Raw genomic sequence first — 57,009 nt, forward strand, 5'->3', positions numbered from 1 at the left:
CCAGCTGGTCACCGCGGAGCTGGAGGCCTCCGGCGTCGAGGTCGACAAGGGGGCGGCGGCCTTTCCGGCGCCGAAGCCGGAGTTCGCGGGCGCGCCGACCGGGCCCTGCGTGCCGAAGGCGGCCGGGCCGCTGTCGGTGCCGGACGGGACCGGGCGGAAGGTCATCGTGCCGTCGTCGGGGCGGTCGGCCGCCGCCGGGCCGGGGATCGGGCGGCGGAAGATGAAGGTGCCGGGGTCGTGGGGGTCGTCCTCCGTCGGCGGGATCGCCGCGGTGCCGTCGGTCCGGGCGGTGGCACGGCCGTCGGGGGCGAGGGGGGCTTCGGCGGGCACCCGGGGGTCGGCGCCCCAGGATTCACCCGGCCGGCCCGGCGCACCCGGCCCGCCCCAGTGCGCGCCCTGCGCCGGCTGCGCGCCCTGCCCGCCCTGCCGCCCCGGCTGACCCGCACCGCCCGGCCGCTCCCCGTCCGGCGGGTCCTCGTCGAAGAAGTGCGGACCCGTCTCCTCCACGGACGGGGACGCCGGGCGGGCACCGGGGGGCGGGGTGAGCGGTTCGCCGTTCTTCGGCGCCGGGCGGCTCGTGCCGGGCACCCAGGAGGCGCCGTTCCAGTAACGGACGTAGCCGGGGATGGACGGGTCCGGGTAGTAGCCCTCGCGGGGCCGGTCGTCGCCTGGGGCCGGGGTTGGGGCGCTCATGTCCGTCGTCCCGTATCTGCTCGGGGGTGGGATGGGGGCCTCCACATCTATCAGACCCGGGCACCCCCCACCGCCAGTCCCGCGGGACCCACCCCTTTCCGGGCAACGCCGTACCGGAACGCCACGGGCTCACGAAAGAAATTCCTACGAAGGCGCGTAATGGCCCGGCCCCTTCGGCCTCTCCCCCCATGCGGGCCCGTCCGTGGGCCCCGACGCGAGAGGAGACGCAGGTCATGCAGCACACCGTGGTGGAGCGCGAGCTGGAGATGAGGCTCATCCTGTCACCGGAGCGCGGTGTCCCGGTGCCGGCGCGGCTCGGCTACCGCTCCGACGACCCCTTCGCCGTCCACATCACCTTCCACATCAACTCGGCGCACCCCGTCGACTGGACGTTCGCCCGCGACCTGCTGGTGGAGGGGGTGTTCCGGCCGTGCGGGCACGGGGACGTGCGGGTGTGGCCGACGAAGGCGGACGGGCGCAGTGTCGTGCTGATGGCGCTGAGTTCGCCGGACGGCGACGCGCTGCTGGAGGCGCCCGCCCCGCAGGTGTCGGCCTGGCTGGAGCGGACGCTGCGGGCGGTGCCGCCGGGCTCGGAGGGCCGGCGGCTGGGCATCGACGACGCGCTCGACCAGCTGCTCGCCCGGTGAACGGCCCCCGGGAAGGGTCAGAACAGCTTGCCCGGGTTCAGGATGCCCAGCGGGTCGAAGACCTGCTTCACCGCCCGCTGCATCTCCACCCCGACCGGGCCGATCTCCCGGGCCAGCCACTCCTTCTTCAGCACGCCGACGCCGTGTTCGCCGGTGATGGTGCCGCCCAGCTCCAGGCCGAGGGCCATGATCTCGTCGAAGGACTCGCGGGCCCGGCGGGCCTCCTCGGCGTCGCGGGCGTCGAAGCAGACGGTGGGGTGCGTGTTGCCGTCGCCGGCGTGCGCGCAGACCCCGATCGTCAGGTCGTACCGGGCGGCGATCCGCTGCACGCCCTCCAGCATGGCGCCGAGCCGCGAGCGGGGCACGCACACGTCGTCGATCATCGTCGTGCCCTTCACCGCCTCCAGCGCGGTCAGCGAGAGCCGCCGGCCCTGCAGCAGCAGCTCGGACTCGGCCGCGTCCTCGGCCGGGACGACCTGTGTCGCGCCGGCGGCCTCGCACAGGGCGCCCACGGCGGCGAGGTCGACGGCCGGGTCCGGGGTGTCGAACGCGGCGAGGAGCAGCGCCTCGGTGGTCTCGGGCAGTCCCATGTGGGCGAGGTCGTTGACCGCCTTGACCGTCGTACGGTCCATGAGTTCGAGGAGGGACGGCACATGACCGCCCTCCATGATCCGGCAGACGGCGTCGCAGGCCGCCGCCGCGGAGGCGAACTCGGCGGCCAGCACCAGCTGTCGGGGCGGCTTGGGCCTCAGCGCGAGCACCGCCCGGACGACGATGCCGAGCGAGCCCTCGGAGCCGACGAAGAGCCGGGTGAGGTCGTAGCCCGCGACCCCCTTCGCCGTGCGCCGGCCGGTGGACATCAGGCGGCCGTCGGCGAGGACGACGTCCAGGCCGAGGACGTATTCGGCGGTCACGCCGTACTTGACGCAGCACAGGCCGCCGGAGGCCGTGCCGATGTTGCCGCCGATGGTGCACATCTCCCAGCTGGAGGGGTCCGGCGGGTAGTACAGGCCGTGCTCCTCGACGGCGCGGGACAGGGCCGCGTTGACCACTCCCGGTTCGACGACGGCGATCCGGTCGACGGGGCTGATCTCCAGGATGCGGTCCATCTTGGTGAGGGACAGCGCGATGCAGCCCTCGGTGGCGTTGGCTCCGCCGGACAGCCCGGTGCGGGCGCCCTGCGGGACGACCGGGACCCGCAGCTCGGTGGCCGTGCGCATCACGTGCTGGACCTGCTCGACGGTGCGCGGGAGGACGACGACGGCGGGGCTGCCCGCCGGGCAGAAGCTCGCCATGTCGTGGGCGTAGGAGGCCGTGACGTCGGGGTCGGTCAGGACGGCCTCGGGCGGCAGGCCGGCCAGGAGCCGGTCGGTGAGGTTACCGGTGCGCTCGTCGCGCGGTGCTTCGATACGGCTCATGATCACAGCCTGTCACTCGCGGCCATCGGTGTGAACCCCGCCCGCGCCGCCCTTGGGCCACGCGGATGTGCTCGTCGTATTGACGCACAGTGAGCGCCATGGACAACCGACAGAGCGTGGGTACGTCCCTGGTCCCGGAGCCGCCGGCGCCGCGCCGGCCCCGGCGGGCGCTGCGGCGGGTGCTGGTCGCCTCGCTGGCGGGCGGTGTCGTGGCGGGCACGGTGCTGATGCTGCTGCCGCACGAGCGGCGGCAGGGGCCGGCCGCGCCGCCCGCAGCCGGTCCGCAGGCGCGGCCCCCGGAGCAGGTGCCGGCGCTGACGACGGTGACCTACGGGGTGCCGGCCGCGCTGCCCGGGCTGACCGCGCTCATCGGGCGGCAGGAGCAGCGGGTGCGGGCGCAGCCGGGGGACGCGCGGGCGTGGGCGGTGCTGGGGTCGGCGTACGTGGAGCGGGGGCGCCGGGCGGGTGACGCGGCCGACTTCCCGAAGGCCGAGCGGGCGCTGCGGACCTCGCTGGAGGTGCGCGGCGGCCGGAACACCGAGGCGCTGGGCGGCCTGGCCGCGCTGGCGCTGGCGCGCCGCGACTTCCCGGCGGCGAAGGACTACGGCGAGCAGGCGCTGAAGGCCGCGCCGAAGCGGTGGCAGGCGTATCCGCCGCTGATCGACGCGTACACCGGGCTCGGCGACTACGAGAAGGCCCGCTCCGCCCTGGACAAGCTGCTGGCGCTGCGCACCGACCCGGAGGCGCGGCCGGCCGTGATGGCGCGGGCCTCGGCGGTGTACCGGGACCGGGGCTGGCGCGAGGACGCGGTGGCCCAGCTGACCGACGCGGCGGCCGCCGCCCGCACCCCGGCGGAGCAGGCCGCGTGGCTGACCGGGCTGGGGCAGCTGGCGTGGGAGCGCGGGGACCTCGCGGACGCGCTGCGGCACTTCGAGGCCGCGCTGCGGCTGGATCCCGACCAGCGGGCGGCACCGGCCGGTCGGGCGCGGACGCTGGCCGCGCTGGGGCGCACCGCGCAGGCGCTGGCCGCGTACCGGGCCGCCGTCGCCAAGCGGCCGGACCCCGCGGACCTGCTGGAACTGGGCGAGCTGTACGAGTCGCTGGGGCAGCCCGGCCCCGCCGAGGACCAGTACGCGCGGATGAAGGCGGCGGTACGGCGGGCGGTGTCCGGCGGGGTGGACGAGGAGCTGCTGATCGGGCGGTTCGAGGCGGACCACGCCGACCCGTGGGACGCGGTGGAGCGGTTGCGGGAGGAGTGGCGGCGGCAGCCGGGGATCGAGGTGGCCGACGCGCTGGGCTGGGCGCTGCACCGGGCCGGCGAGGACCAGGAGGCGCTGACCTACGCGACCACCGCGACGGACAAGGCGAAGGGGGGCGGGGTGCGCAGCGCCCTGTACGCGTTCCACCGGGGCGTGATCGAGGCCGAACTGGAGCGGTACGGCCCCGCGCGGCGGCATCTGGAGGAGGCTCTGCGCATCAACCCGTACTTCTCGCCGCTGAAGGCGCCGGTGGCGCGGGAGACGCTGCGGGAGCTGGGCGACGTACCCGACGAGCCGCCGCCCAGCGAGTAGGGCACCGTGTTACAGGTTGCCCCGCTTGGCCTGCTCGCGTTCGATCGCCTCGAACAGCGCCTTGAAGTTGCCCTTGCCGAAGCCCATGGAGCCGTGCCGCTCGATGAGTTCGAAGAACACGGTCGGGCGGTCCTGGACCGGCTTGGTGAAGATCTGCAGCAGGTAGCCGTCCTCGTCGCGGTCGGCCAGGATCTTCAGCTCGCGCAGGGTCTCGATGGGCACGCGGGTGTCGCCGACCCACTCGCCGAGGGTGTCGTAGTAGGAGTCGGGGGTGTCGAGGAACTCGACGCCGGCCGCGCGCATGGTGCGGACCGTCTGCACGATGTCGTTGGTGTTGAGCGCGATGTGCTGGACGCCCGCGCCGCCGTAGAACTCCAGGTACTCGTCGATCTGGGACTTCTTCTTGGCGATGGCGGGCTCGTTGATCGGGAACTTCACCTTGAGGGTGCCGTCCGCGACCACCTTCGACATCAGCGCGCTGTACTCGGTGGCGATGTCGTCGCCCACGAACTCCTTCATGTTCGTGAAGCCCATGACCTTGTTGTAGAAGCCCACCCATTCGTTCATCCGGCCGAGTTCGACGTTGCCGACGCAGTGGTCGACGGCCTGGAAGACGCGGTGGGCGGGCGGCTCGACGATCGGCTGGGCGGCGGTGTAGCCGGGGAGGTAGGGGCCGTCGTAGCCGGTGCGCTCGACCAGGGTGTGCCGGGTCTCGCCGTAGGTGGCGATGGCGGCGAGGACGACCGTGCCGTGCTCGTCCTTCAGCTCGTACGGCTCGGCGACGCTCCTCGCGCCCTGCTCGACGGCGTACGCGTAGGCGGCGCGCGCGTCCGGGACCTCGATGGCCAGGTCGATGACGCCGTCGCCGTGCGCGGCCACGTGCTGGGCGAGGAAGTGGCCCCAGGCGCTGCTCGGCTTGATCACGGAGGTGAGGACGAAGCGGGCGGAGCCGCTCTCCAGCACGTAACTGGCGGTCTCGCGGCTGCCATTCTCCGGTCCGGAGTAGGCGACCAGCCGCATGCCGAAGGCGGTGGAGTAGTAGTGCGCCGCCTGCTTGGCGTTGCCCACGGCGAAGACGACCGCGTCCATTCCCTTGACCGGGAAGGGGTCGTCCTGCCGGGCGGTCGTGTCGGGAGTGAGGTCTGTGGTCTGCGTCATAGCGGAAGGGTGGCTCTGCTCTGCAAGGTGCGCAATAGTTCGCGTATTCGCTGGGCAATATGACCAGCGGTACGGCCGTCTCGGCGGTCTTTCTGTACAGGATGACCATCTCAGGGGGTCCCGTGGCGATCGATCACCTCGACGGGCGCATCATCGTGCTGCTGGCCCGGGAACCGCGCATCGGGGTGCTGGAGATGTCCCGGCGGCTGGGCGTGGCGCGCGGGACCGTGCAGGCGCGCCTGGACCGGCTCCAGTCGAACGGAGTCATCCGCGGCTTCGGTCCGCAGGTGGACCCGGCGGCCCTCGGCTACCCGGTCACCGCGTTCGCCACCCTCCAGATCCGGCAGGGCCAGGGCGCCGACGTACGGGCCCACCTCGCGACCGTGCCGGAGGTGCTGGAGCTGCTGACCACCACCGGCAGCGGGGACATGCTGTGCCGGCTGGTGGCCCGCTCGAACGCCGACCTCCAACGGGTGATCGACCGGGTCGTCGGCTTCGACGGCATCGTCCGGGCCTCCACGGCGATCGTCATGGAGAACCCCGTGCCGCTGCGGATCATCCCACTGGTGGAGCAGGCCGCCGCGGACGCCGACCGGACGTAGGGGACGCCGGCCTGATCCGAACGAGAGGCCCTGGGACGCCGTCGCCGCGTCGGCGCGCCGGGGCGGTGCTCGGCACCGCCGGCGCACCGTCCCCCGCGCCCCGCCCGTTCCCGGGGACGTCCCCGGTGTCCCACGGGACGCGGGAACGGCATTCTGACGGCTCGTCACGGAAACGCTGGCTGTCGTGATCACGGTGCGTGGTCACGAGAACGACAGCCCGGAGGTTTCCATGATCCGACGGACCCTGCAGAGCGGCCTGCTGGCCGCGGTCGCGGTGCTCGCCATCCTGCCCACGGCGGCCGGTGCCGCCCCGGCGGGCGGCACCACCCCGTACCCCACCGCCACCGCCGGCGTGCGGCACACCCTCCCCTCGCTGCTGCCCGCTCCGACCCGGCACCAGTCGGCGAAGCGCCACACCGTCCGCCACCACCGCAGCGTCCACCGCGTGCACCACGCCGGGCGCCGCCTCCACTCGGCGCACCGCACCCACCGGCTCCGCCGCGTCATCGTGCAGACCTCGTCGTACCGGCGCGGCATCCCCGCCGTGGGCCGCGTGGTCACGCACCGCCTCACGCTGAACGTCCGCTCCGGCCCGGGCACCGGTTACCGGGTGGTCGGCCACCGGCACCACCACCGGCTCGTGGCCCTCACCTGCAAGCGCTACGGCACCGGGGTGTTCGGCAACCACACGTGGTACCGGCTGTCCCACCACCGGGGCTACGTCTCCGCCCGTTACGTCAGGGTCGGCGCCACGCTCCCGTGGTGCTGACGGTCCCCCACCGCCGTACCCCCTGAACCACCGCCCACCCCGACCGTCGCGGCCTGTTCGAGGACCACGCGTCCCCGAACAGGCCTTCGACGCGCTCATGTGCCTCACCCTCCTCACACCTCACCGAGTGTTGCAACCGCCTTCCCCTCGGGAAGCCATTCCGGCATCAAGGGCGAAGCGCCCATAGCGGAAAAGGAGTCGAGGGACGCACCATGCCCCACCCCGAAAAACCGACCGCGCCCGACGAACCGTTGCTGGTCAGACTGCGGGAACTGAAGGACGGTACGGGGCTGAGCCTGGCGGCGCTGGCAGCGCGCACCCCGTACAGCAAGTCCGCCTGGCACCGCTATCTGACCGGTGCCCAGCGGCCACCGCGACCGGCCGTGGAGGCGCTCACCCGGCTGGCCCGCGTCGATCCCGACGCGGTACTGGCCCTGTGGGAGGCCACCGAGCACACCGCCGACGGGCCGTCGCCCGCGAGCACCCAGGACGGGACCGGGCCCCGGCTCTCGGGCGGGCGGCGATGGCTGCCCCTGTGTGTGCTCGCGCTGGCCGGGGTGACGGCCGTGGCGGGCGCCGCCGTCGCCGCGCACGACCAGAGCGGTTCGACCGGTACGCCGGTCGTGATGGCGGTCCCGCACTGCCACAGGCCTTCCTGCCGGGGCGAGTTGCCCGACGCGACCACCTGCGCACGCGACGCGCGGACCACCAGCACCGTCACCGACCCCGCCTACACCGTCCGGCTGCGCTACTCCCCGGCCTGCGGTACCGCCTGGTCGGAGGTGCGGGTGCGCTCCCCGCACGCCCGCGAGGTCTCGGTACGCGCGGGCCGGGACGTCCTCTCCACGACCTACCCGGCCGACGACACCACCGGCTACACGAGCCCGATGCTCTCCGTACGCTCCCCCCGGGGCGTCGAGGCCTGCGCGGAGGTGGCCGAACAACTGGCCTGCACCGGCATGGACGTACCGGATCCGGACGAGGGCTGATCCCCTGCCCGGGGGCGGGCGGCGGTCCGCCCGCCGAGCCGTCGGCCGGCACCGCCCGAGTACGGCAGGCGGCGGGCGGCCGGAGTCCCCCCTAGCAGCTCGGGACCGGGCCCTTGCCGCTCTCCAGCGCCACCAGGGAGTCGACCGCGCCCTTGAGCGTGGTCACCGGGACCAGGCGCAGTCCCTTCGGCAGCTCCGCCTTCGCGTCGGCGCACTCCGCCTTCGGCACCAGGAAGACGGTGGCCCCGTCCCGGCGCGCGGCCTGGGTCTTCAGAGCCACCCCGCCGACCGCGCCGACCTGGCCGGCCGCGTCGATCGTGCCCGTACCGGCGATGACGCGGCCTCCCGTGAGGTCGCCGCCGCGGCCGTCGCCGTTCAGCTTGTCGATGATGCCCAGGGAGAACAGCAGCCCGGCGCTGGGGCCGCCCACGTCGGCGAGCCGCAGCGTGACCTTGACCTTGCCGGCGCCGAGCCCCAGGTACTTCAGCGCCGCCTGCGTCGCCGCGTCCTGGGACTGCCGCATCTGTGCCTCGTTGTGCTGCTCGATCTCCTTGACGGTGTCGCCGCTCGGGTAGACCGAGTCGCGCGGCAGCACCGCGCGGTCGGTGCGGAACCAGCTGTCGACCACGTCACCGAGCGCGACATGGGCGTCCGGGCCGGTCGCCTCGATCGTGGTCATCCGCAGCTGCCCGCTGGTCCGGCGGGTCTCCGCCCCCGACACCGTGATCACCGGGGTGCCCTGGTTCCGCCCGAGCACGTTCGCCGTCATGCCGGGCTGCGCCACCGAGAACGGCAGCGGCGCGAAGGCGGCCGTGGCGAGCAGGGCCACGACGGGCAGCGCGCAGACGGCGAGGGCCTGGGGGCGTGTGAGACGTGAGAGCACGAGCTCAATCTAACGTGACCGGCACGAGCCCCTTCTGCCGCGTACGGGTCAGGTCATGCCGCGGGCGAGCCCCGCCGTGCCATGCACGGACCGCCCCGTGCCAGGCCCCGCCACCCCGTGTACGGGCCCCGGCCAAGCCACGTACACGCCCCGCCACCCCGCGGACAGGCCACGTCAAGCCGTGTACAGGTCCCGTCGTGCCCGCGTGAACCGGCGCAGCGCGTCCGGCAGGGGGGTGACGCCGATGCCGGGGCCGTCGGGGACGGGCAGATGGCCGTCCGCGTCGAGGACGAACGGCTCCGTGATGTCCTCCGCGAAGTAGCGGCTGGACGCCGAGGTGTCCCCGGGCAGGGTGAAGCCGGGCAGCGCGGCCAGGGCGAGGTTGGGCGCGCGTCCGATGCCGGTCTCCAGCATGCCGCCGCACCACACCGGCACCCCGTGCGCGTGGGCCACGTCGTGGACCCGGCGGGCCTCCAGGTAGCCGCCGACCCGGGCGGGCTTGACGTTGACCACCCGGCAGGCGTCCAGCGCGATGGCGGACGCGGTGTCCCGGGCGTGGTGCAGGGACTCGTCCAGGCAGACCGGGGTCCGCAGCCGCTTCTGGAGCTGCGCGTGGGCGTACAGGTTGTTCTCCTCCAGCGGCTCCTCGATGAGCAGCAGCCCGAACGCGTCCAGCCGGCGCAGGTGCTCGGCGTCGGCGAGGGTGTAGGCGGTGTTGGCGTCCACCTGGAGGGGGAGGTCGTCACCGAAGCGCTCGCGGACCGCCCGCACCGGCTCGACGTCCCAGCCCGGCTCGATCTTCAGCTTGATGCGGACGTACCCCTCGGCGAGGTAGCGCTCGACGTCGTCCAGCAGCTCGGGCACCGCGTTCTTGATGCCGACGGAGACCCCGGCGGGCACCCGGTCCCGCACCGCGCCGAGGTAGGTCGCGAGCGACATGCCGTGACCGCGCAGCTCGGCGTCGAGCACGGCCGTCTCCAGGGCCGCCTTCGCCAGCTCGTGGCCCTTGATCTTCGCCAGGGCGGGGGCCAGCGCGGCCGTGGTGAGGTGCGGGAGCGCGGCCACGCGGGGCAGCAGGAAGTCGCGCAGCACGATCTCGGCGCCGGCGACGAACTCCGAGCAGTACAGCGGCTCGGGGTCGGCGGCGAACTCCGACCAGCCCTCGGCCGAGTCGGTGACGACGCGCAGCAGGAAGGTGTCCTTCGCCGTCATGGTCCCGAAGGACGTGCGGAACGGGGTGACCAGCGGGATCGCCACATGGACGATCTCCACGCGCTCCAGCTTCACGCGGCGCCCTCCGTCCCGGTCAGCGTGTACCAGCCGTCGCGGGACATCCCGGTGGCCCGGAACCCCTCCACGAAGGCCTCCAGGAACACCTCGCGCACGGCGTGCCGCCAGCGCAGCGCCAGGGCCGGATCGGCGGCGCGCAGCTTGACGACGTCGTCCGGGACCCGGCACCACACGTGCCGTCCGGCGCGCCGGACCAGCGGGCCGCCGTCGGGGGCGCTCCGCAGGACGGGCCCGTGCGGCTCGGTGTCGTACGGCGTTCCCTCCGCCGTCAGGTCCCAGGTGACCGTCAGCCGGTCGCTCTCGTCGCCGTCGTTCACCCCGTCGGTCATGGGGCCGTAGAAGTCGACCAGGTACTCGGTGCCGACGGCACCCAGCTTGACCAGGTTGAAGCGGGCGTTGCGGCCGACCAGCGGGTCGAAGGTCCAGCGCATGGTGCGGGCGCCGAGGGCGACGGCCCAGTCCCGCTGGGCCAGCTTCAGGCGGTGTCCGAGGCCGCGCTCGGCGGCGGCCACCAGCGAGTACGTGCTCCGGTCCGGGCCGGGCACGGCGACGGCCGCCCCGGCGAGCCGCCGCCCGTCGTGGACGGCGTGCACCGCGCCGCCGGCGTGGACCAGGCTGTGCAGCACCTCCGCCGGGTAGGGCGGGGCGGTGCGGGGCGTCCGCCAGACGTCGCTGAAATGGTCGGCGACGGCCGCGAGCCCGGCGACGTCGTGGACGGTGCGGATGGTGGCTCCTCCTGTCATGGGACGAGTCTCGGAGGCGACGGCGGCGCAGGTGTTGTGCGAGCGGCCAAGGCACGCGTACGTTCGTTGCACCATCCGCCAACCAGCAAGCTGAGGACCATGGACGCCTGCACCCTCGGCGACCTCCTGGACGTCGTCGGCGGCCCCGCGCTGCGCCTGCACACCGCCCCCGCCGGGCTCACCGCCCCGGTCACGGAGGCGGTCCTGTACGACGGCCGCACCCCGCTGGCCCGGCTGCCCGGCGCGCTGCTGCTGGCGGTCGGGGTGCCCGCGGCGGACGCGGGACCGCTGCTGGGGGCGGCGGCGGAGGCCGGGCTGACCGGGGTGGTGGTGCGCGGCGCGGACGGGCCGGTCCCGGCGGCGCGGGAGCACGGCGTCGCCCTGCTGTCGGTCGACGAGGACGCGGCCTGGCACCGGGTCCATCTGCTGCTGGCGTCGGCCATCGCCGCCCGGCCCGCCGCCCTCGCCGCCGACACCGGGGCGGGCGACAGCGGGCTCGGCGACCTGTTCGCGCTCGCCGACGCCGTCGCGACGGCGACCGGCGGGGCCACCGCCATCGAGGACCCGCGCCAGCGGATCCTCGCCTACTCCACGGTCCCCGGCCAGCCCGTGGACGAGGACCGCCGGCAGGGCATCCTCGGCCGGCAGGTGCCGGCCAGCGCCGAGAACACCGAGCAGTACCGGCGGCTGTTCGCCGCCGACCGGCCGCTGCGGCTGCCCGCGCTGACCGGCAGCGGCCTGCCCCGGCTGGCGATGCCGGTACGGGCCGGCGGGGAGACCCTCGGCTCGGTGTGGGTGATCGACGGCGGCTCGCTCGCCCCGGACGCCGAGGACACCCTCGCCCAGGGCGCCTCCACCGCCGCGCTGCTCCTGCTGCGCGCCCGGGCGGCCCGGGAACTGGCCCGGCACCGGGGCGGCGACCTGCTGCGCCGGCTCCTGGACGGCACGGCGGACGACCCGGCGACGGCCGCCGCCCGCCTGGGCGTCGACGGCCCGGCCCGGGTGGCGGCCTTCGTCCTGGACTCCGCCGCGAGCGTCCCGGACGCCGAACGCACCGCGCTGCGCCTGCTGGACGTCGTACGCCTGCAGTGCGAGGCCCGCTACGGCCGGCACGCGTGCGTGCTGCTGGACGGGGTGGTGTACGCGGTCCTGCCCGGGCCGGGAGCGCGGCACCGCGCGCTCGCCGAGGACATCGTGGCGCGGGCCGGGCAGGCGCTGCGGGTGCCGGTCCGGGCGGCGCTCGGCGAGGTGGTGCCGGGCGCGGACGGGCTCACCGACTCGCGGGCGGACGCCGACCTGGTGCTGCGGGTGCTCGACGCGGACCTGCCGGTGGCCGTGGTGGACGAGGTGCGGGCCCGGGTGACGCTGCTGCGGCTGGCCGAAGTGATGCAGGGGCGCCGCGAGTTGAGCGCCGGCGCGTGGCGGCGGGTGCTGGCGTACGACGCCGGGCACGGCACCGAGTACGCGCGCACGCTGGTGTGCTGGTTCGACGCGGGCTGCGACATGGCCGGCGCGGCCAGGCTGCTGGCCGTGCACCCCAACACCTGCCGCTACCGCCTCAAGCAGCTCCAGCAGCACGCCGGGGTCGACCTGGACGACCCCGACGAACGGCTGGTGCTGTGGCTGCAGTTGCGGACGCTGGCCGGGCTCAGCCCAGCCACGTCCTGAGCCGGTCCTCGCACCGCTCCAGGTGCGCCACGGGGACGTACTCCCCCGCCGTGTGCGCCAGCGAGGGGTCCCCGGGGCCGTAGTTGAGCGCGGGTACCCCGAGCGCGGCGAACCGGGCCACGTCGGTCCACCCCAGCTTGGCCCGGGGCTCGGCCCCGAGGGCGGCGACCAGCGGGCCCACTCGGTCCAGGTGCGGCAGCGCCCCGCCGACGGCCTCGGTGACCCGCACCTCGTACTCCGGGAAGAGGCCCCGCACGTACGCCTCCGCCTCCTGAGGCGAACGGCTGGGTGCGAAACGGCAGTTGACGGTCACGACGCACTCGTCGGGTACGACGTTCCCGGCGACCCCGGCACGTACCGCGACCGCGCCGAGGCCCTCCCGGAACTCCAGCCCGTCGATCACGACCCGCTCCGGGACGTGCGCGTCGAGCCGCTGGAGCACCTGCCCCGCCTTGTGCGCGGCGTTCGTGCCCCGCCAGGCGCGGGCGGTGTGCGCCCGGACGCCCCTGACCACGATGTCGGCGGTCAGGATGCCCTGGCAGCCGGCCTCGACACCGGCGTCGGAGGGCTCCATCAGGATCGCCAGGCCGGCCTCCTCCAGCAGCCCCGGCCGGGCGGCGGCGATCCGGCCGAGCCCGTTGCGCTCCCCCTCGACCTCCTCGCACTCGTAGAAGACGTAGGTGACGTCGCGGGCGGGCTCCGGCACGGTGGCCGCGAGCCGCAGCGCGACCGCCACTCCGCCCTTCATGTCGCAGGCGCCGAGCCCGTACACCCGCCCGTCGGCCGGCCGGGAGGGCAGGTTCCCGGCGGCCGGCACGGTGTCCAGGTGCCCCGCGATCACGGCACGTTCGCCGCGTCCGAGGTCGGTGCGGGCCACGACGGAGTTGCCGACCCGGTCCACGGCGAGGTGCGGCAGGCCGCGCAGGGCCTGTTCGACGGTGTCGGCGATCCGCTCCTCCTCCCCGCTCTCGGAGGGCAGGTCCACGAGGGCACGGGTGAGGGTGACGACGTCGGCGGTGAGGTCGAGGGCGGTCATGCGGGGTCTTCCTTGGTGGTGGCGAGCTTGGAGTGCCGGATGCCGTAGAGGCCGTAGACGACGAGTCCGGCCGCCAGCCACGCGCCGAACGCGATCCAGGTGTCGGCGCCGAGACTGCACAGCATGTAGCCGCAGAAGGCGACACCCAGCAGGGGCGTGACCGGGGAGAACGGCACCCGGAAGGAGCGGGGCGCGTCGGGGTCGCGCCGGCGCAGCAGCACGACCGCCACGTTGACCAGCATGAACGCGAAGAGGGTGCCGATGCTGGTGGCGTCGGCGAGGCTGCCGAGCGGGACGAGGGCCGCGAGGACGGCGATGAAGCCGGAGACGATCACGGTGCCCGCGCGGGGCACTCCGGTGCGCGGGTGCACCTTGGCGAACAGCGGCGGCACGAGTCCGTCCCGGGCCATGGCGAACAGGATGCGGATCTGCCCGTACTGCACGGTGAGCACCACGCTGGTGGTGGCGACGACCGCCCCGACGGACAGCAGGACCGGCCACAGGCTGCCGCCGCCGACGGCCCGCACGAGCACCTCGCTCAGGGTCGCCTCGGTCCCCGCGAACCGCGGCCAGGGCATCGCGCCGAGCGCGGCGACGGCGACGAGGACGTACAGGGCGGTGACGAGGACAAGGGACAGGATGATCGCGCGCGGCAGGTCCCGCTGCGGATCGCGCGCCTCCTCGCCCGCGGTGGAGGCGGCGTCGAACCCGATGTACGAGAAGAACAGGGAGGCCGCTCCGGCGCTCATGCCGGCCGCGCCGAGCGGGAACAGGGGCCGGAAGTTGCCGGCCCGGAAGGCGGTGAACGCCACGGCGCAGAACAGCACCAGCGCGGCGATCTTGACGGCGACCATGACGGTGTTGGCCACGGCGCTCTCCTTGGCGCCGCGCAGCAGGACGACCATGGCGAGGACGACGATGAGGGCGGCGGGGACGTTGAGCACACCACCGGCGCCGGGCGGCGCGCTGAGCGACTCGGGCAGGGAGAGGCCGAGGGTGAGCTCCAGCAGCTCGTTGACGTACTGCCCCCAGCCCACGGCGACGGCGGCGACCGACACCCCGTACTCCAGGATCAGACACCAGCCGCAGACCCAGGCGACCAGCTCGCCGAGGGTGGCGTAGGCGTAGCTGTACGACGACCCGGAGCCGGGGATCATGCCGGCCAGTTCCGCGTACGACAGCGCGGAGAACAGGGCGGTGACGCCGGCCAGCACGAAGGACAGGACGACGGCGGGACCGGCCTGCGGCACCGCCTGCCCCAGCACCACGAAGATGCCGGTGCCGAGAGTGGCGCCCACGCTCAGCAGCGTCAGCTGGGCCACGCCCATCGTCCGCTTGAGCGGACTGCCGGCGGCCTCGCCGACGAGTGTCCGGACGGCTTGCCGCCGGGTGAGCCGTCCGCCTGTTCTCCGCCGGTCGGTTGCCGGAACCGTCCCCACTGTGTCCACCGCGCCGTTCCCTCCGCCTCGGGGTTGTCTGGCCCTTGATGATGCGGAGGGGGAAAGACCTTGGCGTGTGCCGATCGGCCAAAGGTGAGGGAACGCGTTTGGCGAGGCGACCAAGAGGGGTGGCGACTCAGCGGAGTGCTTCCGCGACCTCCCTGGCCGCCTCCACCACCCGGGCACCGACCCGCTCGGGTACGGCGTCCGCCAGCATCACCACGCCCACGCTGCCCTCGACGCCCGTGACCCCGACCAGGGGCGCGGCGGCCCCGCTCGCCCCGGCCTCCAGCTCGCCGTGCGTGAGGGTGTACCCGGGGTCGGCCGATGGCGACTGCCGCGCGGCGAGGATCGCCTTGCCGGCCGCACCCCGGTCCAGCGGGTGCCGGAACCCGGCCCGGTAGGCCACGTGGTAGTCCGTCCACGTCGGCTCGACGACCGCGACGGCCAGCGCCTCGGACCCGTCCACCAGCGTCAGGTGCGCCGTCGCCCCGATGTCCTCGGCCAGCGACCGCAACGCGGGGAGCGCCGCCTCGCGCACCAGCGGATGCACCTGCCGCCCGAGCCGCAGCACGCCGAGTCCCACCCTGGCCCGCCCGCCCAGATCACGCCGTACGAGCGCGTGCTGCTCCAGCGTCGCGAGCAACCGGTACACCACGGTCCGGTTCACGCCCAGTTTGGTGGACAACTCGGTGACGGTCAGCCCGTGGTCCGTGTCGGCCAGCAGCTTGAGGACGCGCAGTCCCCGGTCGAGCGTCTGAGAGGTCTCCGCGGTCACGACGCCCACTCCTTCGGCGGTGAGGTCGGCAGCCCCTGTTCGGCGGATGCGTCACCGAGTCCCGTCGGCGACGCGCTTCAGAGGCCGCCGATCGGCAGGACGGTCCGGCGGCTCCCGGGCCGAGTCGCTTCACGGCTGCGCTCCGCGGCGGCGCTGCCACGGGGCGTGTGCGTAGCGGGACAGTAGCGAAGCCGGTTCGCTGAGCGGAAGTCTTCGTCCAGAATCCGGGCAAGCCCGGATCCGGCCTGCCTCCATTCGTCCGGATACGCACACACACCCCGGACAGAGGCGCTCCCCGGGAAAGGGTGAAACCCCTGGGCGGGGCGCTCTCGGCGCACCCGAACCCCTACCCCTCCCGGGGGTCCGGGGCGGAGCCCCTGGGCGGTGCGCTTTCGGCCGACCTAGTCGGGTGGGCGGGTGGGTGAATCAACCCCAAGCAAGCGCAGCGTCACCGCATGCGCGTAGCCCACTCCCGCACCTTCTCGATCCGCTGCCGCAACTGCCCCGCCGTGGCCTCCGCGCTCGGCGGCCCCCCGCACACCCGCCGCAGCTCGGTGTGGATCACCCCGTGCGGCTTACCGCTCTGGTGGACGTACGCACCGACCAGCGTGTTCAGCTGCTTCCGCAGCTCCATCAGCTCCTTGTGCGTGACCACCGGCCGCCGTTCGGCCGGCAGCTCCAGCAGGTCGGCCTCGGCATCCGGCTTCTTCCGGCTGTGCGCGATCTGCCGGGCCTGCCGCTTCTGCAACAGCAACTGCACCTGCTCGGGCTCCAGCAGCCCCGGAATCCCGAGGTAGTCCTGCTCCTCCTCGCTCCCGGGGTGCGCCTGCATGCCGAACTCGGCGCCGTCGTACAGCACGCGGTCGAACACGGCGTCGGACTCCAGCGCCTCGAACGGCAGCATGTCCTGTTCGCCGGTGTCCTCGTCCTGCTCCTTGTTCGCCTCCTCCATCTCCTTCTCGGATTCGGCGTACGGGTCCTCCTCGCCCTCCTTCTTCGGCTTGTCGAGGGCGTGGTCCCGTTCCTTCTCCATCTCGTTGGCGAAGGTCAGCAGGTCCGGCACGGTGGGCAGGAACACGGACGCGGTCTCGCCGCGCCGCCGGGACCGTACGAAGCGCCCGACGGCCTGCGCGAAGAACAGCGGCGTGGAGATGGTCGTCGCGTACACGCCCACCGCGAGCCGCGGCACGTCGACCCCCTCGGACACCATCCGCACGGCGACCATCCACCGGTCGTCGCTCGCGCTGAACTCGTCGATCTTCTTCGAGGCGCCGGCGTCGTCCGACAGCACGAGCGTCGCCTTCGTCCCGGTGATCTCCCGGATGAGCTTGGCGTAGGCGCGCGCGGAGTCCTGGTCGGAGGCGATGACCAGCGCGCCCGCGTCCGGGATGGCCTTGCGGACCTCGGTCAGCCGCTGGTCGGCGGCGCGCAGCACGCTCGGCATCCAGTCGCCGCGCGGGTCGAGGGCCGTACGCCAGGCCTGGCTGATCGCGTCCTTGGTCATCGGCTCGCCGAGCCGGGCCGCGACCTCGTCGCCGGCCTTGGTCCGCCAGCGCATGTTGCCGCTGTAGGAGAGGAAGATCACCGGCCGGACGACCCCGTCCGACAGCGCCGACCCGTAGCCGTACGTGTAGTCGGCGGCGGACCGCCGGATCCCGTCCGGCCCCTCCTCGTACGTCACGAAGGGGATCGGGTTGGTGTCGGAACGGAACGGCGTACCGGTCAGCGCGAGGCGCCGCGTCGCCGGCTCGAACGCCTCCAGGCAGGCCTCGCCCCAGGACTTGGAGTCACCGGCGTGGTGGATCTCGTCCAGGATCACCAGTGTCTTGCGCTGCTCGACCCGGTTCCGGTGCAGCATCGGGCGCACCCCGACACCGGCGTACGTCACGGCCACGCCGTCGTACTCCCGGCCGAGCGGGCCCGCGCTGTACTCGGGGTCGAGTTTGATCCCTATCCGGCCCGCGGCCTCCGCCCACTGCTTCTTCAGGTGCTCGGTGGGCGCGACCACGGTCACCTGCTGGACGACGTGGTGGTGCAGCAGCCAGGACGCCAGCGTCAGCGCGAAGGTCGTCTTGCCGGCGCCGGGCGTGGCGACGGCGAGGAAGTCACGCGGCTGCTCCTGGATGTACTTCTCCATCGCCCCCTGCTGCCAGGCACGCAGCTTGCTGGCGGTACCCCAGGGGGCCCGGCCCGGGAAGGCGGGCGAGAGGTGGTGGGAGGAAACGGACGAGGCGGCGGTGGTAGTCACGGTCTCCGAGCGGGGTAGGGCGGCTACGTATGACGACCGGGCCACCCTACCGGCGCCGCCCTCTCCTCAACGCGCGGACGACCCCGGGCCGGCCGTGGGTGGGAGCGACGTCACAACCGCCCCCTCGGCCCCACCGCTCTCACTCCGCCGGCCGTGTCCGCTCACGCAGCCGCGTGGTCACCCAGGCCCCCACCACCGCCACCGCCGCCATCGGCAGGAAGACGGCGGCGAAGGCGGCGGGATGCCCGCCCTCCGCCCCCGTGGTGGCCGCGGTGCTCCCGCCGCCCAGGGCCGCGAAGGCCGCGCCGGTGGCCGCCAGGAGGACGACGTTGGAGAGGGCGTCGGAGATCTGGAGCGCGGCGGAGTTGGCGCCGGCCTCCTCCGGGGCCGACAGCTGGAGCAGCAGCACGCTGGTGGAGGCGATCACCAAGCCCATCCCGAAGCAGCCGACGCCCCAGGCGACGGCCACGGTCCACACGGGCACGGAGTGCAGGAGCACGCTCGGCGCGGTGACGATCGCGGCGGCGACGAGCACCATCCCCACGGTCATCAGCCGCTGCCGGTACGGCGCCAGCCGCGGCCGGGACTGCACGAACGACCCCAGCGCCCATGTCCCGCCGCCGGCCGCCAGCGAGAAACCGGCGAGCGTCGGGGACAGCCCGCGCTGGGTGACCAGCATCAGCGGTACGAAGGACTCGGCGGCGATGAAGGAACCCGCGGCGAGCCCGCGCAGCAGCACGACGGAGGGCAGGCCGCGGGCGGCCCGGTAGGTGCCGCGGGGCAGCAGCCCGAGAACGGCGGGCACCAGCAGGGCCGCCCCGGCCAGCCCCGGGAGCAGGGCCAGGGGCCGCAGGTCCTGGGCGGCGTACTGGAGGAGCCCGGCGCCGAGGGAGATCCCGAACGCGAGCCGGATCCGCCGCCGGTCGAAGGAGCCCGCGCCGGCCTCCGCGTCCACCGGGCCGGCCGCGCGCCGCCGTATCTGGGGCAGGGCGAGGGCGAGCGGGAAGACGACGAGGACCGGGATGCCGAGGAACACCCAGCGCCAGCCGAGGTGCTCGGTGACGGCTCCGGAGGCGAGGGGGCCGACGATCGAGGGGACGACCCAGCCGGCGGCGAAGGAGGCCATGATCGCGGGTCGCAGCCGGTCCGGATAGGCGCGCCCCACGACGACGTACAGCGCCACGATGACCAGCCCGCCGCCGAGCCCCTGCACGGCCCGCCCCAGGATGAACGTCCACATGACCTGCGCGGTCCCCGCGACGACGAGCCCCAGCGCGAAGGCCGCGATGCCGGTCGTCAGCGCCCCGAGCGGGCCCCGCCGGTCCGACCACTGCCCGGCGAGCACCATTCCGAACAGACTGGTGGTGAAGTACCCGGAGAAGGCGAACGCGTACAGCGCCAGTCCGTCCAGCTCCCGCGCGGCGACCGGCATGGCGGTCCCGACGGCGGTCGCCTCGAACGCGATGAGGACCACGACGGACACGATCCCGACACTGAGCGCCCGGTACGCCCTGCTCAGCACACCGCCGTCCTGGTCGGCGGGCGGATCGAGAACATCGGGCTCACGGGATCCAAGGGCACTCATGTGCGACAGAGTAAGGCCCACAACGGACTTTGGCCCCTGTCAGTAGACCGACCGGCGCTAGGCCCTTGGTCGTACGTCCCGCCCCGCTTCGTGAACGGCACATGGCAGTCCCGTTGCAGCACCCCCACTGCCCTTGAGCCCCTCACGGCCCGCCCCGTACGTTCTTCTCACGAACACGGCCGTGTGCCCGAGTGGTTTAGGGACTCGCCTGCAAAGCGAGTTACGTGGGTTCGATTCCCGCCACGGCCTCTGATCTCTTGACCAGGCAAAACGTAAGGGCGGCACTCCAAGCGGGGTGCCGCCCTTACCGGTAGCCCGTCTCACTTGCAGCAAGGCGCCGCCCAATGGCGAGGACTCGGAGTGCCTCTTTGGCGCCCCACAGGCGAGACAGCGGACCGCCGAACCAATGCTCAGATATAGCACTGAAGTAGCCAAGGTCAGCGCAGAGCCCTAGAGCGACGGACAAGATACCGCCATGAAGCGCGCGTCAAAGTCTATCGGCCATCCGACACGATCCACGGCGACGTCCCCCTCACCGAGCCGAACACCCACCCCCCACGGACACGGTAACCAGCGCCGGTCCACCTATTATGTTAGCCGTTTGAGCGGCCTTGTCAATCAGCTTTGCTGCGATACTCGGATAGCGCGTTGGGCCAGTTAGTGTTCACGAATGTCCCGGTAGCAGCGGTCCACGATTCATCATTGATCGGGTGACCGCTTTGCTCAAGCAGCTTCCGTAGCTGAGCCGCGAACAGGTTCACATTCTTCTTTTCGTCGTTCAGTGCAATCGCCGAACCCAACCTCATGTTGTTTATCGGCGTAAAGTCCACAGGCGGCACCACTATGGGCAGCATTTGAAGGCGACTGGAGCGCCGATCCGCCTGATCACGCCGTCGACGACTGATCGCGTATCCAACCTCCAGCAGGCAATTCGGCCGCTCCAAAAACAGCTTAGTCGTGACCTGCATAAAGACCACAGCCTGGTCCAGGAACCCATATATCTGCGAGGCGTCATTCTTGCCTTGAGTGAACCAGTACGGTGTCTGTGAGCTGCAAAAGAAGTCGCCGGAGCCCAACCCTGCGTCTTTCATGAAGCTGCATATAGCTCGGACAAGTGGCGTATCCGAGTCGCCCGTTGCATGGCTGACAAAGATGAGCGGCCCCCTCCGCTCCTTCCGTCTCCGTCGCTCCCCTCTACCCATGCTCCATTCCTAACTAACGATCTTCATGATCGCATCCGCAGCGGTGCGAGGCTGAGCCGCATAGAACGCGGGGGGGGGGCGATGTGCCCGGCCCCGTACCCAACCGGGAAGCTGACCTGGCCCGCCCGCGCGAGCGCAAGGGCGGAGACATGCAATCGGTGACACGAGGCGTCGCCCGGCCCGCCAATATGCCGAGCGCCGACCGCAACTGCCACCCCATCGCGATGCGCCTGTGAGACTCCCTGAAGGAGTCCGGCCAGGTCTACTTCTACCAGCAGTCCAATTAGGCACTCGCGTACTCACTGCGCGAAGACCTCTCTTACTACGAGAGACCCAGCAAGCGTTCGGCACAGATGCTCCAGCCCATCTACAGCGCCTTCAGGCGGCTCCTCGTCGCCGAGGGCGACCGGCGGCCGCATACGTATCGAGCTGCACGAGCCCGAGCCCGAGGAGCAGTCCGCGGCCGTGCTCGCCATCGCCGACTACAAATCGTCTCTCGGTCTCAACCCTTGAGCAGGCTAATTACCGACAGGACAATTGACGGGACGGCCAGTACACCTGCAATCACGGTCCAACGCGAAACGCTTTCTGGAGACGGGGTCCACGATCGGAAACGGCGTCTACGAGGCCAGGGCCTGATTGTGATACGGGTACTCAGTATCGGCGTCAGAACGAACCATGCGAGCACGTACGTCACCAAAATGGCGCAGAAGGTGTTCAATTTCGGTTGCAGGATCATAGATCGCGCAAGCAGCAAGAGGATGCCGAAAAAAATCACTTGCGTATAAGTGAGGTAGAGAGGGACGTCTCCCTTTCCTTTTGATCGTCGGTTCAACAGTTCCGACGCTTTGGTGAACATCTCGTCTGCGACGTCGCCCTCGCGGTGCCGGATCGCTAGGTGGCTAGTCCACCATTGACGGTGGGGCAGTACGCCGTACGTGAATCCGTAGCCCTCCCCTAGACCGATCGCAAGGTCAAGCGAGCCGTCACTCGAACTGACAGTCAGCCGACCACGCCCAAAAAAGACATCAGCACCTAAGGCCGCCCGGATGTCGGCTACTGAATTGGCAACTACCTCGCAGCTCTCCTTGCGGATCAACAACTCCGCGGTGGCGGGCTGGCCGAGCAACTGGCCAACCTCATACGCGAGTTGAAACAACTCCTCAATCGTCACTCGGACGCCGAAGTACCTGCGCTGTCGTGTCTCCACCCTCACGCGGCGCATCCTAGCCGCGCCATGCCGGGGGATGTGATGACGATTACAGCCTCCACACACGAAGAGATCGACGCGCTTGAACCAACGTTCCTCGGCCCGACGTGGCGGACGGAGGCGGACGGTACCTGGAAGCTCCCCGAGCGCACGCTCGGCTGGCAGATTGCCGGTTCGTGCGCCGAGTTCCTCAAGGCCGAGGGCCGCGGGCCCTGGCGCTTCAGCGGTCGACGAGAACGGCCGCTTCATCTACCGCAAGGGAGTCCTTCAGCGCCTCAAGGGCTGGGGCTTACAACGGCTAACACAATAGGTGGACCGGCGCTGGTTGCCGTGTCCATGGCGGGGGTTGAGTGTTCGGCTCGGTGAGGGGGACGTCGCCGTGGATCGCCGTGCTCGTCCGGGAAGAGCGGCCGGTTCCCCTCCCGGCTCTTCCCGGCCGCCGCCCGCCGTCCGTCTGCCGGCCTGGAACCGGAACGAGATCGATCATTTCGAACATCTCCGGCCACGTGCGCCGCCGGTTCCCTACGCTGTGGCCCACTCAGTCGTCTGCGTGCCCCGGCACGAGCTTCGAGGGGGGTCCATGGAACTCGACACGTTCATGCAGCTGGCCGGCCCGACCATCGGCGCCGCGATGTCCGCCTACGGCGTCGCCGTACTGACTCAGGCCGAGGACGCGGCGGCGGGGGCGACCGTGGACCTGGGGAGGCGCATCCTCCAGCGTGTGTGGCAGCGGCGCGACGAGCGGCAGCGTGAGGTGCTGGAGGCGGACGTCCGCGAGGCGGCGGAGGAGAACGAGGACGCCGACGCCCAGGCGACTGTGCGGCAAGCCGTCAAGCGCACCCTGCGGGAGCACCCGGAGCTGTTGGCGGAGCTGGCCGAGCTGCTGCCGCGGCCGGAGCCGCAGCCGGCCCACGTCACGGTGTCGGGCCCGGGCGCCGTGGTCAACCCAGGCATCAACCACGGGTCGATGACCTCCACCACGACGATCCACGGCGGCAACTCCCAGTGACATCGGCGCCGCTCGATCTCAGCGGTACCGGGCAGGTCATCAACTTCGGCATCAACACCGGCGTGATGAGCAGCACGGTCACGACGGTCGTGCTGTCGGCCGAGGCGCTGCGATCGGCTGCCGACGCCCGGGCCGAAGGAGTCGTCCACCTGGACCAGCCGCCGAGCCACCGCTTCACCGGACGACAGCACGAACTCGCCTCGATCCGCGACATGCTGACCGCCGAGCGCGCCGGTCCGAGTGTGTCTGCCGTGGTCGTCCACGGGCTGGGCGGGGTCGGTAAGAGCACACTGGCGCGGCAGTACGTCCACACCTTCCGGGAGACGTACGACCTGGTCTGGTGGATCGACACCTCCTCCCCGGGGAAGATCGAGGAGGCCCTGGCCGGCATCGCCCGGCTCCTGAGCCCCGTCTGGGCCGGAACGGCGCAACAGCCCGAGCTCACCTCGTGGGCCCTCGCCTGGCTTCAGCGCCACACCAGATGGCTGCTGGTGTACGACAACGCCGAGGATCCCGCGCTCCTCAGACCCTTCCTGGGCAGTCTCGCCAGCGGACACCACCTGATCACCAGCAGGCTGGCCGACGACTGGGACGACCTCGGCGCCGTCGGCAGCGCACTGCTCCCGCTCGGTGTTCTCCCACAGGGCGAGGCGGCGGACCTCCTGTGGTCCTGGGTGTCCGAAGGGGACCCGTCCGACGCATCGCGGTGGCAGACCGGGCAGTTGGCCCGGGAGCTCGACGGCCTCCCGCTCGCCCTGGACCAGGCCGGCGCCTACGTGAAACGGACCCGCACCACGGTCGCGGCCTACCGGCTCCGCCTCGGACTCCACCTCTCCAGAACCCCTGCGCGCCGGGACCCGCGACAGACCGTCGCCCGGATCTGGCAGGTGACCCTGGCGGCGATCGCCGACGACGACCCGTCGGCGGTCGAACTCCTCTACGCCCTGGCCTGGCTGGACCCCGACGGGTGCCCACGCGACCTGGTCACCCGACTGGCGCCGGACGAGATCGCGGCCGACGACGCCCTGGGTGTCCTGCACGCCTACAGCATGATCACCTTCACCGGGCGGGACGTAGCCGTCCACCGCCTGGTGCAGAGCGTGCTGCGCACCGACGCCGTCACCGCGGCGCAGCGCGCGCACCCGGGCGAGTCCGCGCCCGGCCGGCCGCGCGGGCGGCACGAGGCCGAGCAGGCACTGCTCCGGGCGGTCCACCCGAGGGGAGCGGACGAAGCGCACGACGCCCACGAACTCGCGCGCCTCGCCGGACAGGTGTGCGCACTGGCGGCGACCGACCCGAAGGACTGCTACAGCACGCCGGTGTCCGCGCTCTACGTGAGCACCGCCGTGCACCTGGAAGGCCAGGGCCTGAGCACCCGGACGCTGCCGTTGTACGAGGCGTACAGCGCTCAGATCGAGCGCGGATTCGGCCACGACCACCCGTACGCGCTGGTGGCCCGCTGCGCTGTGGGGGGCGTGTACGAGACGGTGGGTCGCCTGGACGACGCCGTCAAGGTCCTGGAACCGGCCCTTGAGCAGAGCCTGCGGCTCCACGGCCCCGGGCATCTCACCACCCTGAATCTCCGCAGCGGCCTCGCCTCCGCCCACAGGTCCGCCGGGAGACTGGAACGGGCGATCGACGAGTACGAGACGGCCGCGGCTGCGAGCAGGGACGCCCTCGGCCCCGATCACCTCAGAACCCTGACCCTGCAAGGTGCCCTGGCGGGCGCCTACGAGTCGGCCGGCCGCATCGACCGGGCGATCGGGATCTACGAGGACATCGTCCAGCGGGCTGCCGACGCGTCCGGCTACGAGAACCTGGTGCCCTCGCTGAAACTCAACGGGTTGCGGCTGCGCAACAACCTCGCCGGCGCATACGAGAGCGCCGACCGCCTCCAGGAGGCCATCGCCCTGTACGAGGAGGTCCTGGCCGGCTTCGAAGACGTCTGCGGCTCCGACCACCCGGACACCCTCAGCTGCCTGGGCAATCTCGGATACGCCTACGAGTCGGCCGGAGATCTGGGCCGGGCGCAGGAGGTGTACCAGGAGGTCCTGAGACGACGGGAGCAAGCTCTCGGCGAGGAACACCCCGACACCCTGCTGAGCCGCAGCAACCTCGCCCACCTCTGCCTGGTCACGGGCGACGTCCCGACCGGGCTCGACCTGTGCCGGACGACACTGGTGCAGCGCACGGGCGTCCTCGGCCCTGAACACCCCGACACCCTGGTCAGCCTCAGCATGCTCGCCTCGGCCCATGACGCGGCCGGGGAGCCGGAGCGCGCGGTCCCCCTCTTCGAGGAGACCCTCCGCCTGCGCCGGAAGGTGCTCGGCGATGCCCACCCCGACACGTTGCGCAGCCTGATGAACCTCGCCGCCTGCTTCTACAAGCTGGGGGACGCCGCCCGTGCCGTCCCCCTCCTCGAAACCGCGCTGGCCGAACAGGAACGGCTGCTCGGAGCCGAGAGCCGGGACGCCCTGCTCAGCCGCAACAACCTGGCGGCAGCCTGCCGGGCGGCAGGTGACCTGGGTCGGGCACAAGCGCTGTTCACCACCGTCCTGGAGCAGCGCACACGGATTCTGGGCCCGGACCACCTGGACACCCTCAGCAGCCGCGCCGGCCTGGCCCGGGTGTACGAGGCGTCGGGTGAACTCGACCGAGCGGTCCCGCTGTACGAATCCACACTCGCCCGTCTCACCGAGCTGGTCGGCGCAGACCATCCCGTCACCAGCCTGGTGGCAGGCCTCCTGACGGAGGCGTTGCGCAAGAGGGAGCGGGACTGCCCGCAGCCGTGACGCGGGGCGACCCCCGGAGCTGATCCAGGACGTCGGCCTCGATACGAGAGGGCGGCACCCCGTGCGGGATGCCGCCCTCTCCTTGTGTCCCCTCAGCCGCGGGACGCGTACGAGACGAAGTCCGTCCAGGCGTCCGACGCGACCGCGAGCTGCGGGCCGTCGAGGGACTTCGAGTCACGGACGTGCACCTTGCGGGGAGTGACGGCCACCTCGACGCAGGACTCGCCGTTGGTGCCGCTGCTGTAAGTGCTCTTGAACCACGCCAGTTCGGAGGGGTGGCCGGCGGAGGCCTCGCGCATCATGTCTCTCCCAGCAGTTTCTGGATGAAGGCAAGCGACTCCCGAGGTGGGAGGGCCTGCGCCCGAATGGTGCCGTACTGCAGCTCCAGGATGCGGAGCTGCTTCGGGTCGGAGACGGGCCGGCCGTTGAACAGGCCGTCGGAGCGGCCCACCGCCTTGCCGTCGGCGAACTTCAGCAGCTCGATCTTTCCGTCGAGACCGGGATGGGCATCCGTGTCCGTCGGCATGACCTGGAACGAGACGTTGTTCAACTGCCCGACCTCCAACAGACGTTCGAGCTGCTGTTGCCACACCATTGTGCCTCCGACCCGGCGGCGCACCGCTGCTTCTTCCAGCACGAAGTGGATGGATGGGGCGGGTGTGCGTTCGAAGACCGACCGTCGGGCCAGTCGAGCAGCCACCATGCGGTCCACATCATCCGGCGGGTACGGCGGCTGTGCTGCCTCGATCAAGGCTCGGGCATGCTGCGGCGTCTGCAGGAGCCCGTGGACGCTGTTGCACTCGTACACGCCGATCTCGACCGCCTTCGCCTCCATCTCCGCCAGGGCCCGCACTTTCTTCGGGTAGCGGACCTTCTGTACGTCCTCCTTCATCGCCGAGAGCAGGCCGCCGGCCCCCAGGACGTCATCGGCCTTGTCCAAGTACTCGGGCCGGGGGATCCGCTTACCGCTCTCGATCTTGTAGACCATGTCCTCGCCGTAGCCGACGGCTGCGGCGAAGTCACCGGCCCTCATGCCCACCGCTTCCCGGCGCAGCTTCAACTGCCGTCCGACGGTGGTGATGACGGCGATGCCCCACTCGTCGTCCGGGTCGACCTGCCAGCCCTGCTCACTCGTCTCGCCCTTGAGTGTCTCCGCAGCCGCGTCGACCGCCATGCGCACCCCTCCATCACCGTGCGTGTCCGCATCGTCACGGCCCACGGTAGGGATGTGCAGCCACGCCAAGTGGTCGGAATCGGGAAAATCACTGCGGTCGGATGTCAGAACACCCCGCCCGCCTCGTCCTGGAACACGTTCGTCCAGTAGTGCCAGGTCGTGTCCGGGGCGGTGCCCGTCGGGTCGACCGAGTGCAGGGTGCGGATCATGAGGGCGACCAGGTGGTCGTAGGCCTGCGTGGACAGTTCGTGGCCCAGGTGGGCGTCGATCGTGCGCTCGTGGTGGATGAGCCACAGGGTGAAGGCCAGGGTGGAGACGTCGGTGTTGAGGGGGTAGAGCGCCGCCTCCGGCTCGTTGAAGGTGAGGACCGCGCCCGTTCTGCCGTCGATCACCAGGCTGTTGTCCTCCAGGAGGTGGCCGAGGCGGATCAGGTGGTCGCAGTGGGCCGGCAGCTCGGCGAGGGGGTAGTCGGGGCGTTCCTGGGTGAAGTACTCCCGGAGGGTGGGGAGCGGGACGTCCGTGTCGGCGTGGAAGAGGACCGCCTCCTCCGGCAGGCCCGTCTCGCGCAGGAAGCGGCGGGTCGGCTCGTGGGTGAGCGTCTTGGGGAAGTCGACCTCCTCGAAGCGGGCCACCCTGCCGTGTCCGAACTGCTGGTCCAGGACGCGTGCCGGGACGTCCAGGGTGAGGCCCGATGCCGTGCCGGGGCCGGCGATGAGGGAGAGCGGGCGGATCAGCGCCGCCGCCTTCCAGTACGGCGGGACCTCGCCGTCGGTGCCCTCCTCGAAGAGGGTGAGGAGGCGACGGGAGGCCTCGGTCACGGTCCTGGGGCCGTACTGGCCCGCCAGCGAGGCGAACCGGCCGCGCAGGCCCGCCAGTTCCTCGGTGACCGCGGCGAAGCGCAGCAGCGTGTTCAGGGAGGGCGCGAAGGGGGCCGGGTGGGACGGGTCGAAGAGGTAGGCCGTCGTCAGCTCGCCGGTGGCGCCGTCGAGCAGGATCGACTGGCGTTCCCTGCCGGCCGGGGTGAGCAGTTCGCCTATGACCAGCCGGCCGCGCAGTTCCTCCGCCAGGTGGAAGGGGCTGTCGGCGGCGTCGGCGAGCGTGCGCAGGCCGTGCGTGCGCAGCGGGGAGAACGTCAGCAGGGCGGTCTCCGCGGGCAGTCCGGCGCCCGCGAGCAGGCCGCGCGTCGGCGCGTGCGTGACGTAGCGGTCCAGCTCCGCCTCGGTCAGCGTGATCGCCGGAACATCGGCGTCCGTCGTGCTCATCGCTCCCCCGCGATCTCCCTGTGCGTGGCAGGCGCGCGTACCCCGTCGTACGCGGCCTCCGGGCAGGTGCCCCCATCGCTCAGCACACTACGCCGCCCCACTGACAACGACCCTCGTGAGGAAGGACGTCAGGCGACCCGCGCCCGTTGCGCGTCCGCGAGAATCGCCTCCACCGTCTCCTGCGGCGTCCAGCCGGACGTGTCCAGCCAGAGGCCGATGCGCGGGGTCCGCAGGCGCAGTTCCTCGTCCAGGGCGGTCACGGTCCACCCGCCGCCGTATCCGGTCTTCGCCCGGCCCGCCTCGCGGGCCGCGACCTGCGCCGCACCGGGCGCGAGGACCACCACGTGCAGGGGTCGGGTGCGGACCAGGCCGACGTACGCCCGCAGGTGCTCGCCCAGGACGACGTCCTGCACCACCGCGGTGAAGCCCGCCGCCGCGTACCCGTCCGCCGTCGCCGCCGACAGCCGGTACCGCAGCCGCAGTTGGGCCACGGCCTCCGCGCCCGCCCCGGACGCGTGCTCCCCGTCGTTCCCCGGACCGTACTCCGCCCGCCCCGACACGATCATCCGGCGGAACGCGTCGCCCCGGACGTGCGCGGCGCGCGGCAGCGCCTCCGCCAGGCGCTGGGCCACCGTCGACTTGCCCGCCGCCATCACCCCGGTGACCAGGACCACACCGTCCATCAGGCCGCGTCCATCGAGCCGGGTCCCTCAGGTGAAGTAGATCCCGCCGAGGACCACGGCCAGCGCCGCGACCACGAACAGCAGGATCCACAGGAACAACTTGCCCACGCCCGGCGCGGGTTCGTAGCGCGGCTCCTCGGGCGGTGGCGTGCTCACCGGTCCGTCACCACCGCCGCCTGCGGGCGGATCGGGAGCCGGTTGACCGGGCGGCCGGTGGCGGCGCGGACGGCGGAGGCGATGGCCGCCGGGGCCGTGACCACCGGGACCGCGCTGACGGACTTGGCGCCGAAGGGGGCCACCACGTCCCGCTCCTCCACCAGTTTCACGATCCGGATGTCGGGTGCGTCCAGGGCGGTCGGCAGGGCGTAGCCGGTCAGGTCGGGGTGGCGGATGAGGCCGCGGGGCGTGCGCAGGTTCTCGGTGAGGGCGATGCCCACGCCCTGGGTGACGCCCGCCTCGATGCGCGCGGCCAGTTGCGCCGGGTTCAGCACCCGGCCGACGTCCTGGGCGACCGCCAGTTCCACCACCCGGACCGAGCCCAGCTCGACGTCGACGTCGACCACGGCGCGGATCGCGCAGAAGGCGAGGCCCACGAACGCGTCGCCCTGGCCGGAGGCGTCCAGGGGCTCGGTCGGATGCGGACGGCACTGGGCGGTGGCCCACAGCTCCTTGCCCTCCATCGCCTCCGCGACGGTGGTCGACAGCACGCCGTCGTACGACGTGATCTTGCCGTCCGTGATCTGGAGCAGCTCGGTGGACATGCCGAACTTGTGCGCCAGTGGCTGGAGCAGTTGCGTGCGGACCATCTTGGCCGCCCGCTCCACCGCGCCGCCCGACACCCAGGTGTGCCGGCCCCGGCAGCCCGCGCCGGCCGGCGGCTGGTCGGTGTCGACGGGGGCGACGTGGACCTCCTCGACGCCGAGGGTCTCCTGCACGATCTGCCGGGCCAGGGTGGTGAAACCCTGCCCGGTCTCCACGGCGGCGCACAGCACGGTCGCGATGCCGTCGTGGACCTTGACCGTCGCGGTCGACACCTCGTCGGCGCCCTCCGCGCCGAGCATGTGGACCATGCCCAGGCCGTAGCCGACGCCCCGGCGCACCGCGCCCGGCTCGCCCGCGCCCTCGGGGCCGCCGGGCAGCAGCCACTCCTCCTCGGGGGTGTCCTTCGGCAGCGCCGGGAGCGGGAAGTCCCGTACCGCCTGGAGGAGTTCGGCGACCGGGGCCGGGCAGGTCACGGTCTGGCCGATCGGGAGGACGTCGCCGGTGGCGAGGACGTTGCGCAGCCGCACGTCCGCCGGGTCCAGGCCCAGCTTCTTCGCCAGCTTGTCCATCTGCGCCTCGTAGGCGGCGCACACCTGCATGGCGCCCTCGCCGCGCACGTGGCCGGAGGGCGGGTTGTTGGTGCGGACGGCCCAGCCCTCGATGAAGGCGTTGGGGACGACGTACGGGCCGCAGGCGAAGGAGACGGCGGCGGCCAGGGCGTCGGAGGACGTGTCGGCGTACGCGCCCGCGTCCAGCAGGATCTGCGCCTCGACCTTCACCAGCCTGCCCTCGGCGTCGGCGTGGTGGCGGTAGCGCAGCAGGGTGGGGTGCCGGTGGGCGTGGCCGAGGAAGGACTCCTCGCGGGTCGCCGTCAGTTTCACCGGGCAGCCGGTCTTCAGGGCGAGCAGGCCGAGCGGGAGCTGGAAGCCCTGGTCCTCGCGGTCGGCCGTGGCGCCGGGCACCCCGGTGACGACGATCTTCACCCGATCGGGGGACAGGCCGTAGCAGGCTGCGGCCGTGTTGCGGTCGGTGTGGGGGTCGGTGGAGGCCAGGTAGAGCTCCACCCCGCCGTCCGGGCGCGGTACGGCGAGACCGGCCTCGGCGCCGATCGGGGCCGGGTCCTGGCGGCCGATCCGGTACAGGCCCTCGACCACCACCTCGCCGACCGCCTCCGGGTCGCCGTGGCGCAGCGGGATGTGCCGGATCAGGTTGCCGTCGGGGTGCAAGGGCTCGGCCTCGAAGGCCTGTTCCGGGTCGGTCACCGGGTCGAGCACCTCGTACTCGACGATGACGGCGGCGGCGGCCATCCGCGCGGTGTCCGGGTGGTCGGCGGCCACGGCCGCGATGGGCTCGCCGTGGTGGCGCACGACCTCGGAGGCGAACACGGGGCGGTCGGGCGTGCCCCGGCCGTGGCGGGGGGTGCCGGGCACGTCCTCGTGGGTGACGACCGCGCGGACGCCGGGCATCTCGCGCGCGTGGGTGGTGTCGATGGAGACGATGCGCGCGTGCGCGTGCGGGGAGCGCAGGACGGCCGCCCACAGCAGGCCCTCGGCCCACAGGTCGGCCGCGTACGGGAAGGTGCCCTCGGTCTTGGCGCGGGCGTCGGCGTGCGGCAGGGAGGCGCCGAGGCCGTGCGGCAGCTCCTCGGCCGCGGGGGCGGGTTCCGCGGCGGTGGTCGCGGTGCCGGCTTCGTTGCTCACGCCTGGCCTCCGTCCTGGCCGTAGTGCTGGTCGTGCTGGTCGTGCTGTCCCGGCTGCGTCCCGTACGGGTCCGGCGTGTCGTACCGGTCCGGTCCGCCGTACGCGTCGGGCGTGTCGTACGGGTCCTGCCGCTGCGGGGTGTCGAAGGCGCCGGGCGCCTCGAACGCCGACGGGTGGACACCGCCGGAGCCGGGGCCCGCCTGGTGCGGGATGCGGGCCTCGTCCGCGTCCGTGCCGGGGCCGGCGTGGGACGCCTCGCGCTCGGCGACGACCTCCTTGACGGCCTCCAGGACGCCCCGGTAGCCCGAGCAGCGGCACAGGTTGCCGCACAGGGCCTGCCGGGTCTCCAGCTCGGTCGGCGCCGGGTTGCCCTCCAGCAGGTCGTGCACGGTCATCGCCATGCCGGGCACGCAGAAACCGCACTGCACGGCTCCGCAGCGGGCGAGCGCGCGCTGTACGTCGGAGGGCTGTCCGTCCTCGGCCAGGCCCTCGACCGTCCGCACCTCGCTGCCGGCCGCGGTGACCGCCGGGACCAGGCAGGAGGCCACCAGACGGCCGTCGACCTGGACGTTGCAGGCGCCGCACTCGCCCTGGGAGCAGCCGTCCTTGGCGCCCGCGAGGCCGAGCCGCTCGCGCAGCACGTACAGCAGGGACTCGCCGATCCAGGCGTCGGTGACGGGGCGGTCGGTGCCGTTGACGCGCAGGACGTAGGAGGCGAGCGGGTGGTCGTCGTGCGGCGGGAGGGGTACGGCGGTCTCCTCCGCCTCCTCTTGCGCTCCGGTGCCTTCGGCGGGATCGCCGGTCGTGGACGCGTCGGCGGGGTCGGGCGGGGAGTCGGACGTGCCGGGGGCCGCGGGGTCGGCCGGGGCCGCCGGTGCCTCCTGCTCGGCCGTGTCCGGCGCCGTGGCGGGCTGGGACGCGGCCGCCGGGCCCGCCGGGTCCTCTCGGTCCGCCGGGGCGTCAGCGGGGCGTTCAGCGGTCTCTGCGGCGTCCTGGGTGTCGCCTTCCGGCGCTGCGGCGGGCTCGGCCGACTCCCGCGCCGGCGCAGCCGGTTCGGCGGGCGCGGCGGAAGCGGCCGTACCGCCGGACGTGCCGGCGTCGGGGGCACCGGGGTGACCGGCCTCCTGGCGACCGGCTCCGTCGTGGCCGCCGTCGTCCTGGCCGGCGTGCCCGTGACCGGCGTCCGTGCGACCGGCCGGGCCGTGCCCGTAGCCGTCCTCCGGAACGTATGCCTCCGCGACGCCGTACCCGTCCTGCGAGCCGTACGCGCCCTCGGCGCCGTACGGCTCCTCCGGCCCGTACCCGTCGCCCGCGCCGTACGCGTCCGGCTCGCCCGCCGGCGCGTCCGCCTGCTCGCCCCCGGAGGGGTACGCGTGGCCCGTGCCGTCCGTCGCCCAGGGGGCCGGCGCGCCGCCGGGCAGCGTGGCGGGCGGTGCGGCGCCCCACTGCTCGACCAGCGAGGACGTGGTGAACTCGCCCGACTCGTCCGGAAGGTCGCCCCCGGCGACGGGGATCGACCACTGCCCGGTGACGTCGTGCCCCGGGGCGGGCGGTGCGGCGGGCTCCTCGAAGGTCCAGTGCTGGGTGGCGGCGGGCTGGTAGGTGAACCGGTCGTCCGCGGCGTGCGCGGGGGCCGGCGCCGCGTTCGGGTCCGGCCACCGGCCGCCGCCGTCGGGCGCGGGCCACGTGCCCGGGGTGCCGCCGGTGTGCGTGCCGTCGGTGTGCGTGCCGTCGGTGTGCGCGGCCGTTATCCGCGGCGGCACGTAGCCGTGTCCGGGCGCGGCCAGCGGGCTGTCGCCGGACAGCAGGGCGTCGATGCCGCCCTCGGGGAGTTTGACGAAGGCGGTGGCGCCGTCGTCGTAGTCGCCCTGGGGCAGCGGGTCCCAGCGTCCGCCGCCCTGCGGCGTGCCCTCTCCGTGCTGGTCGTCGGTCACGACAGCGCCCTCCCCAGTGCTCGTCGGGCCAGCGCGGCGACGGTGCGCCGCAGGTGCAGTACGGCGGGCGGAAGCGGGGTCACCGAGCCGTCGGGCTCGGGGGCCGGGTCGGGGATGCAGGCCGCGGCGACGTACTCCCCGAAGGCGTGCAGGGCCTCCGGGACGAGGACGCGGTCGTTGTCCCAGTCGATCAGCTGGGCGACCCACTGCTCGGCCTCCAGCGGCCGGAGCGGCATCGGCGCTATGGCTCCCACGGCGCAGCGCACGCCGCGCCGGGCCGGGTCGAGGACGAGGGCCACGGAGGCCAGCGCGCGGCCCGGGCCGGTGCGTCCGGTCGCCTTCAGGAAGACCTGCGGGGCGTGCAGCAGCGGTACGCGCACGTAGCCGATGAGTTCGCCGCCGCGCAGCATCTCCACGCCGGCCAGCAGGTGCGACACCGGGATCTCCCGGCGGGCTCCGCCCGGGCCCGCGATGATCAGCGTCGCTTCCAGGGCGGCCAGCACCGGCAGCGCGTCCCCGGTGGGGGCGGCGGAGGCGATGTTGCCGCCCAGGGTGCCCGCGTTGCGGATGTGCGGCGGGCCCGCGGCGCGCGCGGCGGCGGCGAGCGCCGGGATCAGGGCCGCGAAGTCGGGGCGGCCCATGCGCGCGTGCGTGAGGCCGGCGCCGAGCAGCGCGTGGCCGTCCTGGTACTGCCAGCCGCGGATCTCGCTGATCCGGCCGAGGCCCACCAGCGCGGCGGGCCGGAGCTGGCCGGAGTTGACGGCGGCCATCAGGTCGGTGCCGCCCGCGACGGGGACCGCGGTGGGCATGGCGGCGAGGGCCGCCACGGCCTCGTCCAGCGTCGTGGGCAACGTGACGGCCTGCGCCGTCTGCGGTGCGTGCGTGGTCAAACCGGCTGCCCCTTCCCGCTGCCCCACCTGGTCCCGCCTGTGTTGCCGTACGGTACGTGCTGACAGGGCGGACGACGCAACTCTGGCACATCTTCGCAACGCCCGAACGCGGGGGTCCGCTAGGAGGCATTCGCCCGCCTCACCAGGGAGATGGTCCGTTTTCGCACGGCATCACCGGTGTGCACGGATTGCCACTCTTCGGTGATGCTGCCGGGGTTTTTCCGTTGCCCGTTCGGGGCCGGCCCGGTCCCGGGCATCACCTGTTCGGGGGCGGCCCCTCGATCGGACGGCCCAGCACGCCGGGGCGCTTCTGCCACGGACGGGGCCCGGCCGGCGGCCGGTAGGCGACACCGAGGGCGTCAAGTCGCCGGTAGTGGGCGGCCATCCGGCGTTCGAATCCGGCGTAGTCCCGGTCCGCGGGGGCGGGCAGCGGGCTCCAGGCGACCTCGGCGAAGGCGGCGAGCCGGGGGAAGGTCTGGTAGTCCACGCGCGCGGTGTCCTCCAGCACCTCGGTCCACACGTTGGCCTGGGTGCCCAGCACGTGCCGGGCCTCCTCCTCGGTGAGCCCGTCCGGCACGGGCTCGAACCGGTAGACGTCCTCCAGGGTGCGCACGAAGCCGATCGGCACGGGCTCGTCGTCGCCCGGGGCCTGACGGTGGTCCAGGTACACGTACTGCTCGGGGCACATGACCACGTCGTGACCGGCCCGCGCGGCGGCGACGCCGCCCCCGTAGCCGCGCCAGGAGGAGACGGCGGCGCCGGGTGCGAGGCCGCCCTCCAGGATCTCGTCCCAGCCGATGAGGCGGCGCCCGCGCGCGGCGAGCCAGGCGTCGAAGTGCCCGATGAACCAGGACTGGAGCTCGTCCTCGTCGGCGAGGCCGAGGTCGGTGATGCGGGTCTTGGCGGTGACGGACTCGGCCCACTGCTCCTTGCGGCACTCGTCGCCGCCGACGTGGACGAACTCCGAGAAGGCGCCGGCGTCCGCGGGGAACAGCTCCAGGACCTCCTCGAACACCCCTTCGTAGAACCGCAGGGTGGCGTCGGTGGGGGCCAGTACGTTGGACGAGATGCCCCAGGTGTCCCAGACGGAGAGCGCGGTGGTGTCGACGACGTCGGTGTTGCCGAGTTCGGGGTACGCGGCGATGGCGGCCTGCGAGTGGCCGGGCACGTCGATCTCGGGGACGACGCTGATGTACCGCTCGGCGGCGTAGGCGACGATCTCGCGGATGTCGTCCTGGGTGTAGTAACCCCCGTGGGGTTTCTCCTCCCACAGCGGTGACGCCCGGTGGCCGAATTTCGTCCGTGTGCGCCAGGAGGCGATCTCGGTCAGCCGGGGATAGCGCTTGATCTCGATGCGCCAGCCCTGGTCGTCCGTCAGGTGCAGGTGCAGGACGTTGAGTTTGTGCGCGGCCATCAGGTCCAGATAGCGCAGCACGCCCTCCTTGGGCATGAAGTGCCGGGCGACGTCGAGGAGCAGACCGCGCCAGCGGAACCGGGGGGCGTCCTCGATGACCTGGTACGGGACGCCGAGGGCGGTGCCGGGGCGTACGGGGGCGCGCCGGAAGGCGTCGGGGCCGAGCAGCTGGCGCAGGGTCTGCGCGCCCCAGAACACGCCGGCGGGCCCGCCGCCGCGGATCTCCACGCCCCGGTCGCCGGCACCGAGCCGGTACGCCTCCGGTCCGAGCGTGTCGTCCAGCAGCAGCCGCACGCCGTCGGGTGCGTCCCGCGGCCCCGGGCGCAGCGGCAGGCCGAGGGCCGTGCCGAGGGTGGCGCGCAGCCAGCGTTCGGTGCGCTCGGTGCCCGGACCGGCCCACAGGGTGGTCCCGGGGCCGAAGGGTACGGCGGACCCCGTCGGGCCCTCGATCGCGCGCGGCGCCGGAATCAGTTCCACGACATCAGCCCCTCCCGCGTCGCGTGTCACGCAACGCTCCTGCCGCGCCGCACCACGCACGCACCGTCGCCTCGCAGGCTAGGGACTGCGCGGGCACCCCACAAGAGGTCTGGACCACTCGGCGGCCGGAAAACGCGGAGATCCCCGGGACGCGCCTGGCGCGCGCCCCGGGGATCTCACCGTCCGCGGGCGGAAGGGATGCGGCCTACTTGTCGCCGCCCTTGCCCTCGTCGCCGCCGCTGCCCATGGACTCGTAGATCTCCTTGCACATGGGGCAGACGGGGTACTTCTTCGGGTCGCGGCCGGGCACCCAGACCTTGCCGCACAGCGCCACGACGGGGGTCCCGTCGAGGGCGCTCGCCATGATCTTGTCCTTCTGGACGTAGTGGGCGAAGCGCTCGTGGTCGCCGTCGCCGTGGGACACCTGTGGCGTCGGCTCTACGAGGGTCCCCGTACCAGTCCCGCGCTCGGGCTCAAGAGTGCTCATATCAGCAAGGGTACTGAAGCTCACAGGCATCAGTTGAGCGAAGGGTCGTCCGGATACGTGGCCACCATCGCCAGCTCGTTGCGCTGGCGGCGCAGCACCTCGCGCCAGAGTCTCTGCGGGGCCGGGGAGGACACGTCGCCCGGCTCGGACTCGACGACGTACCAGGCGCCCTCCACCAGCTCGTCCTCCAGCTGGCCCGGGCCCCAGCCGGCGTACCCGGCGAAGATCCTCAGGGAGCCGACGGCGGAGGCGAGCAGTTCCGGCGGCGCCTCCAGGTCGACCAGTCCGATCGCGCCGTGCACCCGCCGCCAGCCGAGCGGCGCGCCGTCCCCGTTCGCGCCGCCGGGGATCACGGCGACGCCGAGCGCCGAGTCCAGCGAGACGGGGCCGCCCTGGAAGACGACGCCGGGCTCGCCGGCGAGGTCGGCCCAGTCCTCCAGGATGTCGCCGACGACCACCGGGGTGGGCCGGTTGAGGACGACACCGAGGGAGCCCTCCTCGTCGTGGTCGAGAAGGAGCACCACCGCACGGTCGAAGTTCGGGTCCGCCAGGGCGGGGGTGGCCACGAGCAGCCGCCCTGTGAGCGAGGACACCTCGGTCATGCCAGACATGATCCCGCATCTTCCCCCGGTGTGGGGAGCCAATCGGGGGCACGGGAGTGAAGGCAGCTCAGGGCGTACGGGAGCGGCCCCGGCGCACGTCCCCGCGCCGGTGACCCCATGTGCCCGGCAGGGAACCGTTCGTGTTGTGACACAGCTATGACGCGACTGGGCGGTCCTTGGGCTTACGGGCGGGGGGTGATCGGCGATTACCCTGTCTTCCCGGCCCGTGCGCACACTGATCGGCCGGCCCCTGACCAACTCATCGGAACGCGAGATTCATGACCGTCAACGACGATGTCCTGCTTGTCCACGGCGGAACCCCGCTGGAGGGCGAGATCCGTGTCCGCGGTGCGAAGAACCTCGTGCCGAAGGCCATGGTCGCCGCCCTGCTGGGCAGCGAGCCGAGCCGACTGCGCAATGTTCCGGACATCCGTGACGTGCGGGTCGTCCGCGGCCTGCTCCAGCTGCACGGGGTGACGGTCCGTCCGGGCGAGGAGCCCGGCGAGCTGGTGCTCGACCCGACGCGGGTCGAGAGCGCCAACGTGGCTGACATCGATGCCCACGCGGGTTCCAGCCGCATCCCGATCCTCTTCTGCGGCCCGCTGCTGCACCGCCTCGGCCACGCCTTCATCCCGGGCCTCGGCGGCTGCGACATCGGCGGCCGGCCCATCGACTTCCACTTCGACGTGCTGCGCCAGTTCGGCGCGACCATCGAGAAGCGGGCCGACGGGCAGTACCTGGAGGCCCCGCAGCGGCTGCGCGGCACGAAGATCCACCTGCCGTACCCGTCCGTCGGCGCGACCGAGCAGGTGCTGCTGACGGCCGTACTGGCCGAAGGCGTCACGGAGTTGTCCAACGCGGCCGTCGAGCCGGAGATCGAGGACCTCATCTGCGTGCTGCAGAAGATGGGCGCGATCATCGCGATGGACACCGACCGCACGATCCGCGTCACGGGTGTGGAGAAGCTCGGCGGTTACACCCACCGTGCCCTTCCGGACCGCCTGGAGGCCGCGTCCTGGGCCTCCGCGGCCCTCGCGACCAACGGCAACATCTACGTCCGCGGCGCCCAGCAGCGCTCGATGATGACGTTCCTGAACACCTACCGGAAGGTGGGCGGTGCCTTCGAGATCGACGACGAGGGCATCCGGTTCTGGCACCCGGGCGGCCAGCTGAAGTCCATCGCGCTGGAGACGGACGTCCACCCCGGCTTCCAGACCGACTGGCAGCAGCCGCTGGTGGTGGCCCTGACCCAGGCCACGGGCCTGTCCATCATCCACGAGACGGTGTACGAGTCCCGTCTCGGCTTCACCTCCGCGCTGAACCAGATGGGCGCCCACATCCAGCTCTACCGCGAGTGCCTGGGCGGCTCCGCCTGCCGCTTCGGCGCGCGGAACTTCCTGCACTCCGCAGTCGTCTCGGGCCCCACCAAGCTCCAGGGCGCCGACCTGGTCATCCCGGACCTGCGCGGCGGCTTCTCGTACCTCATCGCCGCCCTGGCGGCCGAGGGCACGTCCCGTGTCCACGGCATCGACCTGATCAACCGCGGCTACGAGAACTTCATGGAGAAGCTCGTGGAACTGGGAGCGAAGGTCGAGCTGCCCGGCAAGGCGCTCGGCTAGGCGTCACGCACGACGAAAGGGCGGCCCCCCAGGTGGAGGGGGCCGCCCTTCGGCGTCTTCAGCGGGGTCGCGCCCCGGTAGGGGCGCGGGGAAACTGCGCGACCGGCCAGAGCCGGCCCGCAGTCACCCACGGCGCCTCCGTGCCACGGCGCTCCAGTGGACCGGCGCCGAAGCGGAGGGCTTACTTGCCCTTGGCGGCTTCCTTGAGCTTGGAACCCGCGGTGACCTTCACGCTGAAGCCGGCCGGGATGTTGATGGGCTCGCCGGTCTGCGGGTTGCGCGCGGTGCGAGCGGCACGGTGGGTGCGCTCGAAGGTCAGGAAGCCGGGGATGGTGACCTTCTCGTCGCCCTTGGCGACGATCTCGCCGACGGTCTCGGCGAACGCGGCCAGCACGGCGTCGGCGTCCTTGCGGGTCACCTCGGCGCGGTCGGCCAGCGCGGCCACCAGCTCACTGCGGTTCATGTTGTTACTCCCGTATTTTTCTTGCCGTTGGGGTGTGCCACGCGGCGGAGCCGCCCGAGGCACTGCGATGCCGATGCGCTCGCGCCCTTGGGGGTGCCCCCTGGGACGAAGTCCCTGAGGGAGCATCCTGCCCCTACCTGCGGCGGGAAAGCCAATCCGGCACCCGTAGGAGTCGTGAGAACACCCTGGGGAGTCGCACGAAAAGCGCCTGCTCGGCCGTCACCCTAGAGCGCGCCCGGCATCATGGGGTTCCACGACGCGCCGGTGCGGGGGGCCGCCGTGGTGATGCTCACAGCCCCCTGCACATTACGACACGCCCTGATCAGACGGTCGCCCCGGCCGCCCTGGCGGCCTCGCGGACCGCCCCGGCCACGGCGCCGGCGACCTTGTCGTTGAAGACGCTCGGGACGATGTAGTTGGGGTTCAGCTCGTCCTCGGTCACCACGTCGGCGAGGGCCTTGGCGGCGGCGAGCATCATCTCGGTGTTGACGGTGCGGGACTGGGCGTCCAGCAGGCCGCGGAAGACGCCCGGGAAGACCAGCACGTTGTTGATCTGGTTCGGGAAGTCGGAGCGGCCGGTGGCCACGACGGCCGCGGTCTGCCGGGCGATCGCCGGGTCGACCTCGGGGTCGGGGTTCGCGAGCGCGAACACGATGGCACCCTCGGCCATGGCGGCCACGTCGTCGCCGTCCAGGACGTTCGGGGCGGAGACGCCGATGAAGACGTCGGCGCCGCGCACGGCCTCCTTCAGGGTGCCCGTGAGGCCCTCGGGGTTGGTGTTGTCGGCGATCCAGCGCAGCGGCGAGTCGGCCGGGGCGTTCACCAGGTCCTCGCGGCCGGCGTGCACGACCCCGTGGATGTCGGCGACGACGGCGTTCTTCACGCCGGCGGCGATCAGCAGCTTGAGGATGGCCGTGCCGGCCGCGCCCGCGCCGGACATGACGACCCGGATGTTCTCGATCGCCTTGTTCGTGACCCGCAGGGCGTTGGTGAGCGCGGCGAGCACGACGATGGCGGTGCCGTGCTGGTCGTCGTGGAAGACGGGGATGTCGAGGGCCTCGCGCAGCCGGGCCTCGATCTCGAAGCAGCGCGGCGCGGAGATGTCCTCCAGGTTGATGCCGGCGAAGCCGGGGGCGATCGCCTTGACGATCTCCACGATGGCGTCGGTGTCCTGGGTGTCCAGGCAGATCGGCCAGGCGTCGATGCCGGCGAAGCGCTTGAAGAGGGCCGCCTTGCCCTCCATGACGGGCAGCGCGGCCTTGGGGCCGATGTTGCCGAGGCCGAGCACGGCGGAGCCGTCCGTCACGACCGCAACGGAGTTGCGCTTGATGGTGAGGCGGCGGGCGTCCTCGGGGTTCTCGGCGATGGCCATGCAGACCCGGGCCACGCCGGGCGTGTAGACCATGGACAGGTCGTCACGGTTGCGGATGGGGTGCTTCGACGCCATCTCGATCTTGCCGCCGAGGTGCATCAGGAACGTACGGTCCGAGACCTTGCCCAGCGTGACGCCCTCGATGCCGCGCAGCTTCTCGACGATCTCCTCGGCGTGGGCCGTGGAGGTGGCCGCGATGGTCACGTCGATACGGAGCTTCTCGTGACCGGACGCGGTGACGTCGAGGCCGGTCACCGAGCCTCCGGAGGACTCCACGGCGGTGGTGAGCTGCGAGACGGCGGTTCCGCTCGCGGGCACCTCCAGCCGGATCGTCATCGAGTAGGAGACGCTGGGCGCCGTTGCCATGGCCGACTTCCTCTGCTTTCACCGTGTCGCGAGTTGTGCCGTCCGATCGTCGCACCTACCGCTCAGTACGTGGTAGTCGCCCTGGGTTGCGGACGTTTTGTTCACGCGGGTTCCGCGGCGGGTAGCGATTTCGGAAAACGACTTCCACCATACGAGAAACGATCAGTCGAGGAAAGAGGCGCGCGGAGCAAAGAAAGAGACCCACGTCACTGGGGTGACGTGGGTCTCTCACACGTTCATGACACCGACCCGCCATGCTCGCCTCGCGGCAAGTGGTCCCTCTGAGGGACGAAGGTTGGGCCCGGGGGCTTGGATCGGGCCGGTGTCACACCCAGGCTAACAAACGGATCCCGTAAGGCCATTCCCGAACGGGAGGTTCAGTCCCTCAGCAGATCCGGGACCCCCGCCGTGTCCGGCTCGTCCCGCTCCCCCGACACCACCGTCAGCTGCTGGGTGGCCCGGGTCAGCGCCACGTACAGCACCCGCAGGCCGGCCGGCGACTCGTCGGCGATCTCCGCGGGCGAGACGACGACCGTCGCGTCGTACTCCAGGCCCTTGGCCTCCAGGCTGCCGAGGGCCACCACCCGGTCGCCGAGCCCGGCCAGCCAGCGCCGGGCCTCCTCGCGCCGGTTCATCGCGACGACCACGCCGACCGTGCCGTCCACCAGCCCGAGCAGCCGCTCGGCCTCCGCCCGCACGGTCTTCTCCAGCGAGTCGCGTACGACCGTGAAGCGCGGCTCGACGCCGGTGGACCGTACGGCCGACGGGGCCTCGGAGCCGGGCAGGGCGAGCGCCAGCACCTTGGCTGCCAGCTCGGCGATCTCGGCGGGGTTGCGGTAGTTCACGGTGAGCCGGAAGCGGCGCCGGGGCCGGGTGCCGAGGGCCTCGTCGCGGGCCTCGGCCGCCTCGTCCGGGTCGGACCAGGAGGACTGCGCCGGGTCGCCGACGACCGTCCAGGTGGCGTGCCGGCCGCGGCGGCCGACCATGCGCCACTGCATCGGCGTGAGGTCCTGCGCCTCGTCCACGATGACGTGCGCGTACTCGGTGCGCTCCTGCGCCAGCCGCTCGGCCCGCTCCCGCTGCGACTCCTCGCGCACCGGCATCAGCTCCTCCAGGCCGGTGAGCTGGTCCAGCGGGTCCAGCTCCCGCTTCCTGCGCGGCCGGGCCGGGGCGCCGAGGATCGCCTGGAGCTCGTCCAGCATGGCGATGTCGTGCACGGAGTACCCGTCCCGCCTGAGCGAGCGGGCGACCTTGCGGACCTCTCCGGGGTTGAGGATCCGCCGGGCCCAGCGGCCCAGCCGTTTCTCGTCGGCCATGGCGGCGAGCACGGACTTCGGGGTCAGCTCGGGCCACCAGGCGTCGAGGAAGGCGAGGAAGGAGTCCTCGCTCGTGATGTCCTCGTCGAAGGAGGACCGCAGCTCGGCCGCCAGCTCCGGGTCGGTGTGCCGCGAGGCGGCGCCGGAGCGGTCCCACAGGGCGTCCAGCAGCAGCTTGCGGGCGCGCGGGCGGAGCAGGTTGACGGGCGCGGTGCCGCCGAGGGCGGTGCGGCGGATGCGTTCCAGCTCGTCGGCCTCCAGTTCCAGGCGGCGCCCGAAGGCGACGACCCGCAGGCGGCCGGGCGGACCGGTGACCGCCTCCTTCCCCGGCGCGTCGGCAGGAGCGGCGGCCGGCCCCAGCTCCAGGGCGCCCCGGGCGGCCTTCCGGAGCACCTTCAGCATCCGGTACGAGCCCTTGGCGCGGGCCACGGCCGGGGAGTCGTACAGCGTGGCCTCCGCGCCGTCGACCAGCGAGCCGATCGCGCGGATGGCCACCTGGCCCTCCTCGCCGAGCGAGGGCAGCACGCCCTCGGTGTAGGCGACGAGCAGCGGGGTCGGGGAGACGATGAGGATGCCGCCCGCGTAGCGTCTGCGGTCCTGGTAGAGCAGGTAGGCGGCGCGGTGCAGCGCGACGGCGGTCTTGCCGGTGCCCGGGCCGCCCTCCACGTAGGTGATGGAGGCGGCGGGGGCCCGGATGACCATGTCCTGCTCGGCCTGGATGGACGAGACGATGTCCCGCATGGTGTGCCCGCGGGCCTGGCCGAGCGCGGCCATCAGGGCGCCGTCGCCGATCACGGGCAGTTGGTGGCCGTCGAGGAAGGCCGTCAGCTCCGGCCGCATCAGGTCGTCCTCCACGCCGAGGACCCGCCGGCCCTTGGAGCGGATGACCCGGCGCCGTACCACCCGGCCCGGCTCCACGGGCGTGGCCCGGTAGAAGGGGGCGGCGGCGGGGGCCCTCCAGTCGATGACCAGCGGGGAGTAGTCCTCGTCCAGGACGCCGATACGGCCGATGTGCAGCGTTTCGGCGATGTCGGCGGTGTTGTCCGGCCGTACGGCCCCCTCCGCCGGTTCGACCGCCGTGTAGGCGCCGTCGGGCCCCTTCTTGCCGTCCTTGCCGAGCAGCAGGTCGATCCGGCCGAAGAGGAAGTCCTCGAACTCGTTGTTCAGCCGGTTCAGGTGGATACCGGCCCGGAAGACCTGCGCGTCCCGCTCGGCGAGCGCGCCCGGGGTGCCGACCTGGCCGCGCTTGGCCGCGTCGTGCATCAGGAACTCCGCCTCGTGGATCTTCTCCTCCAGGCGCTGGTACACCCGGTCCAGGTGTTCCTGCTCGACGCTGATCTCTCGGTCGCGGACGGAATCCTGTGCGTCGTGTACCGAGCCGACCGCGGACTGCTGAACCTGAGCGGCCACCGGGCCCCCTTCTGACGTGCTGGGCAGCCGTCAACCGTACGCGAAGGGGACCCGTCGAAGCTACGCCGACTACGCGTCCACCTGGACGAGCTTCTTGCCCTCGAACGTCACCACCTCGAAGTGGTCGATCTCATTGGGCTGGAAGGCCGCGGCCCCGCCGATGTAGAGCGGTTGCTTGGCCTGCTCCGTCTTGGCGTCCGGGACGCCGTACCCCCAGTTCGGCACGGACCACGACGACATGGTCACGCGCTGCCCGTTCTTCGCGACGAGCACCAGGGAGCACTTCAGCGGGCCCTTGACGTTCTTCAGCTCCAGGACCGCCTGGGTGCCCCAGTCCTTACCCGCCATGGCGACGGTCGCGCTGACGTGGGTCGACGCGTCGGTGGCGGACTTCTTGTCGGACATGGTCCGGAAGGTCGCCTGGGCCGGTGTCGCGGTGACCTGCCCACCGCCGTCCGAGCCGCCGTTCACCGCCACCGCGGCCAGCGGCCCGGCGATGATCAGCGCGGCCGCCGCAGCGATCATGTAGAAGCTGCGCCGGCGCTTCTGGGCGCGCTTCTCGGCGACCTCGTCCACCAGCTTCTCCACCAGCCGCGGGCTGGGCTTGGCGGACAGCGACTCGCCGATCGCGGGCGTGCTGCCGGAGCCGGGCAGGTCCGCGAGCGCGGCCAGCATCGGCTCCATCCCGGCCAGCTCGTCCAACTGCTGGGCGCACCACTCGCAGCCGGCGAGGTGGGCCTCGAAAGCGGTTGCCTCGGCGTCGTCGAGAATCCCGAGGGCGTAGGCGCCGACGGTCTCGTGCTCGCTCGGCACCGAAGATCCCTGACTGGGGTTCATGGGCCCAGACATACCCGGACCACCCGGTCCGAATCCCTGCATTCCCCCGTAGCCGCTGCTCATCACGCCGTCACCCCCCGCTCCTCCAGTGCCAGCTTCATCGACCGCAGGGCGTAGAACACCCGGGAACGCACCGTTCCGCTCGGTATGCCCAGTGTCTCGGCCGCCTCATTGACGGTACGCCCCTTGAAGTACGTCTCGACGAGCACCTCCCGGTGGGCCGGGGTCAGGTCGTCGAGCGCGTCCGACAGCGTCATCAGCCACAGCGCCTTGTCGATCTCGTCCTCCGCGGGGATGACCTCCAGCGGCGACGGATCGACCTCCTGCGGCCGGGCCTGCCGGCTGCGGTGGCCGTCGATGACGATGCGGCGCGCGACCGTCACCAGCCAGGGGCGTACCGAACCGGTCGCCCGATTGAGCTGACCGGCGTTCTTCCAGGCACGGATGAGCGTTTCCTGTACGACGTCCTCGGCGCGCTGCCGGTCACCGGCGACCAGCCGCAGGACATACGCGAGCAGAGGGCCGGCGTGCTCCCTGTACAGCGCACGCATCAGCTCCTCATCCGGCTCCGAGGGTTGTGAGGACATGCGATGTCGGGCCCTCGCTCCACGTTCATTGGCCACGGCCGCATCCTTGCGCACGCCCACCTCCGGTGTCCGGGGGTTCCCCCAGTCGGTCGCTCGCCCACCCGTACGGACGGGGGCGGCCCGGTGTTCAAACCTCCGTGACAGATTTCTCGGGGGTGACGTGACGAGCGGGACATGCGCACACATTCCCACCGCGCGATCTTCACATGTCCGACACGCGGATGAGGGCGCCGCGAGATTCCCGTGTACCGGCCAACCAAACCCGGTGTTACAGAAATCACTCCGGCCTCAGGCCCGCGCCAGCGCCGCCCGCCGCCGGTGGCGGGCCACTCGCTCCCGGTTTCCGCACACCTCGCTGGAGCACCAGCGGCGGCGCCGGCCGCGGGAGGTGTCGAGGTACACGAGGGGGCAGTCGTCCCCCTCGCACTCCCGTACGGCGGCCCGCGCGACGGGGTCGGTGAGCAGTTCGACGGCGTCCCGGGCGACGAGGGCGAGCAGCGCGGCGCAGCTCGGCGGCCCGGCCAACGCCCGTACGAGCCCGCCGCCTTCGCCGCGTACGGCGACGGGCGCGGGGGTCGCACCGAGGGCGAGCTCGTTCACACGCCCGAGCGCCCGCCCGTACGACGACGCGTCCCCGGGCCCCGGCCCGCGCACCAACACCCCCACGCAGCCGCGCAGTTCCCGGAAACCGGCCAGCCAGGACACATCGGCGTGACCGAGCGCCGTACCGTCGGGCACGAGCCCGGCGCACCCGATCCACGCGCACAACGCGCCGACGCCGTCCAGCCGTTCCCCCGGGTGCGTGGTGGCGAGGAGATCCAGGCACACCCGCCCGGCATCGAATCGCGGCGCGTACGCGGAGGGGGCGCTACCGAGGGCCATGTGCCAGTCACCGCCTAGGCAGGAACCGTGCGGGGTCTCCCCCCACAGTGCCCGCGCGGAGGAAACACCGGAACCCCTCGCGCCGCACTGCCTCACCGCCCCTCCCTGCGCCGAGTGAGAGCAACGTTCCCTTCCGGTCACCCACAGCCACAGGCCGGAAACGCGTCCTCCCTACCTTCGGGCTGAGTCAGTGGTCGGCAGACCGAGCAGCCGGAGCACCGTGGAGGCGTGATGACAGGCCCAGCCCCAACCCGTCGCAGTGGCCGCTGGATCGACCGCTGGGATCCGGAGGACGAGGCGTTCTGGCAGGCGACCGGGGAACGGATCGCCCGCCGGAACCTGTGGTTCTCCGTCCTCTCCGAGCACATCGGCTTCTCCGTCTGGACCCTGTGGTCGGTCCTGGTCCTGTTCATGGGCCCGGAGTACGGCCTCACCCCGGCCGACAAGTTCCTGCTGACGTCGCTGGTCACGCTGGTCGGCGCGGTGGTCCGGGTGCCGTACACCTTCGCCGTGGCCGTCTTCGGCGGCCGCAACTGGACGATCATCTCGGCGAGCCTGCTGCTCATCCCGACCGTCGCCGCCTTCGTGGTGATGGAGCCGGGGACGTCGTACTCCACCTTCCTCCTGGTGGGCCTGCTGGCCGGCATCGGCGGCGGCAACTTCGCGTCCTCCATGACCAACATCAACGCCTTCTTCCCGCTCAGGAAGAAGGGGTGGGCGCTGGGCCTCAACGCGGGCGGCGGCAACATCGGCGTCCCCGTCATCCAGCTGGTCGCGCTCGCCATCATCGGCGCGAGCGGCGGCCCGCGCGTGCTGCTCGGCATCTACATCCCGCTGATCGTCGTGGCCGCCGTGCTCGCCGCGCTGTTCATGGACAACCTGTCCTCGGTGAAGAACGACACCGGCGCGGCCAAGGACGCCGCCCGGGACGCGCACACCTGGATCATGTCCGTCCTCTACATCGGCACCTTCGGCTCCTTCATCGGCTACAGCTTCGCCTTCGGCCAGGTGCTGACGAACGGCTTCGGCCGCACGCCCCTCCAGGCCGCGTACCTCACCTTCATCGGGCCGCTGCTCGGCTCCCTCATCCGCCCCCTCGGCGGCTGGCTCGCCGACCGCTACGGCGGCGCCCGCATCACCCTGTGGAACTACGTCGGCATGGCCGCCGCCACCGCCGTGCTCATCGTCGCCAGCATGCAGAAGTCGCTGCCGCTGTTCGTGTCCGTCTTCGTCGTCCTGTTCGTGCTCAGCGGGCTCGGCAACGGCTCGACGTTCAAGATGATCCCCGGCATCTTCCAGGCCAAGGCGCTCGCCAAGGGCCTGGAGGGCGAGGCGGCGGTCGCCCACGGCCGGCGGCTGTCCGGCGCGTCCATGGGCCTGATCGGCGCGGTCGGCGCGCTCGGCGGTGTCGGCATCAACATGGCCTTCCGCCAGTCCTTCCTGTCCTACGGCTCCGGCACCGGCGCGTTCGTCGCCTTCCTCGCCTACTACGGTGTCTGCTTCGCGGTCACCTGGGCCGTATACCTTCGTCGTACGGGGGCCCGGGTTCCCGCCACGGCCACCGCGTCGGAGACGAAGGCCCAGCTCAGCTACGCCGAGGTGTGACGTAACACCGGCGACATCGAGCCGAACCGAGCCTGTCACGCATCGTTGACAGGCTCGATCGGCGTGCCGGTCAGCTAGGAGAGCCCATGTACGACGAAGAGCAGCACCCCGAGCACGGCCCCCTCGCCGGGTTCACCGTGGGTGTCACCGCCGCGCGCCGTGCCGAGGAGCTGGGCGCCCTGCTCCAGCGGCGCGGGGCCACCGTCCTGCACGCCCCGGCGCTGCGGATCGTGCCGCTCGCGGACGACGGAGAACTGCTCGCCGCCACGAAGGGGATCATCGACCAGGTGCCGGACGTCGTCGTGGCCACCACGGCGATCGGCTTCCGGGGCTGGATCGAGGCCGCCGACGGCTGGGGCCTCGGCGAACAGCTGCTGGGCCGGCTGCGCGGGGTCCGCCTGCTGGCCCGCGGCCCGAAGGTGAAGGGCGCGATCCGCGCGGCGGGTCTCACCGAGGAGTGGTCACCGTCCTCGGAGTCCCTGGCCGAGGTGCTCGACCGTCTTCTGGAGGAGGGCGTCGACGGTGACCGCGTCGCCGTGCAGCTCCACGGCGAACCCCTCCCCGGCTTCGTGGAGTCGCTGCGGGCGGCGGGGGCGGAGGTGGTGCCCGTCCCGGTCTACCGCTGGATGCCCCCCGAGGACCTCAGCCCCCTCGACCGCCTCCTGGACGCGGCCGTCACCCGCGGTCTGGACGCCGTCACCTTCACCAGCGCCCCCGCCGCTGCCTCCCTCCTCTCCCGCGCCGAGGACCGCGGCCTGCTGGACGACCTGCTGTCCGCCCTGGCCCACGACGTCCTCCCGGCCTGCGTCGGCCCGGTCACCGCGATCCCGCTCCAGGCCCGCGGGGTGGACACGGTCCAGCCGGAACGCTTCCGCCTCGGCCCCCTGGTCCAGCTCCTCTGCCAGGAACTCCCGGCCCGCGCCCGGTCCCTGCCCGTCGCCGGGCACCGGGTGGAGATCCGCGGCCACGCGGTCCTGGTCGACGGCGATCTCAAGCCGGTCCCCCCGGCCGGCATGTCCCTCCTGCGCGCCCTCGCCCGCCGCCCCGGCTGGGTCGTCCCGCGCGCCGACCTCCTGCGCGCGCTCCCCGGCGCGGGCCGCGACGAACACGCCGTGGAGACGGCCATGGCCCGCCTGCGTACGGCCCTGGGAGCGCCCAAGCTGATCCAGACGGTGGTGAAGCGGGGCTACCGCCTGGCCCTGGACCCGGCGGCGGACGCGAAGTACGCGGACGCGTGAGGGGCGGCGCCGCTCAGCCGGCACCAGCCGCTCCCTGACCCCCCACCTCGAACCACAGCAGCTTCCCGGCGCCCCGGTCCAGCGGGCTGTCCGCCAGGGACAGGCCGCCCCAGGAGTCGGCGTACTCCTGCACGAGGTGCAGCCCGCGCCCCTCTTCGGCGTCCACCGGAGCGGGCGGAACACGGTCCCAGGGCGGATCCCCGAAAGGCGCCGGGACGCGCGGGTGACTGTCCCAGACGCCGACCCGCAGCCGGCCGTCCGCGAGGGCGGTGAGCCGGAGGGAGGCGGGGCCCCGGGTGTGCCGGTAGGCGTTGCCGACCAGCTCGGACGTCAGCAGTTCGACGGCGTCGAGGACTTCGTGTCTGCCGTGCCCGTCCAGCACGGCCCGTACGGTCATACGTGCGACGCGTGCCGCGCGGGGATCATGCGGCAGCCGAAGGGCGTACACCCAGGTGTCGGGCAGGGATACGGTACCCATGAAAACCTCCGGTGGAAGAAGGGAACGGGCTCGCTCAACTGGTCGTGCCGGGCGGTGGCTTTGCCTGGGTCAGGTGCGCTTCCGGCTTATGGGCGCGGGGAGTTGAGCGGTACGTCGTAACCGTAGGGCAGCTAGTTAGATGCATCTAACAAAACTGGCTAGATGCGTCCATACTTCACTCGTGTGAGGGAGCGCAACGCCGCTTCGCGGCCGGGAAGGAGACATCGTGCCGCCCACCAACAGCCCTACGCTGCGGCAGCGAAGGCTGGGTGCAGAGCTGCGAAAACTCCGGGAACGGGCGGGACTCACCGCTACCGGTGCCGCCGAACTGCTCGGCGTCAACCAGTCGCGTGTCAGCATGATCGAAACCGGTCGCACGCCCATCAGCGCGGACCGGGTGCGCTCCATGGCGCACGTCTACGACTGCTCGGACGAAGCGCTCATCGACGCCCTTGCCGCGATGACGGGACGACGCGCCCGTGGCTGGTGGGAGGAGTACCGCGAACACCTGCCTGCCGCGCTGGTCGACCTGGCCGAACTGGAGCACCACGCCTCCGCGTTGCGGGTGGCACTCGTGATCCATATCCCGGCACTTCTGCAGACCACCGACCACGCCCGTGCCATCCTGCAGTCGGCGGCACCGCCCATGCGGCAGTACGAGATCGAACACCGCCTCACCCACCGCATGAAACGGCAGGGCGTGCTGCACAGGACGGATCCCCCGCCGTACACGGCGATCATCCACGAATCGGCGCTCCACATGAACTTCGGTGGCCCGGCCGTAGCCCGGGGGCAGCTCAAGCACCTGCTCGACATGAGCGAACTCCCGCACGTCACCGTTCGCGTCATCACCTTCGGAGCGGACGACTTCCCGACCACCGGCCAGCCCTTCGACTATGTCGAGGGCCCCGTCCCACAGCTCGACACCGTTCAGCTGGACTCTCATCACGGGGCCTGTGAATTCATCGACGCCGAGGCTCCGCTGAACAAGTACCGGGCTGTCCTGAACCGGATGGAGTCCTGCGCGCTCGGTCCCGCCGAGACGCGTGACTTCATCCATCACCGCATCCAGAACCTGTAAGGAGAAACCATGCCGACCCTCCACTGGCGGAAGTCCACCTACAGCTCCGACGGCTCGAACTGCGTGGAGATAGCCACCACTCCCACCGCCATCCACATCCGCGACTCCAAGACCCCCACCGCCCGCCACCTCACCGTGACCCCCTCCACCTGGGCGGACTTCCTTCCCTGCCTCCGGGCGGACCAAGGCTCTGGAACTGCTCAAGTGGTTTGATCACGACCCCTCGTGGCGTCCACCCTGGCCATATGAAGGGACTCGCGGGATTCGGCAAGAAGCAAGACCTCGTGCTGGTGATCCGGGACTCGGACCTGGTCGCGGCGGCGCTGCGGGAGGCGTTGGACGGGGCTCCGGAGGAGGAGCGGGCGGGGCTGGAGCGGGCGGTCGCGCTCGTCGGGGCGACCGCCGGCACCAGTGAGGGACGGCTCCGCGCCGACTGGGTCCGCGCCAGGCTGGCCGACGTCGGGTTCACCGGGGACATCGCCTCCGTGGCCGCCGTGAAGGCGCTGCGCCAGGCCGAGCCGGGTCTGAGCCTGCTGGCGGCGGTGCAGTTGCAGAAGGACGCCGTGGCCCACCCGGAGTAGGCCCCCCGGTCAGCCGGCCGGGGCCCCCTGCGGTGCCGGCCGCTCCGCCGGTGGTGCCGCCACCCCGCCCGTGCGGCGGAGCTTCTGCCAGCGCAGTCGGCCGCCGGTGAGGGCGGTGATCCAGGACTGGAGCAGCACGACGTACATCAGCTGGCGGTAGAGCAGCTGTTGGAGGGGCAGGGTGAGGAGCGGGGTGAGGCGTTCGCGGTCCAGGTGGAAGGCGTACGCCGCGCAGGCCGCCTGGACGGCCAGGACCGCGCACCAGGCCAGCGCCGTCCTGCCCGCCGGGCCGAAGACCAGGCCGTAGACCAGGAAGAGGTCGATCAGGGGGGCCAGCAGCGGGGCCACGACCATGAAGAGGGAGACCAGGGGCAGGCCCACGCGGCCGAAGCGGCCCGACGGGCCCCGCTCGAACAGGGCGCGGCGGTGCTTCCAGATGGCCTGCATGGTGCCGTACGACCAGCGGTAGCGCTGGGACCACAGCTGCTGGACCGACTCGGGCGCCTCCGTCCAGGCGCGGGCCTTCTCGGCGTACACCACGCGCCAGCCGTCGCGGTGCAGGGCCATCGTGACGTCGGTGTCCTCGGCGAGCGTGTCGTCGCTCATGCCGCCGACCCGTTGCAGCGCCGAGCGGCGGAACGCCCCGACCGCACCCGGGATCGTCGGCATGCAGCGCAGGAGGTCGTACATGCGGCGGTCGAGGTTGAAGCCCATCACGTACTCGATGTGCTGCCACGCGCCGATGAGCCGGTTCTTGTTGCCGACCTTGGCGTTGCCGGCGACGGCGCCGACGCGCGGGTCGGCGAAGGGCTGGACGAGTTCGCGGACGGTGGCCGGTTCGAAGACGGTGTCGCCGTCCATCATCACGACCAGGTCGTGACGGGCGTGGGCCAGGCCCCGGTTGAGGGCGGCCGGCTTGCCCGCGTTGGCCTGGCGGATCACCCGTACGTCCGGCAGGTCCAGCGCTTCCACGAGGTCGGCCGTGCCGTCCGCCGAACCGTCGTCGATGACCAGCACCTCGATGGGGTGCTCGCTGCGCGTCAGCGAACGGACCGTGTTCTCGATGCACTTGGCCTCGTTGTACGCCGGCACCAGCACCGACACCGGCTCGGTGACCGGCTTCTCGCCCCAGCGGAAGTCCGGGCGCCGGGTGCGGCGGGCGTGCGCGCCGGACAGCAGCAGCATCAGGCCGAAGCGGGCGAGGACGAGGCAGCCGACGACGGCGAGGCCGGCCACGAGGACCGTGGTGATGCCGTCGGACGCCTGCACCAGGAAGACCCAGGCCTTGCCCTTCCACAGGTCGAGGCCGGTGACCGGGGTGTCGGCGCTCGGCGCCCGCAGGGCGCCGGTGAGGGTCTGGAAGCTGTAGCCCTGCCGCTGGAGCCGGGGCAGGAGCGTGTCGAGCGCCTGGACGGTCTGGTGCCGGTCGCCGCCGGAGTCGTGCATGAGGACGACCGCGCCCCGGCCGCCGTGGGGCGTGGCGTTCCGGATGATCCGTTCGACGCCCGGCCTGCGCCAGTCCTCGCTGTCGGTGTCGTCGACGACGGTGAGATAGCCGCGGCTGCCGATGTACCGCATCACCGGCCAGGACCGGTTGTCGATCGCGTCGGCGGAGGAGGAGTACGGCGGCCGGAACAGCGAGCTGCGGATACCGGCCGCCCCGGCCAGCGCGAGCTGGTTCTGCGACAGCTCCCAGTCGACGCGCTTCGTGGAGTGGTACGACAGGTCGGGGTGGCCGAAGGTGTGCAGCCCGACCTCGTGGCCCTCGGCGACCATGCGCCGGACCAGCTCGGGGTGGCGGGAGGTCATGGTGCCGGTGACGAAGAAGACCGCGTGCGCGTGGTGCTTCTTCAGCACGTCGAGCACCTTCGGGGTCCAGGCCGGGTCGGGGCCGTCGTCGAAGGTGAGGACGATGCGGTGGTCGGGTATGCGCAGGCTGTCGCTGCGGCCGTCGCGCGTGTCGATGACCGGGCCGCCGTCCAGGATGCGCTGCGGAACCCGGTCGTTCGCCGCGGAAGGCCGGATGCGGTGGTCGGCGAGGATCTCGTTGTGGACGTAGCCGCGCAGCATGAGCATCGCCAGGGTCGCCACCAGGACCAGGAGAGGGAGCAGGTAGCGCAGCGGCAGCCGGGTACGGCGGCGGGGGTGTGAGGCCATCTGGGGGTGTTCCGCCTGGTCGTCAGAGGGAGAGTCTGGGGTGCGGGCGCCGGGTGTGACCGGGCGGGGTGTGGGTCTGGCCCGACGGGGTCGGGGTGGGTGCCGGCGCGGTCGCCGTGGCGGTGCCCGTGGCGGACGGTGCCGGGGACACGTCGGTGGCCGGGGCCGACGGGGTCGGGGACGCAGTGGTGCCGGCGTCGGCGGGCGGCGCGGAGGTCGTGGTGCCGTCCGGCTCGGTGGACGCGGAGGCATCGGCGTCGGCGGGCGCTCCGCTGCCCGGTACGGCGGTGCCGCCCGCCTCGGCGCCGACGACGGGCGCGGTCACCGTGCCGGGTCCGGGCGGGGTCGGGGTCGTGGAGGCGCTGGGCAGCGGTGAGGTGTCCACCTTGCCGGCCGGCTTCTCCTCGTGCTGGCCGGGCACCGGCAGCCAGGGGGCTGCGGAGTTGCCGGACAGCAGGGTGGCGACGATGACGGCGGCGTAACCGGCACAGGCGACGGCCACGGCCACGCCGAGCCGGCGGAAACGGCGGCTGCGGCGGCCCGACTCGTCCACGAAGACCGGCCCGTCGGAGCCACGCGGGTCCCGCACGGCCGGCCCCGCGCCCACAGCGCCGAGTCGTACGTCGTCCAGCTGGACGGTCTCTTCGTGCGGGGTGACGCCGGAAGAAGGCGCGGGGGGTGGTGCCGGGGAATCGGCGGTGGGCTGGGAGGGATTCTTCCCCTCGGCGGGGCCGACGACTTCGGCGGGCTCGACGGACTCAGCCGGTCCTTCGGGCCCAGTGGGCTCCTCAGGCCCAGTGGGCTCGTCAGTGGGCTCCTCAGGCCCAGTGGGCTCAGTGGGCTCGGCGGGCTCATCCACTTCAGTCGGCTCGGCAGGCTCACCGGACTCGACAGCCTCAGCGGACCCGGCGGCCTTCTCCGAAGACTCGTCGGCGTCACCAGACTCGCCCCCGACCCCGGAGACCGCTTCCGCAGACACCGCGACCACACCCGCGTCCGATTTCATCCGCTCGTCGCCCCCGCCCACCGGCTCATCGCGCCCCTCGGACGCCACTTCTCGCCCTTCGGGTTGGGCGTCTTCAGGACATTTCTTCACGCGCGTTCATCCCCCCACGGGACCCTTCCGGGCGCGCTCGCGATCCTGGGCACCCGTCGACCGAACCAGGCCTCCGGTCCGATCGCTCCCACGACCACCCTGTGCCCGGGCCAAGAATGTAACCCACATGGAGGAGTGCCACGCGCCGGGTCGGCGCAGGGGGCCGTCCGTCACCCGCCGTTCATCACGTCCTCGTCCATGGCCGGAATCCAACCGCCGGCGGGCCGCTGGAGCCATCCCTCCTCCCGCGCGATCTCGGCCACCGCCTTCCGCAGCGCGGTCAAAGCGGGATGGACCAGCCTCTTTCGCCAGACCAGGGAGACGGGCGACAGCGGAACGGGGTCGACGAGGGGCCGTCGTACCGTCCCGGGCAGGGGCGGGAAGTCCACGACCGCCAGCACGGGGTTGCGGGTCTTGGCCATGATGCGGCCGAACTCCTCGTCGCCGACGGCCAGCGGAAGGGGTGGGGCGAGCCGGATGGCGCGGTCCTCGAAGAGGCGCTGGGCCAGGTCGGTCCACTCCCGGGTGCGCGGGTTCCCGGCCCCCGCGTACACCGTCTCTCCGGCCAGCGCGGACAGCGGCACCCGGGCCGTGGCGGCCAGCGGGTGGTCCTCGGGCAGCACGACGGCCATCGGCTCGTACCGCACCGGCTGCTGCTCCAGTCCGGAGCGGAGCGCCGGGTCCAGGCCGGCGAACCGGCCGAAGGAGGCGTCCAGGCGTCCGGCGAGCACCTCGGCGGCGGCTCCGGTGAGGCCGCTCTCGTAGCGGGCCATCAGCTCGCAGTCGGGGGCGAGTTCGCGGGCGCGGTGCAGTACACGGCGGCCGGTGGCCAGGCCCGGTGAGTTGAGGTCGACGAGCAGCGGGCGGGCCTGGCCCGCGGCGAACGCGGCGAGCAGGTCGTCGTGGGCGGCGAGGACCCGGCGCGCGTGCGGCAGCAGGCGCTCGCCGTCCGGGGTCAGCGTGACCTGCCGGGTGGTCCGCACGAACAGCTCGGCGCCCAACTCCCGTTCCAGGCGCCGTACGTCCCGGCTGAGCGCCTGCTGGGCGACGTACAGGCGGGCCGCCGCGCGGGTGAAGTGCAGTTCCTCGGCGACGGCGACGAACGAGCGCAGCAGGCGGGGGTCCATGGGGGCGGCGGGGGCGGGCATGGCGGCGAATTTACAACGTGGGCGCGTGAATCGGGACGCGGAAGGTGTTGGACCCGGTGATCCACCGCGGGCGACTGTTGAGCCATGCCCCAGAAGACCACCCAGGACGCCCAGGACAGCGCGATAGGCGGCGAGAGACGACACCTCGGCGCGTACGGCCGCTTGTTCCGCCTTCCCGGCACCCGCGCCTTCACCGCCGGCAACCTCCTCGCCCGCCTGCCGATGGGCATGTTCAGCGTGAGCGCGGTCGTGATGATCGCCGGGTCCCGCGGCTCGTACGCCCTCGCCGGTGCCGTCACCGCGACGGGGCTCGCGGCGACCGCGCTGGCCGGGCCCTGGCTCGCCCGGCTGGTCGACCGGCACGGGCAGGCCCGGGTCGCGCTGCCGGCCACGGTCCTTTCCGTCCTGGGCAGTCTCGCGCTGCTGCTGTGCGTCCGCTGCGACGCCCCGGACTGGACCCTGTTCGCCGCCTACGCCGGTACCGCGGCCACTCCGAACATCGGCGGCCTGTCCCGCGCCCGCTGGGCCCATCTGCTGCGGGACGAGCCCGCCGCGCTGCACGGCGCGAACGCGTTCGAGCAGGCCGCGGACGAGCTGTGCTTCATGCTCGGGCCGGTGCTGGCGTCCTTCCTGACCGGCACGTTCTTCCCGGAGGCGGGCACGCTGACCGGGGCCGTGCTGCTGCTCGCCGGCATGCTGCTGTTCCTCGCCCAGCGGGCGACCGAGCCGCCGCCGGCGCGCCGCGCGACGGGGCCCTCCCCGCTGCGCAGCCCGGGCATCCCGCCCCTGCTGGCCTGCTTCACCGCGACCGGCGCGGTGTTCGGTTCCATGGAGGTCGGCACGATCGCCTACGCCGACGCGCAGGGGCACCGCGCGGCGGCCGGTGCCGTGCTCGCGCTCCAGGCGGCGGGCTCGTGCGCGGCGGGGCTGGTGTACGGGGCGCGCAGGCCCGCGAGGGTGCGCTTCTCCTGGTGTCTGGCGGCCATGGCCGGGCTTGTGACCCTGCCCTGGCTCGCGGCCGCCACCCGGTCGCTTCCGGCGCTGGCGGGGGCGCTGCTGGTGGCGGGGATGGCGACGGCGCCGACCATGGTCACGGCGATGACGCTGGTGCAGCGGCGCACCCCGGCCGAGCGCCTCAACGAGGGGATGAGCCTGATGGTGACGGGACTGCTCACCGGGATCGCGTGCGGCTCGGCGACGGGCGGCTGGGCGGCCGAACACCTCTCCCCCACCACCGCGTACGCCGTACCGGTCGCCGCCGCCGTCCTCGCCCTGGCACTGGCTTCCCTGACCCGCGCCGACCCGGTGCCACGGCGCCGCCCATGACGAAGGCCCCGCCGCTCGAAGCGACGGGGCCTTCGCCCACATGGGGTCGGCCCCCGAAGGGGCCTCGTGGAGATGGCGGGAATCGAACCCGCGTCCAACGGTGCGGAATCAGGGCTTCTCCGTGTGCAGTCCGCTACGTTTTTCTCGGCCCCGGAGATCACGCGGACAAGTCTCCGACGGGCTCAGTCACTGTTTGGTTTCCCTCTACACCCCGTGACCGGGTCTAGAGGTTTAGTTCCCTAGCTGATGCCAGGATCCGGGTCGGGAACAGCCCCGGGCTGACACTCCCGTGAGAGCTTCGCTTGCTGCTTATCAGGCAGCGAGGGCGAAGT

49 protein-coding genes, 1 tRNA gene and 1 other RNA gene (1 of these 51 only partly in view) are annotated in these 57,009 nt (G+C 72.4%); 16 read left to right on the forward strand and 35 right to left on the reverse strand.

Annotation, left to right across the window (positions count from 1 at the left end):
• Positions 1–693: DUF2510 domain-containing protein (locus tag ABZV94_RS13610; RefSeq protein WP_356340403.1), on the reverse strand; the 693-nt coding region annotated here is incomplete at its 3' end.
• 233 nt (positions 694–926) lie between these two features.
• Between ABZV94_RS13610 and ABZV94_RS13615 the strand changes: the two genes are divergently transcribed.
• Positions 927–1,340 (forward strand): SsgA family sporulation/cell division regulator, encoded by a 414-nt coding sequence (locus ABZV94_RS13615; protein ID WP_356340404.1) that lies wholly within the window; start codon positions 927–929, stop codon positions 1,338–1,340.
• Between the two features lie 17 nt (positions 1,341–1,357).
• Here the strand turns inward: ABZV94_RS13615 and ABZV94_RS13620 are convergent, their stop codons facing one another.
• Positions 1,358–2,764, reverse strand: coding sequence for an FAD-linked oxidase C-terminal domain-containing protein (locus tag ABZV94_RS13620; protein WP_356340406.1), 1,407 nt, complete (start codon positions 2,762–2,764; stop codon positions 1,358–1,360).
• A gap of 92 nt (positions 2,765–2,856) precedes the next feature.
• On the opposite strand from ABZV94_RS13620, the gene ABZV94_RS13625 reads away from it, so the two are divergent.
• A complete protein-coding gene (locus tag ABZV94_RS13625; protein WP_356340407.1) occupies positions 2,857–4,329 on the forward strand; it encodes a tetratricopeptide repeat protein in 1,473 nt (490 codons plus the stop codon).
• 9 nt (positions 4,330–4,338) lie between these two features.
• Here ABZV94_RS13625 and hppD read toward each other — a convergent pair whose 3' ends face one another.
• Positions 4,339–5,487 (reverse strand): 4-hydroxyphenylpyruvate dioxygenase, encoded by a 1,149-nt coding sequence (gene hppD / locus ABZV94_RS13630; protein ID WP_356340408.1) that lies wholly within the window; start codon positions 5,485–5,487, stop codon positions 4,339–4,341.
• Positions 5,488–5,609: 122 nt separating this feature from the next.
• Here hppD and ABZV94_RS13635 point away from each other — a divergent pair, with 122 nt between their 5' ends.
• The 3 genes from ABZV94_RS13635 (at position 5,610) to ABZV94_RS13645 (ending at position 7,847) form a co-directional block, all read left to right on the forward strand.
• Positions 5,610–6,089: an Lrp/AsnC family transcriptional regulator gene (locus ABZV94_RS13635; protein WP_356340410.1), complete on the forward strand. Its 480-nt coding sequence runs from the start codon at positions 5,610–5,612 to the stop codon at positions 6,087–6,089.
• Positions 6,090–6,318: 229 nt separating this feature from the next.
• Positions 6,319–6,858 carry a hypothetical protein gene (locus tag ABZV94_RS13640; protein ID WP_356340411.1) on the forward strand — a complete coding sequence of 180 codons (540 nt, stop codon included), beginning with the start codon at positions 6,319–6,321 and terminating at the stop codon, positions 6,856–6,858.
• 212 nt (positions 6,859–7,070) lie between these two features.
• Positions 7,071–7,847 (forward strand): XRE family transcriptional regulator, encoded by a 777-nt coding sequence (locus tag ABZV94_RS13645; protein WP_356340412.1) that lies wholly within the window; start codon positions 7,071–7,073, stop codon positions 7,845–7,847.
• A gap of 91 nt (positions 7,848–7,938) precedes the next feature.
• On the opposite strand, the gene ABZV94_RS13650 is transcribed toward ABZV94_RS13645, so the two are convergent.
• The 3 genes from ABZV94_RS13650 to ABZV94_RS13660 form a co-directional block, all read right to left on the reverse strand.
• Positions 7,939–8,730, reverse strand: a complete 792-nt coding sequence (locus tag ABZV94_RS13650; protein ID WP_356340413.1) for a S16 family serine protease — start codon at positions 8,728–8,730, stop codon at positions 7,939–7,941.
• Between the two features lie 174 nt (positions 8,731–8,904).
• On the reverse strand, positions 8,905–10,017 hold the full coding sequence (menC, locus tag ABZV94_RS13655; protein ID WP_356340415.1) for an o-succinylbenzoate synthase: 1,113 nt from the start codon (positions 10,015–10,017) through the stop codon (positions 8,905–8,907).
• Entirely contained in the window at positions 10,014–10,763 is a 750-nt protein-coding gene (locus ABZV94_RS13660; protein ID WP_356340416.1) for a chorismate synthase, read from the reverse strand. Before ABZV94_RS13660 ends, menC begins: the two co-directional genes overlap by 4 nt.
• Before the next feature lie 99 nt (positions 10,764–10,862).
• On the opposite strand from ABZV94_RS13660, the gene ABZV94_RS13665 reads away from it, so the two are divergent.
• Positions 10,863–12,431, forward strand: a complete 1,569-nt coding sequence (locus ABZV94_RS13665; RefSeq protein ID WP_356340417.1) for a helix-turn-helix domain-containing protein — start codon at positions 10,863–10,865, stop codon at positions 12,429–12,431.
• Here the strand turns inward: ABZV94_RS13665 and dapE are convergent.
• The 5 genes from dapE to ABZV94_RS13690 form a co-directional block, all read right to left on the reverse strand.
• A complete protein-coding gene (dapE, locus tag ABZV94_RS13670) occupies positions 12,412–13,467 on the reverse strand; it encodes a succinyl-diaminopimelate desuccinylase (protein WP_356340418.1) in 1,056 nt (351 codons plus the stop codon). The two genes, ABZV94_RS13665 and dapE, sit on opposite strands and share 20 nt — an antisense overlap.
• Positions 13,464–14,915 (reverse strand): amino acid permease, encoded by a 1,452-nt coding sequence (locus ABZV94_RS13675; protein ID WP_356340419.1) that lies wholly within the window; start codon positions 14,913–14,915, stop codon positions 13,464–13,466. Before ABZV94_RS13675 ends, dapE begins: the two co-directional genes overlap by 4 nt.
• A 127-nt stretch (positions 14,916–15,042) precedes the next feature.
• Complete coding sequence (locus tag ABZV94_RS13680) at positions 15,043–15,684, reverse strand: helix-turn-helix domain-containing protein (RefSeq protein WP_059249803.1); 642 nt, start codon at positions 15,682–15,684, stop codon at positions 15,043–15,045.
• Between the two features lie 448 nt (positions 15,685–16,132).
• A complete protein-coding gene (locus ABZV94_RS13685) occupies positions 16,133–17,932 on the reverse strand; it encodes a DEAD/DEAH box helicase (protein WP_356340421.1) in 1,800 nt (599 codons plus the stop codon).
• A gap of 139 nt (positions 17,933–18,071) precedes the next feature.
• A complete protein-coding gene (locus ABZV94_RS13690; RefSeq protein ID WP_356340422.1) occupies positions 18,072–19,517 on the reverse strand; it encodes an MFS transporter in 1,446 nt (481 codons plus the stop codon).
• A gap of 177 nt (positions 19,518–19,694) precedes the next feature.
• Here ABZV94_RS13690 and ABZV94_RS13695 point away from each other — a divergent pair.
• Positions 19,695–19,766: transfer RNA gene (locus ABZV94_RS13695), tRNA-Cys, on the forward strand.
• A gap of 365 nt (positions 19,767–20,131) precedes the next feature.
• Here ABZV94_RS13695 and ABZV94_RS13700 read toward each other — a convergent pair.
• Positions 20,132–20,608 carry a hypothetical protein gene (locus ABZV94_RS13700; protein WP_356340423.1) on the reverse strand — a complete coding sequence of 159 codons (477 nt, stop codon included), beginning with the start codon at positions 20,606–20,608 and terminating at the stop codon, positions 20,132–20,134.
• A gap of 613 nt (positions 20,609–21,221) precedes the next feature.
• Complete coding sequence (locus ABZV94_RS13705; protein ID WP_356340424.1) at positions 21,222–21,935, reverse strand: hypothetical protein; 714 nt, start codon at positions 21,933–21,935, stop codon at positions 21,222–21,224.
• Between the two features lie 574 nt (positions 21,936–22,509).
• Here ABZV94_RS13705 and ABZV94_RS13710 point away from each other — a divergent pair.
• Both ABZV94_RS13710 and ABZV94_RS13715 read left to right on the forward strand, forming a co-directional pair.
• Entirely contained in the window at positions 22,510–22,938 is a 429-nt protein-coding gene (locus ABZV94_RS13710; protein ID WP_356340426.1) for a hypothetical protein, read from the forward strand.
• Positions 22,935–25,730, forward strand: a complete 2,796-nt coding sequence (locus ABZV94_RS13715) for a tetratricopeptide repeat protein (RefSeq protein ID WP_356340427.1) — start codon at positions 22,935–22,937, stop codon at positions 25,728–25,730. The genes ABZV94_RS13710 and ABZV94_RS13715 overlap by 4 nt, the downstream gene beginning before the upstream one ends.
• 92 nt (positions 25,731–25,822) lie before the next feature.
• Here ABZV94_RS13715 and ABZV94_RS13720 read toward each other — a convergent pair whose 3' ends face one another.
• The 11 genes from ABZV94_RS13720 to ABZV94_RS13770 form a co-directional block, all read right to left on the reverse strand.
• A complete protein-coding gene (locus ABZV94_RS13720) occupies positions 25,823–26,032 on the reverse strand; it encodes a DUF397 domain-containing protein (RefSeq protein ID WP_356340429.1) in 210 nt (69 codons plus the stop codon).
• Positions 26,029–26,904, reverse strand: coding sequence for a helix-turn-helix transcriptional regulator (locus ABZV94_RS13725; protein WP_356340430.1), 876 nt, complete (start codon positions 26,902–26,904; stop codon positions 26,029–26,031). The genes ABZV94_RS13720 and ABZV94_RS13725 overlap by 4 nt, the downstream gene beginning before the upstream one ends.
• 104 nt (positions 26,905–27,008) lie before the next feature.
• Entirely contained in the window at positions 27,009–28,166 is a 1,158-nt protein-coding gene (locus ABZV94_RS13730; RefSeq protein ID WP_356340431.1) for an SUKH-4 family immunity protein, read from the reverse strand.
• A gap of 128 nt (positions 28,167–28,294) precedes the next feature.
• Positions 28,295–28,849 (reverse strand): AAA family ATPase, encoded by a 555-nt coding sequence (locus tag ABZV94_RS13735; protein ID WP_356340433.1) that lies wholly within the window; start codon positions 28,847–28,849, stop codon positions 28,295–28,297.
• A 27-nt stretch (positions 28,850–28,876) separates the two neighbouring features.
• Positions 28,877–29,005 (reverse strand): hypothetical protein, encoded by a 129-nt coding sequence (locus tag ABZV94_RS13740; RefSeq protein WP_268252813.1) that lies wholly within the window; start codon positions 29,003–29,005, stop codon positions 28,877–28,879.
• Positions 29,002–31,311, reverse strand: a complete 2,310-nt coding sequence (locus ABZV94_RS13745; RefSeq protein ID WP_356340434.1) for a molybdopterin cofactor-binding domain-containing protein — start codon at positions 31,309–31,311, stop codon at positions 29,002–29,004. The genes ABZV94_RS13740 and ABZV94_RS13745 overlap by 4 nt, the downstream gene beginning before the upstream one ends.
• Positions 31,308–33,245: a 2Fe-2S iron-sulfur cluster-binding protein gene (locus ABZV94_RS13750; RefSeq protein ID WP_356340436.1), complete on the reverse strand. Its 1,938-nt coding sequence runs from the start codon at positions 33,243–33,245 to the stop codon at positions 31,308–31,310. The genes ABZV94_RS13745 and ABZV94_RS13750 overlap by 4 nt, the downstream gene beginning before the upstream one ends.
• On the reverse strand, positions 33,242–34,135 hold the full coding sequence (locus ABZV94_RS13755; protein WP_356340437.1) for an FAD binding domain-containing protein: 894 nt from the start codon (positions 34,133–34,135) through the stop codon (positions 33,242–33,244). The genes ABZV94_RS13750 and ABZV94_RS13755 overlap by 4 nt, the downstream gene beginning before the upstream one ends.
• A gap of 256 nt (positions 34,136–34,391) precedes the next feature.
• The gene (locus tag ABZV94_RS13760; RefSeq protein ID WP_356340439.1) at positions 34,392–36,026 is read right to left on the reverse strand and encodes a beta-N-acetylhexosaminidase; all 1,635 of its coding nucleotides are present in this window, start codon (positions 36,024–36,026) and stop codon (positions 34,392–34,394) included.
• A 205-nt stretch (positions 36,027–36,231) separates the two neighbouring features.
• A complete protein-coding gene (locus ABZV94_RS13765) occupies positions 36,232–36,513 on the reverse strand; it encodes a DUF3039 domain-containing protein (RefSeq protein WP_030651613.1) in 282 nt (93 codons plus the stop codon).
• Between the two features lie 29 nt (positions 36,514–36,542).
• A complete protein-coding gene (locus tag ABZV94_RS13770; RefSeq protein ID WP_356340440.1) occupies positions 36,543–37,115 on the reverse strand; it encodes a YqgE/AlgH family protein in 573 nt (190 codons plus the stop codon).
• Positions 37,116–37,393: 278 nt separating this feature from the next.
• On the opposite strand from ABZV94_RS13770, the gene murA reads away from it, so the two are divergent.
• The gene (murA, locus tag ABZV94_RS13775) at positions 37,394–38,734 is read left to right on the forward strand and encodes a UDP-N-acetylglucosamine 1-carboxyvinyltransferase (RefSeq protein WP_356340441.1); all 1,341 of its coding nucleotides are present in this window, start codon (positions 37,394–37,396) and stop codon (positions 38,732–38,734) included.
• A 181-nt stretch (positions 38,735–38,915) separates the two neighbouring features.
• Here the strand turns inward: murA and ABZV94_RS13780 are convergent, their stop codons facing one another.
• From ABZV94_RS13780 to ABZV94_RS13805, 6 genes are all read right to left on the reverse strand, one after another.
• Positions 38,916–39,197: an HU family DNA-binding protein gene (locus ABZV94_RS13780; protein ID WP_014673024.1), complete on the reverse strand. Its 282-nt coding sequence runs from the start codon at positions 39,195–39,197 to the stop codon at positions 38,916–38,918.
• Between the two features lie 322 nt (positions 39,198–39,519).
• The gene (locus tag ABZV94_RS13785) at positions 39,520–40,935 is read right to left on the reverse strand and encodes an NAD-dependent malic enzyme (protein WP_356340443.1); all 1,416 of its coding nucleotides are present in this window, start codon (positions 40,933–40,935) and stop codon (positions 39,520–39,522) included.
• A gap of 377 nt (positions 40,936–41,312) precedes the next feature.
• On the reverse strand, positions 41,313–43,661 hold the full coding sequence (locus ABZV94_RS13790; RefSeq protein ID WP_356340444.1) for a UvrD-helicase domain-containing protein: 2,349 nt from the start codon (positions 43,659–43,661) through the stop codon (positions 41,313–41,315).
• Between the two features lie 69 nt (positions 43,662–43,730).
• Positions 43,731–44,498, reverse strand: a complete 768-nt coding sequence (locus ABZV94_RS13795; RefSeq protein WP_356340445.1) for a zf-HC2 domain-containing protein — start codon at positions 44,496–44,498, stop codon at positions 43,731–43,733.
• A gap of 62 nt (positions 44,499–44,560) precedes the next feature.
• Positions 44,561–45,145, reverse strand: a complete 585-nt coding sequence (locus tag ABZV94_RS13800; protein ID WP_009188888.1) for a sigma-70 family RNA polymerase sigma factor — start codon at positions 45,143–45,145, stop codon at positions 44,561–44,563.
• A gap of 228 nt (positions 45,146–45,373) precedes the next feature.
• Positions 45,374–45,967 (reverse strand): ABATE domain-containing protein, encoded by a 594-nt coding sequence (locus tag ABZV94_RS13805; RefSeq protein WP_356340447.1) that lies wholly within the window; start codon positions 45,965–45,967, stop codon positions 45,374–45,376.
• Between the two features lie 231 nt (positions 45,968–46,198).
• On the opposite strand from ABZV94_RS13805, the gene ABZV94_RS13810 reads away from it, so the two are divergent.
• Complete coding sequence (locus ABZV94_RS13810) at positions 46,199–47,572, forward strand: nitrate/nitrite transporter (protein ID WP_356340448.1); 1,374 nt, start codon at positions 46,199–46,201, stop codon at positions 47,570–47,572.
• Between the two features lie 86 nt (positions 47,573–47,658).
• Positions 47,659–48,810, forward strand: a complete 1,152-nt coding sequence (locus tag ABZV94_RS13815; protein WP_356340449.1) for a uroporphyrinogen-III synthase — start codon at positions 47,659–47,661, stop codon at positions 48,808–48,810.
• Positions 48,811–48,823: 13 nt separating this feature from the next.
• Here the strand turns inward: ABZV94_RS13815 and ABZV94_RS13820 are convergent, their stop codons facing one another.
• A complete protein-coding gene (locus ABZV94_RS13820; RefSeq protein WP_356340450.1) occupies positions 48,824–49,288 on the reverse strand; it encodes an ATP-binding protein in 465 nt (154 codons plus the stop codon).
• Positions 49,289–49,514: 226 nt separating this feature from the next.
• Between ABZV94_RS13820 and ABZV94_RS13825 the strand changes: the two genes are divergently transcribed.
• The 3 genes from ABZV94_RS13825 to ABZV94_RS13835 are packed head-to-tail and all read left to right on the forward strand — an operon-like array spanning position 49,515 to position 50,950.
• On the forward strand, positions 49,515–50,369 hold the full coding sequence (locus tag ABZV94_RS13825; protein WP_356340452.1) for a helix-turn-helix transcriptional regulator: 855 nt from the start codon (positions 49,515–49,517) through the stop codon (positions 50,367–50,369).
• Between the two features lie 9 nt (positions 50,370–50,378).
• Entirely contained in the window at positions 50,379–50,582 is a 204-nt protein-coding gene (locus tag ABZV94_RS13830) for a DUF397 domain-containing protein (RefSeq protein ID WP_356340453.1), read from the forward strand.
• Positions 50,583–50,614: 32 nt separating this feature from the next.
• A complete protein-coding gene (locus ABZV94_RS13835) occupies positions 50,615–50,950 on the forward strand; it encodes a hypothetical protein (protein ID WP_356340454.1) in 336 nt (111 codons plus the stop codon).
• Positions 50,951–50,959: 9 nt separating this feature from the next.
• Here ABZV94_RS13835 and ABZV94_RS13840 read toward each other — a convergent pair whose 3' ends face one another.
• The 3 genes from ABZV94_RS13840 to ABZV94_RS13850 all read right to left on the reverse strand — a co-directional run bounded on the left by ABZV94_RS13840 (position 50,960) and on the right by ABZV94_RS13850 (position 55,351).
• A complete protein-coding gene (locus ABZV94_RS13840; protein ID WP_356340455.1) occupies positions 50,960–53,107 on the reverse strand; it encodes a bifunctional polysaccharide deacetylase/glycosyltransferase family 2 protein in 2,148 nt (715 codons plus the stop codon).
• A 22-nt stretch (positions 53,108–53,129) separates the two neighbouring features.
• Positions 53,130–53,696: a hypothetical protein gene (locus tag ABZV94_RS13845; RefSeq protein WP_356340456.1), complete on the reverse strand. Its 567-nt coding sequence runs from the start codon at positions 53,694–53,696 to the stop codon at positions 53,130–53,132.
• Between the two features lie 677 nt (positions 53,697–54,373).
• A complete protein-coding gene (locus tag ABZV94_RS13850) occupies positions 54,374–55,351 on the reverse strand; it encodes a LysR family transcriptional regulator (protein ID WP_356340457.1) in 978 nt (325 codons plus the stop codon).
• A gap of 84 nt (positions 55,352–55,435) precedes the next feature.
• Here ABZV94_RS13850 and ABZV94_RS13855 point away from each other — a divergent pair, with 84 nt between their 5' ends.
• Entirely contained in the window at positions 55,436–56,677 is a 1,242-nt protein-coding gene (locus ABZV94_RS13855) for an MFS transporter (RefSeq protein WP_356340459.1), read from the forward strand.
• Between the two features lie 64 nt (positions 56,678–56,741).
• On the opposite strand, the gene ssrA is transcribed toward ABZV94_RS13855, so the two are convergent.
• Positions 56,742–57,009, reverse strand: a transfer-messenger RNA (tmRNA) gene (ssrA, locus tag ABZV94_RS13860) (it continues 120 nt past the right edge of the window).

The sequence above is a fragment of the Streptomyces sp. NPDC004658 genome, assembly GCF_040609555.1.
Classification (GTDB): Bacteria; Actinomycetota; Actinomycetes; order Streptomycetales; family Streptomycetaceae; genus Streptomyces.

What these genes read in the sequence shown, in the direction of transcription:
- ABZV94_RS13615 (WP_356340404.1), top strand. Translation starts at nt 927, where the DNA reads ATGCAGCACACCGTGGTGGAGCGCGAGCTGGAGATGAGGCTCATCCTG.
- ABZV94_RS13625 (WP_356340407.1), top strand. Translation starts at nt 2,857, where the DNA reads ATGGACAACCGACAGAGCGTGGGTACGTCCCTGGTCCCGGAGCCGCCG.
- hppD (WP_356340408.1), bottom strand. Translation starts at nt 5,487, where the DNA reads ATGACGCAGACCACAGACCTCACTCCCGACACGACCGCCCGGCAGGAC.
- ABZV94_RS13640 (WP_356340411.1), top strand. Translation starts at nt 6,319, where the DNA reads ATGATCCGACGGACCCTGCAGAGCGGCCTGCTGGCCGCGGTCGCGGTG.
- ABZV94_RS13645 (WP_356340412.1), top strand. Translation starts at nt 7,071, where the DNA reads ATGCCCCACCCCGAAAAACCGACCGCGCCCGACGAACCGTTGCTGGTC.
- ABZV94_RS13660 (WP_356340416.1), bottom strand. Translation starts at nt 10,763, where the DNA reads ATGACAGGAGGAGCCACCATCCGCACCGTCCACGACGTCGCCGGGCTC.
- ABZV94_RS13665 (WP_356340417.1), top strand. Translation starts at nt 10,863, where the DNA reads ATGGACGCCTGCACCCTCGGCGACCTCCTGGACGTCGTCGGCGGCCCC.
- dapE (WP_356340418.1), bottom strand. Translation starts at nt 13,467, where the DNA reads ATGACCGCCCTCGACCTCACCGCCGACGTCGTCACCCTCACCCGTGCC.
- ABZV94_RS13690 (WP_356340422.1), bottom strand. Translation starts at nt 19,517, where the DNA reads ATGAGTGCCCTTGGATCCCGTGAGCCCGATGTTCTCGATCCGCCCGCC.
- ABZV94_RS13700 (WP_356340423.1), bottom strand. Translation starts at nt 20,608, where the DNA reads ATGAAAGACGCAGGGTTGGGCTCCGGCGACTTCTTTTGCAGCTCACAG.
- ABZV94_RS13710 (WP_356340426.1), top strand. Translation starts at nt 22,510, where the DNA reads ATGGAACTCGACACGTTCATGCAGCTGGCCGGCCCGACCATCGGCGCC.
- ABZV94_RS13720 (WP_356340429.1), bottom strand. Translation starts at nt 26,032, where the DNA reads ATGATGCGCGAGGCCTCCGCCGGCCACCCCTCCGAACTGGCGTGGTTC.
- ABZV94_RS13725 (WP_356340430.1), bottom strand. Translation starts at nt 26,904, where the DNA reads ATGGCGGTCGACGCGGCTGCGGAGACACTCAAGGGCGAGACGAGTGAG.
- ABZV94_RS13730 (WP_356340431.1), bottom strand. Translation starts at nt 28,166, where the DNA reads ATGAGCACGACGGACGCCGATGTTCCGGCGATCACGCTGACCGAGGCG.
- ABZV94_RS13735 (WP_356340433.1), bottom strand. Translation starts at nt 28,849, where the DNA reads ATGGACGGTGTGGTCCTGGTCACCGGGGTGATGGCGGCGGGCAAGTCG.
- ABZV94_RS13765 (WP_030651613.1), bottom strand. Translation starts at nt 36,513, where the DNA reads ATGAGCACTCTTGAGCCCGAGCGCGGGACTGGTACGGGGACCCTCGTA.
- ABZV94_RS13770 (WP_356340440.1), bottom strand. Translation starts at nt 37,115, where the DNA reads ATGACCGAGGTGTCCTCGCTCACAGGGCGGCTGCTCGTGGCCACCCCC.
- murA (WP_356340441.1), top strand. Translation starts at nt 37,394, where the DNA reads ATGACCGTCAACGACGATGTCCTGCTTGTCCACGGCGGAACCCCGCTG.
- ABZV94_RS13780 (WP_014673024.1), bottom strand. Translation starts at nt 39,197, where the DNA reads ATGAACCGCAGTGAGCTGGTGGCCGCGCTGGCCGACCGCGCCGAGGTG.
- ABZV94_RS13785 (WP_356340443.1), bottom strand. Translation starts at nt 40,935, where the DNA reads ATGGCAACGGCGCCCAGCGTCTCCTACTCGATGACGATCCGGCTGGAG.
- ABZV94_RS13795 (WP_356340445.1), bottom strand. Translation starts at nt 44,498, where the DNA reads ATGAACCCCAGTCAGGGATCTTCGGTGCCGAGCGAGCACGAGACCGTC.
- ABZV94_RS13805 (WP_356340447.1), bottom strand. Translation starts at nt 45,967, where the DNA reads ATGGCCCTCGGTAGCGCCCCCTCCGCGTACGCGCCGCGATTCGATGCC.
- ABZV94_RS13810 (WP_356340448.1), top strand. Translation starts at nt 46,199, where the DNA reads ATGACAGGCCCAGCCCCAACCCGTCGCAGTGGCCGCTGGATCGACCGC.
- ABZV94_RS13815 (WP_356340449.1), top strand. Translation starts at nt 47,659, where the DNA reads ATGTACGACGAAGAGCAGCACCCCGAGCACGGCCCCCTCGCCGGGTTC.
- ABZV94_RS13820 (WP_356340450.1), bottom strand. Translation starts at nt 49,288, where the DNA reads ATGGGTACCGTATCCCTGCCCGACACCTGGGTGTACGCCCTTCGGCTG.
- ABZV94_RS13830 (WP_356340453.1), top strand. Translation starts at nt 50,379, where the DNA reads ATGCCGACCCTCCACTGGCGGAAGTCCACCTACAGCTCCGACGGCTCG.
- ABZV94_RS13835 (WP_356340454.1), top strand. Translation starts at nt 50,615, where the DNA reads ATGAAGGGACTCGCGGGATTCGGCAAGAAGCAAGACCTCGTGCTGGTG.
- ABZV94_RS13840 (WP_356340455.1), bottom strand. Translation starts at nt 53,107, where the DNA reads ATGGCCTCACACCCCCGCCGCCGTACCCGGCTGCCGCTGCGCTACCTG.
- ABZV94_RS13850 (WP_356340457.1), bottom strand. Translation starts at nt 55,351, where the DNA reads ATGCCCGCCCCCGCCGCCCCCATGGACCCCCGCCTGCTGCGCTCGTTC.
- ABZV94_RS13855 (WP_356340459.1), top strand. Translation starts at nt 55,436, where the DNA reads ATGCCCCAGAAGACCACCCAGGACGCCCAGGACAGCGCGATAGGCGGC.